The organism is Streptomyces tuirus (assembly GCF_014701095.1).
Taxonomy (GTDB): Bacteria; Actinomycetota; Actinomycetes; order Streptomycetales; family Streptomycetaceae; genus Streptomyces; species Streptomyces tuirus.
Genome location: NZ_AP023439.1, coordinates 7019823 through 7075414 on the forward strand (window position 1 = coordinate 7019823; position 55592 = coordinate 7075414).

54 protein-coding genes and 2 pseudogenes (2 of these 56 cut by a window edge) are annotated in these 55592 nt (G+C 72.6%); 27 read left to right on the forward strand and 29 right to left on the reverse strand.

All coding sequences use genetic code 11. From position 1 onward, the window contains the following. The 5 genes from IGS69_RS31865 to IGS69_RS34870 all read left to right on the forward strand — a co-directional run. Positions 1-925, forward strand: partial view of an asparaginase gene (locus IGS69_RS31865; protein WP_190904733.1) — the 3' portion only. The gene continues 92 nt to the left of window position 1, outside the view; 925 of the gene's 1017 nt are visible here — the last part of the coding sequence; its start codon lies off the left edge, out of view; the stop codon is at positions 923-925. 137 nt (positions 926-1062) lie between these two features. Beyond that, positions 1063-2472 carry an aspartate ammonia-lyase gene (gene aspA, locus IGS69_RS31870; RefSeq protein WP_190903911.1) on the forward strand — a complete coding sequence of 470 codons (1410 nt, stop codon included), beginning with the start codon at positions 1063-1065 and terminating at the stop codon, positions 2470-2472. 35 nt (positions 2473-2507) lie between these two features. Further along, entirely contained in the window at positions 2508-3440 is a 933-nt protein-coding gene (locus tag IGS69_RS31875; protein ID WP_190903912.1) for a glutaminase, read from the forward strand. 172 nt (positions 3441-3612) lie between these two features. Then, positions 3613-5007: a polyprenol phosphomannose-dependent alpha 1,6 mannosyltransferase MptB gene (gene mptB / locus IGS69_RS31880; protein WP_190903913.1), complete on the forward strand. Its 1395-nt coding sequence runs from the start codon at positions 3613-3615 to the stop codon at positions 5005-5007. Next, positions 5004-6389, forward strand: coding sequence for a glycosyltransferase 87 family protein (locus IGS69_RS34870; protein ID WP_232543694.1), 1386 nt, complete (start codon positions 5004-5006; stop codon positions 6387-6389). The genes mptB and IGS69_RS34870 overlap by 4 nt, the downstream gene beginning before the upstream one ends. A 59-nt stretch (positions 6390-6448) precedes the next feature. Here the strand turns inward: IGS69_RS34870 and IGS69_RS34875 are convergent. The 4 genes and pseudogenes from IGS69_RS34875 to IGS69_RS31900 form a co-directional block, all read right to left on the reverse strand. After that, positions 6449-7285 (reverse strand): annotated as a pseudogene (locus tag IGS69_RS34875) (D-alanyl-D-alanine carboxypeptidase family protein); the annotation flags it as partial. Positions 7286-7510: 225 nt separating this feature from the next. Then, positions 7511-8653: a transcription termination factor Rho gene (rho, locus tag IGS69_RS31890; RefSeq protein ID WP_190903915.1), complete on the reverse strand. Its 1143-nt coding sequence runs from the start codon at positions 8651-8653 to the stop codon at positions 7511-7513. 260 nt (positions 8654-8913) lie between these two features. Continuing rightward, entirely contained in the window at positions 8914-9741 is an 828-nt protein-coding gene (locus IGS69_RS31895; RefSeq protein ID WP_190903916.1) for a class I SAM-dependent methyltransferase, read from the reverse strand. A gap of 70 nt (positions 9742-9811) precedes the next feature. Beyond that, positions 9812-10210, reverse strand: coding sequence for a nuclear transport factor 2 family protein (locus IGS69_RS31900; RefSeq protein WP_190903917.1), 399 nt, complete (start codon positions 10208-10210; stop codon positions 9812-9814). A 69-nt stretch (positions 10211-10279) separates the two neighbouring features. Here IGS69_RS31900 and IGS69_RS31905 point away from each other — a divergent pair, with 69 nt between their 5' ends. Further along, a complete protein-coding gene (locus IGS69_RS31905; RefSeq protein WP_190903918.1) occupies positions 10280-10843 on the forward strand; it encodes a PadR family transcriptional regulator in 564 nt (187 codons plus the stop codon). 4 nt (positions 10844-10847) lie between these two features. Next, positions 10848-11573, forward strand: coding sequence for a class I SAM-dependent methyltransferase (locus IGS69_RS31910; protein ID WP_190903919.1), 726 nt, complete (start codon positions 10848-10850; stop codon positions 11571-11573). 21 nt (positions 11574-11594) lie between these two features. On the opposite strand, the gene IGS69_RS31915 is transcribed toward IGS69_RS31910, so the two are convergent. The 8 genes from IGS69_RS31915 to IGS69_RS31950 form a co-directional block, all read right to left on the reverse strand. Then, complete coding sequence (locus IGS69_RS31915; RefSeq protein ID WP_190903920.1) at positions 11595-12416, reverse strand: alpha/beta fold hydrolase; 822 nt, start codon at positions 12414-12416, stop codon at positions 11595-11597. 55 nt (positions 12417-12471) lie between these two features. Further along, the gene (locus IGS69_RS31920; protein WP_190903921.1) at positions 12472-13281 is read right to left on the reverse strand and encodes a GntR family transcriptional regulator; all 810 of its coding nucleotides are present in this window, start codon (positions 13279-13281) and stop codon (positions 12472-12474) included. A 130-nt stretch (positions 13282-13411) separates the two neighbouring features. Continuing rightward, positions 13412-14578, reverse strand: coding sequence for a serine hydrolase domain-containing protein (locus IGS69_RS31925; protein WP_190903922.1), 1167 nt, complete (start codon positions 14576-14578; stop codon positions 13412-13414). Positions 14579-14690: 112 nt separating this feature from the next. Beyond that, complete coding sequence (locus IGS69_RS31930) at positions 14691-15659, reverse strand: acetylxylan esterase (RefSeq protein WP_190903923.1); 969 nt, start codon at positions 15657-15659, stop codon at positions 14691-14693. Positions 15660-15802: 143 nt separating this feature from the next. Then, a complete protein-coding gene (locus tag IGS69_RS31935) occupies positions 15803-16384 on the reverse strand; it encodes an Rv1733c family protein (RefSeq protein ID WP_190904734.1) in 582 nt (193 codons plus the stop codon). Between the two features lie 199 nt (positions 16385-16583). Further along, entirely contained in the window at positions 16584-17339 is a 756-nt protein-coding gene (locus IGS69_RS31940) for a ferredoxin reductase (RefSeq protein ID WP_190904735.1), read from the reverse strand. A gap of 7 nt (positions 17340-17346) precedes the next feature. Further along, a complete protein-coding gene (locus IGS69_RS31945) occupies positions 17347-17952 on the reverse strand; it encodes a sulfite oxidase-like oxidoreductase (protein ID WP_190903924.1) in 606 nt (201 codons plus the stop codon). An 85-nt stretch (positions 17953-18037) separates the two neighbouring features. Next, complete coding sequence (locus IGS69_RS31950) at positions 18038-18436, reverse strand: MarR family winged helix-turn-helix transcriptional regulator (RefSeq protein WP_385863963.1); 399 nt, start codon at positions 18434-18436, stop codon at positions 18038-18040. Positions 18437-18745: 309 nt separating this feature from the next. Between IGS69_RS31950 and IGS69_RS31955 the strand changes: the two genes are divergently transcribed. After that, the gene (locus tag IGS69_RS31955; RefSeq protein ID WP_190903926.1) at positions 18746-19549 is read left to right on the forward strand and encodes a putative protein N(5)-glutamine methyltransferase; all 804 of its coding nucleotides are present in this window, start codon (positions 18746-18748) and stop codon (positions 19547-19549) included. A gap of 12 nt (positions 19550-19561) precedes the next feature. Here IGS69_RS31955 and IGS69_RS31960 read toward each other — a convergent pair whose 3' ends face one another. Continuing rightward, positions 19562-21628: a SpoIIE family protein phosphatase gene (locus IGS69_RS31960; protein WP_190903927.1), complete on the reverse strand. Its 2067-nt coding sequence runs from the start codon at positions 21626-21628 to the stop codon at positions 19562-19564. 260 nt (positions 21629-21888) lie between these two features. Here IGS69_RS31960 and IGS69_RS31965 point away from each other — a divergent pair, with 260 nt between their 5' ends. Next, positions 21889-22257, forward strand: a complete 369-nt coding sequence (locus tag IGS69_RS31965) for a hypothetical protein (protein WP_190904736.1) — start codon at positions 21889-21891, stop codon at positions 22255-22257. A 16-nt stretch (positions 22258-22273) separates the two neighbouring features. On the opposite strand, the gene IGS69_RS34880 is transcribed toward IGS69_RS31965, so the two are convergent. After that, positions 22274-22708, reverse strand: coding sequence for a M20 family metallopeptidase (locus IGS69_RS34880; RefSeq protein ID WP_232543695.1), 435 nt, complete (start codon positions 22706-22708; stop codon positions 22274-22276). A gap of 97 nt (positions 22709-22805) precedes the next feature. Between IGS69_RS34880 and IGS69_RS31975 the strand changes: the two genes are divergently transcribed. Further along, a complete protein-coding gene (locus tag IGS69_RS31975) occupies positions 22806-24821 on the forward strand; it encodes an NADPH-dependent 2,4-dienoyl-CoA reductase (protein ID WP_190903928.1) in 2016 nt (671 codons plus the stop codon). Between the two features lie 28 nt (positions 24822-24849). Further along, on the forward strand, positions 24850-25410 hold the full coding sequence (locus IGS69_RS31980; protein ID WP_190903929.1) for a PadR family transcriptional regulator: 561 nt from the start codon (positions 24850-24852) through the stop codon (positions 25408-25410). Between the two features lie 427 nt (positions 25411-25837). Here IGS69_RS31980 and IGS69_RS31985 read toward each other — a convergent pair whose 3' ends face one another. After that, positions 25838-26377 carry a hypothetical protein gene (locus IGS69_RS31985; protein WP_190903930.1) on the reverse strand — a complete coding sequence of 180 codons (540 nt, stop codon included), beginning with the start codon at positions 26375-26377 and terminating at the stop codon, positions 25838-25840. Between the two features lie 216 nt (positions 26378-26593). Further along, on the reverse strand, positions 26594-27580 hold the full coding sequence (locus IGS69_RS31990) for a fibronectin type III domain-containing protein (RefSeq protein WP_232543696.1): 987 nt from the start codon (positions 27578-27580) through the stop codon (positions 26594-26596). A 420-nt stretch (positions 27581-28000) separates the two neighbouring features. Here IGS69_RS31990 and IGS69_RS31995 point away from each other — a divergent pair, with 420 nt between their 5' ends. Continuing rightward, a complete protein-coding gene (locus IGS69_RS31995) occupies positions 28001-28699 on the forward strand; it encodes a glycoside hydrolase family 75 protein (RefSeq protein ID WP_190903932.1) in 699 nt (232 codons plus the stop codon). Positions 28700-28771: 72 nt separating this feature from the next. Here IGS69_RS31995 and IGS69_RS32000 read toward each other — a convergent pair whose 3' ends face one another. From IGS69_RS32000 to dhaK, 3 genes are read right to left on the reverse strand one after another with little or no spacing between them, the layout of a single operon-like run. Next, entirely contained in the window at positions 28772-29182 is a 411-nt protein-coding gene (locus IGS69_RS32000) for a PTS-dependent dihydroxyacetone kinase phosphotransferase subunit DhaM (RefSeq protein ID WP_190903933.1), read from the reverse strand. Then, a complete protein-coding gene (dhaL, locus tag IGS69_RS32005) occupies positions 29175-29774 on the reverse strand; it encodes a dihydroxyacetone kinase subunit DhaL (RefSeq protein WP_190903934.1) in 600 nt (199 codons plus the stop codon). Before dhaL ends, IGS69_RS32000 begins: the two co-directional genes overlap by 8 nt. Before the next feature lie 49 nt (positions 29775-29823). Next, on the reverse strand, positions 29824-30816 hold the full coding sequence (gene dhaK / locus IGS69_RS32010; protein WP_190903935.1) for a dihydroxyacetone kinase subunit DhaK: 993 nt from the start codon (positions 30814-30816) through the stop codon (positions 29824-29826). 398 nt (positions 30817-31214) lie between these two features. Here dhaK and IGS69_RS32015 point away from each other — a divergent pair, with 398 nt between their 5' ends. Next, positions 31215-32309 (forward strand): carboxylate-amine ligase, encoded by a 1095-nt coding sequence (locus IGS69_RS32015; protein WP_190903936.1) that lies wholly within the window; start codon positions 31215-31217, stop codon positions 32307-32309. A 17-nt stretch (positions 32310-32326) separates the two neighbouring features. Here the strand turns inward: IGS69_RS32015 and IGS69_RS32020 are convergent, their stop codons facing one another. The 3 genes and pseudogenes from IGS69_RS32020 to IGS69_RS32030 all read right to left on the reverse strand — a co-directional run. Then, on the reverse strand, positions 32327-32677 hold the full coding sequence (locus IGS69_RS32020; RefSeq protein WP_190904737.1) for a hypothetical protein: 351 nt from the start codon (positions 32675-32677) through the stop codon (positions 32327-32329). 341 nt (positions 32678-33018) lie between these two features. Next, complete coding sequence (locus tag IGS69_RS32025; protein ID WP_190903937.1) at positions 33019-34248, reverse strand: acyl-CoA dehydrogenase family protein; 1230 nt, start codon at positions 34246-34248, stop codon at positions 33019-33021. A 227-nt stretch (positions 34249-34475) separates the two neighbouring features. After that, positions 34476-34787, reverse strand: a pseudogene (locus IGS69_RS32030) (hypothetical protein); the annotation flags it as partial. Between the two features lie 80 nt (positions 34788-34867). Between IGS69_RS32030 and IGS69_RS32035 the strand changes: the two are divergent. After that, positions 34868-35968, forward strand: coding sequence for a winged helix DNA-binding domain-containing protein (locus tag IGS69_RS32035; RefSeq protein WP_190903938.1), 1101 nt, complete (start codon positions 34868-34870; stop codon positions 35966-35968). Positions 35969-36080: 112 nt separating this feature from the next. Beyond that, a complete protein-coding gene (locus IGS69_RS32040) occupies positions 36081-36662 on the forward strand; it encodes an Rv1733c family protein (protein ID WP_232543697.1) in 582 nt (193 codons plus the stop codon). A 203-nt stretch (positions 36663-36865) separates the two neighbouring features. On the opposite strand, the gene IGS69_RS32045 is transcribed toward IGS69_RS32040, so the two are convergent. From IGS69_RS32045 to IGS69_RS32075, 7 genes are all read right to left on the reverse strand, one after another. Then, on the reverse strand, positions 36866-37321 hold the full coding sequence (locus IGS69_RS32045) for a hypothetical protein (RefSeq protein WP_190903939.1): 456 nt from the start codon (positions 37319-37321) through the stop codon (positions 36866-36868). A gap of 169 nt (positions 37322-37490) precedes the next feature. Further along, the gene (locus IGS69_RS32050; protein WP_190903940.1) at positions 37491-39155 is read right to left on the reverse strand and encodes a purine-cytosine permease family protein; all 1665 of its coding nucleotides are present in this window, start codon (positions 39153-39155) and stop codon (positions 37491-37493) included. A gap of 126 nt (positions 39156-39281) precedes the next feature. Further along, on the reverse strand, positions 39282-40556 hold the full coding sequence (locus tag IGS69_RS32055; RefSeq protein WP_232543698.1) for a hypothetical protein: 1275 nt from the start codon (positions 40554-40556) through the stop codon (positions 39282-39284). Further along, complete coding sequence (locus tag IGS69_RS32060) at positions 40553-41827, reverse strand: bifunctional glycosyltransferase family 2/GtrA family protein (protein ID WP_190903941.1); 1275 nt, start codon at positions 41825-41827, stop codon at positions 40553-40555. The genes IGS69_RS32055 and IGS69_RS32060 overlap by 4 nt, the downstream gene beginning before the upstream one ends. A gap of 134 nt (positions 41828-41961) precedes the next feature. After that, complete coding sequence (locus tag IGS69_RS32065) at positions 41962-42483, reverse strand: cellulase (protein WP_190903942.1); 522 nt, start codon at positions 42481-42483, stop codon at positions 41962-41964. A gap of 11 nt (positions 42484-42494) precedes the next feature. Next, positions 42495-43001 carry a SigE family RNA polymerase sigma factor gene (locus tag IGS69_RS32070; RefSeq protein WP_190903943.1) on the reverse strand — a complete coding sequence of 169 codons (507 nt, stop codon included), beginning with the start codon at positions 42999-43001 and terminating at the stop codon, positions 42495-42497. Positions 43002-43230: 229 nt separating this feature from the next. Next, the gene (locus IGS69_RS32075) at positions 43231-43596 is read right to left on the reverse strand and encodes a DUF6479 family protein (protein WP_190903944.1); all 366 of its coding nucleotides are present in this window, start codon (positions 43594-43596) and stop codon (positions 43231-43233) included. A gap of 118 nt (positions 43597-43714) precedes the next feature. Here IGS69_RS32075 and IGS69_RS32080 point away from each other — a divergent pair, with 118 nt between their 5' ends. From IGS69_RS32080 to IGS69_RS32135, 12 genes are all read left to right on the forward strand, one after another. Next, a complete protein-coding gene (locus tag IGS69_RS32080) occupies positions 43715-44089 on the forward strand; it encodes a ferredoxin (RefSeq protein ID WP_190903945.1) in 375 nt (124 codons plus the stop codon). Positions 44090-44166: 77 nt separating this feature from the next. Next, positions 44167-45345: an acyl-CoA dehydrogenase family protein gene (locus IGS69_RS32085; RefSeq protein WP_190903946.1), complete on the forward strand. Its 1179-nt coding sequence runs from the start codon at positions 44167-44169 to the stop codon at positions 45343-45345. 431 nt (positions 45346-45776) lie between these two features. Next, complete coding sequence (locus IGS69_RS32090) at positions 45777-46265, forward strand: general stress protein (protein WP_190903947.1); 489 nt, start codon at positions 45777-45779, stop codon at positions 46263-46265. Positions 46266-46317: 52 nt separating this feature from the next. Then, positions 46318-48228: a molecular chaperone DnaK gene (dnaK, locus tag IGS69_RS32095; RefSeq protein WP_190903948.1), complete on the forward strand. Its 1911-nt coding sequence runs from the start codon at positions 46318-46320 to the stop codon at positions 48226-48228. Between the two features lie 9 nt (positions 48229-48237). After that, the gene (locus tag IGS69_RS32100) at positions 48238-48855 is read left to right on the forward strand and encodes a nucleotide exchange factor GrpE (RefSeq protein ID WP_190903949.1); all 618 of its coding nucleotides are present in this window, start codon (positions 48238-48240) and stop codon (positions 48853-48855) included. A gap of 6 nt (positions 48856-48861) precedes the next feature. Beyond that, entirely contained in the window at positions 48862-49815 is a 954-nt protein-coding gene (locus IGS69_RS32105) for a DnaJ C-terminal domain-containing protein (RefSeq protein ID WP_190903950.1), read from the forward strand. Next, entirely contained in the window at positions 49812-50219 is a 408-nt protein-coding gene (locus tag IGS69_RS32110; RefSeq protein ID WP_190903951.1) for a chaperone modulator CbpM, read from the forward strand. Before IGS69_RS32105 ends, IGS69_RS32110 begins: the two co-directional genes overlap by 4 nt. Further along, on the forward strand, positions 50210-52846 hold the full coding sequence (gene clpB / locus IGS69_RS32115) for an ATP-dependent chaperone ClpB (RefSeq protein WP_190903952.1): 2637 nt from the start codon (positions 50210-50212) through the stop codon (positions 52844-52846). Before IGS69_RS32110 ends, clpB begins: the two co-directional genes overlap by 10 nt. Beyond that, complete coding sequence (gene trxA, locus IGS69_RS32120) at positions 52843-53301, forward strand: thioredoxin (protein WP_190903953.1); 459 nt, start codon at positions 52843-52845, stop codon at positions 53299-53301. Before clpB ends, trxA begins: the two co-directional genes overlap by 4 nt. Before the next feature lie 6 nt (positions 53302-53307). Beyond that, on the forward strand, positions 53308-53571 hold the full coding sequence (locus IGS69_RS32125; RefSeq protein WP_190903954.1) for a UBP-type zinc finger domain-containing protein: 264 nt from the start codon (positions 53308-53310) through the stop codon (positions 53569-53571). Beyond that, positions 53571-55352 (forward strand): FAD-dependent oxidoreductase, encoded by a 1782-nt coding sequence (locus tag IGS69_RS32130; protein ID WP_190903955.1) that lies wholly within the window; start codon positions 53571-53573, stop codon positions 55350-55352. Before IGS69_RS32125 ends, IGS69_RS32130 begins: the two co-directional genes overlap by 1 nt. Positions 55353-55399: 47 nt before the next feature. After that, positions 55400-55592, forward strand: the 5' end (the start) of a protein-coding gene (locus tag IGS69_RS32135; RefSeq protein WP_190903956.1) for an Hsp20/alpha crystallin family protein. The gene runs 305 nt beyond the window's last position; 193 of the gene's 498 nt are visible here — the first part of the coding sequence; it begins with the start codon at positions 55400-55402; its stop codon lies off the right edge, out of view.

The following is a 55592-nucleotide window of genomic DNA, read 5'->3' on the forward strand; positions in this document are numbered from 1 at the left end:
CATCCACTACGGCTCCGTCGTCGTCCTCGACGCCGACGGAGAGGTCCGGCTCCAGATCGGAGACATCGAGGCCGCCTTCTACCCGCGCTCCGCGATCAAGCCCGTCCAGGCCGTGGCCATGGTCCGGGCCGGGCTGCCGCTCGACGGCGAGCTGCTGTCCCTGACGGCGGCCAGCCACTCCGGCGAGGAACGCCACCTCGCCGGCACCCGGCGCATCCTCGAACTCGCCGGACTCACCGAGGAGCACCTGCGCAACGTCCCGGACCTGCCGTTCGACCCGGTCGTCCGGGACGCCTGGGTGCGCGAGGGTCGGCTGCCCTCACGGCTCGCCCAGAACTGCTCCGGCAAGCACGCGGCGATGCTCTACACCTGCACCCTCAACGGCTGGCCCCTGGAGAACTATCTCGACCCCGGCCACCCCCTCCAGCAGGCCATCGCCGAGATCGTCGAGGACCTCACCGGGCAGCGCGTCGCCCGGGTGTCCGTCGACGGCTGCGGCGCGCCCCTGTTCTCCATCTCCCTGCACGGCCTCGCCCGGGCCACCGCCCGGATCGCCACGGCCGCGCCGGGCACGCCCGAGGCCCGGGTCGCCGACGCCATGCGCGAGCACGCGGAGATGGCCTCCGGGTCCGGGCGGGACGTCGCCGCGCTGATGCGGGCCGTGCCGGGGCTGCTGTCCAAGGACGGGTTCGAGGGTGTGCAGGTCGCCGCGCTGGCCGATGGGCGGGCCGTTGCGGTGAAGATCGCGGACGGGGCGAATCGGGCGCGGGTGCCGGTGGCTGCCGCCGGGTTGGCCTGGGCCGGTGTCGAGCCGGGGCTTCTCGCCGAGTTCGCGGGTGAACCCCTGCTCGGGGGCGGGGAGCCGGTGGGGTCGGTACGGGTGGTGCGTGCCCTGGATCCTCTTCCGGCGACGGCTCACCCGTAGCGCTGGGCCGCATACCGACGGGGGACCGCCCGTCGTCGACGGTCCGACGGCCGTCCGTGGTTGTTCGCGCAGTTCCCCGCGCCCCTGAAGGGCGTGCATCCACCCTCAGTTCACGCAGAAAGAGGACCCTCCCCCTCATGACCGCCGCCACCCGCTCCGAGCACGATCTGCTCGGTGACCGTGACGTTCCCGCCGAGGCGTACTGGGGTGTGCACACCCTGCGGGCCACGGAGAACTTCCCCATCACGGGCATGCCCATCTCCGCCTACCCGCACCTGATCGACGCCCTCGCCGCCGTCAAGGAGGCCGCCGCCCTCGCCAACGAGGAACTCGGTCTGCTGGACCCGAAGAAGGCCGCCGCGATCGTCGAGGCCTGCCGGGAGATCCGCGACGGCAAGCTGCACGACCAGTTCGTCGTGGACGTCGTCCAGGGCGGCGCCGGCACCTCCACCAACATGAACGCCAACGAGGTCGTGGCGAACCGGGCCCTGGAACTGCTCGGCCACGCCAAGGGCGAGTACGGGTTCCTGCACCCCAACGAGGACGTCAACCTCGGCCAGTCCACCAACGACGTCTACCCGACCGCCGTCAAGATCGCGACGGTGTTCGCCGTGCGCGGGCTGCTCGACGCGATGTCCGTCCTGCAGGACACGTTCGCCCACAAGGCCGTCGAGTTCCGCGACGTGCTCAAAATGGGCCGCACCCAGTTGCAGGACGCGGTGCCCATGACCCTGGGCCAGGAGTTCTCCGCGTACGCCGTCATGCTGGACGAGGACCGGGCCCGGCTCGCCGAGGCCGTCCAGCTGATCCATGAGATCAACCTCGGCGCCACCGCGATCGGCACCGGCCTCAACGCCCCCGCCGGATACGCGGAAGCGGCCCGCCGCCACCTCGCGGCCATCACGGGCCTGCCCCTGGTCACCGCGGCCAACCTGGTCGAGGCGACCCAGGACTGCGGCGCCTTCGTGCAGATGTCCGGAGTGCTCAAGCGCATCGCGGTCAAGCTCTCCAAGAGCTGCAACGACCTGCGACTGCTGTCCTCCGGCCCGCGCGCAGGGCTCGGCGAGATCAACCTGCCGCCCGTGCAGGCCGGTTCGTCCATCATGCCCGGCAAGGTCAACCCGGTCATACCCGAAGTCGTCAACCAGGTCGCCTTCGAGGTCATCGGCAACGACGTCACCATCACCATGGCCGCCGAGGCCGGACAGCTCCAGCTCAACGCCTTCGAGCCGATCATCCTGCACTCCCTGTCGGAGTCCATCACGCATCTGCAGAGCGCGTGCCTGACCCTGGCCGAGCGCTGCGTGTCCGGCATCACCGCCAACACCGAGGCGTTGCGCACCAGCGTCGAGAACCCCATCGGCCTGGTCACCGCCCTCAACCCGCACATCGGCTACACCGCCGCGACCGACATCGCCAAGGAGGCCCTCGCCACCGGCCGGGGCGTCGCCGAACTGGTCCTGGAGAAGGGTCTGCTCCCCGCCGGGACACTCGCCGGCCTGCTGCGCCCCGAGGTCCTGGCAGGCAGCGGCCAGGCACCGGCCTGACCCACCAAGCGCGCACCGGGACCGGCGGAGGGACAATGGCGATCATGACGTCGACGACGGCCTTCCAGCCGGTCCTGGAGCGCATCGCCGAGGAGATCGAGCGGACCCCCGGCCGCGGCAGGCCCGCCGACTACATCCCGGCGCTCGCAGCCTGCGACCCGCGCAGCTTCGGCATGGCCGTCGCCGGCCTCGACGGCACGGTGTACGGGGTGGGGGACTGGCGGCAGCCGTTCTCCGCCCAGTCCCTCACCAAGGTCTTCACCCTCGCCCTCGACCTGTCCCGAGAGGGCGACGCCCTGTGGGAGCACGTGGGCCGCGAGCCCTCCGGCAACCCCTTCAACTCCCTCGTCCAGCTGGAGTACGAGAACGGCATCCCGCGCAACCCGTTCATCAACGCGGGCGCCCTCGTCGTCACCGACCGGCTGCACACCCGTACCGGCGACGCCTCGGGCGAACTGCTGGCGTTCCTGCGGGCGGAGAGCGGCAACCCCGGCCTGGGCTTCGACCAGGAGGTCGCCGCGTCCGAGACCGCGCACGGCGACCGCAACGCCGCGCTCGGCCACTTCATGGCGTCCTACGGCAACATCGACAACCCCGTCCCGACGCTCCTGGAGCAGTACTTCCGGCAATGCTCCGTCGCCGCCTCCTGCGCCGATCTCGCCCTCGCCACGAGCTTCCTGGCCCGGCACGGCATCCGCGCCGACGGCACCCGCCTGCTCACCCGCAGCCAGGCCAAGCAGATCAACGCGATCATGCTGACCTGCGGCACCTACGACGCGGCGGGCGACTTCGCCTACCGCGTGGGCCTGCCCGGCAAGAGCGGCGTCGGCGGCGGCATCATCGCGGTCGTGCCCGGCCGCTGCACCCTGTGCGTGTGGAGCCCGGGCCTCGACGAGCGGGGCAACTCGGTGGCGGGCGTGGCAGCGCTCGACCGCTTCACGACCCTGACGGGTCTGTCGGTGTTCTGACCACCCGGTGTGCCGGCCGCCGTCCGTCGGTGCACCGGTGCCGGCAGGACTGCCGCCCCGATGGGAACTCGGCGGTCCGTGATCACCGGCCGGTCACGAGCAGGCCGCCCCGCGGAGAGGGGCGCTTCCCCTGCCGGCCATCCGCCGTTGACACGCTGCCCGAGTGTTGGCCATGGCTTTCCCCGTCGATCTCCGCCGCTGTCAGATACCCGGTCTGGCCGGTACCGCCTGCCTCGCCCTGGGCGGTGAGACGGCCGGCGCCCTGCCCGTGGAGGACCTCCTCCACCCGGCCTCCGCCCGCGCCGCCCTCGGCCTGGTCGGTGTGTACTTCGGCGTCGTCCTGCTGATCGCGGCCTGGCTGCAGCTGGGGCGGCTGGTCCGCGGGCCGAGACCACCGGAGCCCCGCTCCCTGCTGCTCGTCCTCGCCACCTGGGCGGCCCCGCTGCTCCTCGCCCCGCCGCTGTTCAGCCGGGACGTCTACAGCTACCTCGCCCAGGGGGCGATGGTCGAGGCGCACCTGGACGTCTACGCGCACGGGCCTGCCCGCCTCGGCGGTCCGCTCGCCGAGGAGGTCGCCCCGCTCTGGCGGCACACCGCAGCCCCGTACGGGCCGGTCTTCCTCGCCGTCGCGGCGGCGCTGTCGGGCCTGACCCGCGGCGAATTGCCCGCCGGACTCCTCGGGATGCGGCTCGTCGCCCTGGCCGGTGTGGCCCTGATGGCGGCCGCTCTGCCCCGCCTCGCCCGGCACAGCGGCGCCGATCCGTCCGCCGCGCTGTGGCTGGGCGCCCTCAACCCGCTCGTCCTGCTGCACCTGGTCGCGGGCGCCCACAACGACGCCGTCATGCTCGGCCTGCTCGGCGTCGGTCTGGTCGCAGCGCTCGGCCGGTGGCCGGTCCTCGGGGCCGTCCTCGTCACCCTCGCCGCCCTGGTCAAGGCGCCCGCCGTGCTCGGTCTCGCCGCCGTCGCCGCCCTCCAGGTGCGCGCGGGCCGCAGCCCGGCGAAGGCTCTCGCGACGACCACCGTCGCGGCGGCGGGGACCACCGTCGCCGCGACGGCCGTCGCCGGCACCGGATACGGCTGGATCGGCGCCCTGAACACCCCCGTCTCCCCCCAGAACTGGGCGCTGACCACCCTCCTCGGCCGCGTCACCCGGGCCCTGCTGGAGCGCCTCGGCAGCGATCTCGCGCCCCTGGCGATCCCCGCCTGGCACGCCCTGGGCATCGTGACCGCCGTGCTCGCGATCGCGCTGATCTGGCTGCGGCTGCGCCTCAGGCCGGTGTACGCGCTCGGCCTGTCCCTGGCGGCGGTGGCCGCGCTCGGGCCCGCGATCCGCCCCTGGTACGCCCTGTGGGGCCTGTTCCTCATCGCCGCCGCCGCACCCAGTACGTCCGTACGCCACCGCACGGCGGCCGTCACCGGCGTGCTCGCGCTGAGCGTGCTGCCCAGCGGCGGCCCGGCCGACACGGGGCAACTCGTGCTGGCCGTCTCCGGCGGCGCACTCGCCGTCGTCGTGCTGTGGCAGGCCCACCAGGCCGAACTCGCCCCGGCGCTGGGACGCGCGGCATGACCCCGGCCCTGCCCCGCACCGACCGGGGCCGGCTGCTGCTGGTGCTCGCCCTCGCCACACTGGTGACGGTCTTCACCGCGACCGTGCCGCTGCTGCGCGACTGGTTCGACCTGCGCGTCTACTACGGCAGCATCGACTCCTGGGTCCACCACGGCGGCCGCATCTACGACTACCGGGTGCCCGGCACGGCGTACGGCTTCACCTACCCGCCGTTCGCCGCGGTCGCCATGCTGCCGATGGCGCTGCTGGGTCCGCACACCGCGATCGTCGCGGCCCTGCTGCTCAACCTGGCCGCGCTGGCCGTGATCCTGCGGCTGCTCGCCGGACGTGACTGGCGGCGCCACGGCTGGTTCGGCTGGGCGCTGACCGCCTGTCTGCTCGCCCTGTTCGAACCGCTTCGCGACACTCTCAGCTTCGGCCAGGTCAATCTGTTGCTGCTGGCGCTCGTCCTCACCGACGCGACGCTGCTCGCCGGCGGGCGCGGACGTCTGGCGGGCGTCGGCATCGGTCTCGCGGCGGCGGTCAAACTCACCCCCGCGCTCTTCATCGCTCTGCTGCTGGTGGCCGGACGCCGGCGCGCGGCGGCGCTCGCGACGGCGGTGGCCCTCGGCGCCACGGCCGTCGCGGCCTGCGTGGACCCGGACGCCTCGCGCTTCTACTGGACCGAGGCGCTGTGGGACACCAACCGCGTGGGACGCCTCGGCTACGTCTCGAACCAGTCGGTGCAGGGCATCCTGGCCCGGCTCGGCGAACCGGACCGTGCGGTGTGGGCCCTGGCGGTGCTGCTGATCCTCGGCGTGTGGGCGGTGCGGGCCCGCCGGGCGGTCGCGGCGGGGGACTGGACGGCGGCGTTCGCCCTGACCGGTCTCGCCGCCTGTCTCGTCAGCCCGATCACCTGGGTGCACCATCTCGTGTGGCTGCTTCCGGCCTTCGCCGTGCTGGTCCGCGCGGGGCGCCTCCGGGTCGCGGGCGTCCTGTACGCCGTGCTGTGCACGAGCGTGGTGTGGCTGTGGTTCGACGACGCGTCCGGTGTCGACGGGTTCCTGGGCAGCAACGCCTATGCCTGGATCACCCTGGGTCTGCTGCTGTGGCTGCCCGTCGGTCAGCTCCGCCGGGGTCTGCGGACCGGAACCCGCAGCACCAGCACCACGACCGCCGCGCCCGTGCCGGCGGCACCGGCGATCATCCCCGCTTCCGTCCAGAAGGACCCGTGCTCCTCCGGTACGGCGGCCGCGACCGCGGGCGGTGTCGTCGCGGCGGGCCGCGCGGATGTGCCCGGCGCACCGAGCGAGCCCACCGCCTCGACCCTCCCGGCCGACTTGAAGCCCCAGTCGAGCAGCGAACGGGCCTCCTCGTACACGGCGGACCCGCCGCCCTTCTGAGGGTTCATCACCGTCACGACCAGGGTGCGCCCGTCGCGGCGCGCCGCGACGACGAGGGTGCTGCCCGCCTTGGAGGTGTAGCCGTTCTTGATGCCGATCAGCCCCCGGTACGGCTTCACCCCGTTGGCGCCGCTCAGCAGCCGGTTGGTGTTGAGGATCGGGTACGACCAGTTGCCGCCGCCGGGGAACCTGGCCTCGACGGTGGCGCAGTACCGGGCGAAGTCGGGGTTGCGCAGCCCGACCCGGCCGAACACGGCCAGGTCGTACGCCGACGACACCTGTCCCGGTGCGTCGTAGCCGTCGGGGGACACCACGTGGGTGTCGCGGGCGCCGAGGGACCGGGCCTTGGCCTGCATCCGCTGGGCGGTGACCCGCCAGCCGCCGTTGAGCTCGGCCAGGACGTGCACGGCGTCGTTGCCCGAGTTGAGGAAGACCCCGCGCCACAGATCGGAGATCCGGTAGGTGCGGCCCTCGGCGACCCCGACCAGGCTGCTGCCGGCTCCGATGCCCCGAAGCTCCGGCTCGCGGACGGTGTGCCGGACGCCCGCCGGCAGCCCGGGCAGCACGGTGAGGGCGAACAGGGTCTTGAGGGTGCTGGCCGGAGGCAGCTTGCGGTGCGCGTTGTGGGCGGCGAGCACCTCCCCCGTACGGGCGTCGGCCACCAGCCAGGACCGTGCGGAGAGCTTCGGAAGGCGAGCCACTCCGGTGCGCGGGCGGACCTGGGTGCCGGGTCGGTACAGCAGCGAGGGGTGCGGGGCGGCGGCCCTCGGCCCACCCGGCGGAGTGGGCTCCGCCCCACCGGGGTCGGCCATCGCCGTGGGCGTCAGCGCCAGCAGCCCCGCCACGCAGAGCGCACCGGCCGACACGGCCACCCGGGAAGAGAATCCGATGATCATACGATCAACGTAGGAACGGAGATGCTCCGCGAGGCGACGACGGGGCCGCACTCCACGCGCTAGCACCCGGATGGATGATCCCCGTGCCCGACGGGTGGCGGCCGGGTGGGTGTCTACGGTCCGGGCGGATCTGCGCTGCCACGCGGTCGTGGAGTCCCGGCTGATCGGCACCGTGGACGGACGCGTCCTCGGCTGCTCGGTGACCCCGTAGGGGACGCGGCCGCGTCAGCCCGAGGGCAGCGTCGGCTGGATCCGCCGCAGGAACGTCGCGTTGTCCGGCGTCTCGCGCATCCGCTCCAGCAGGGTCTCCAGACCGCCCTGCCCGTCCCGGCCCTGCAGCACGCGCCGCAGTCCGCGGACAGCGGCCAACTCGGCTTGCGAAAGCAGGAGTTCCTCGCGGCGGGTGCCGGAGAGGGTGATGTCGACGGCCGGGAACACACGGCGCGACGCCGGGTCCCGGCTCAGGCGGAGCTCCATGTTGCCGGTGCCCTTCAGCTCCTCGAAGTAGAAGCCGTCGGCGCGGGAGCCGGTCTCCACCAGGGCGGTCGCGAGGATCGTGAGGGAACCGCCCTCCTCGGCCGACCGGGCGGCGCCGAAGAACCGCTTGGGGCCGGTCACCGCGGACGCGTCGACGCCCCCGGTGAGGATGCGCCCACCGGATGCGGCCGCGTTGTTGTGCGCCCTGCACAGCCGGGTCAGCGAGTCGAGGAGGACGACCACGTCCTCACCGGCCTCCACGAGCCGCTTGGCGCGCTCGATCACCAGGTCGGCGAGGGCGATGTGCTGCCTGGCGCTGCGGTCGAAGGTCGAGGCGTACACCTCGCCCCGCACACAGCGCCGCATGTCGGTGACCTCCTCGGGCCGCTCGTCGAGCAGCAGCATCATCAGCCGGCACTCGGGGTGGTTGCCGGTGACGGCGGCGGCGAGCTGCTGGAGGAGGACGGTCTTGCCGGTCTTGGGCGGGGCCACGAGGAGCCCGCGCTGGCCCTTGCCGACGGGTGCGATCAGGTCGACGACGCGCCCGGCCAGTCCGGCGGCGGGGTGCTCGAGCCGCAGCCGCTCGTGCGGGTGCAGCGGTGTCAGGTCCCGGAAGTGGCGCCGACCGCGCAGATCTCCGGGCGTACGGCCGTCGATGCGTGCGACCTCGGTCAGGCCGCGCCGGTCGCCGGTCACGCCCTCGACGAGATCGCCCTTGCGCAGGCCGTACCGGTGGATCAGCGCGGGGGACACCGCGGTGTCGGCGGGCGTGGGCAGGCAGTTCTCACCGCGCAGGTGCCCCTTGCCGTTAGCGTCGATGTCCAGGACCCCGGACACGGCCCGGGCGGGGGACTGCTGCTGTACAAGTGGGTTTTCGAGTGTGGTGGTCATGGTGGTGGGTGTCCTTTCACGGACGGCAGGCATGAGACGTGCGAAGGGAAGGGAGGAGTGCCGCGAAGGGAGGGCCTGTGGCGCGCTTCCGGGCGGCGGGGGAACAGCACCTCGGGTACGACGATCACGTCGTGGTGCTGGAAATGAAGGAGAGAGGTGAAGAACGGCACCGGCGCCCGCAAAGAGGGGCGTGCACGAGTGCTTCTGGCAATGTACCACCGAAAGCGGCGGATGAGGGCCTGATACCTCGGGGAGCTGTCTCAGCTCGTGGCCAGCAGCCCGTACAGCAACGGGATCCGCGGCTCGGGCAGGCGCCACCAGCCGGACTGCGTACGGACCATCTGCGGCCAGCGCGGCCAGGGAAGTTCCTCGCCTTCCCGCAGCCGCCGCACCGCGAGCCCCGCATCCGTCAACGCGTTGAGGACCTCGCCCATTCCGTGCATCCACTCGTAGCTGTCCGTGGCGCCCTGGACGGCCGGGCCGTCGGTGTAGGTGTGGGTCCCGTCGCGGTGCACCGGTCCGGCGCCGCCCAGGTAGTCGTGGCGCAGGAGCAGTTCGGGTCCCTCGCCCGGGGCGGGCTTCGGTCCGAGCGCGTTGAGCAGGGGATGGAACTCGACGACGTACAGCCGGCCGCCAGGCCGCAGGAGGCGGCCGACGGTCTGCGCCCACCGGTCCAGGTCGGGGAGGTAGCACAGGGCGCCCTTGCCGGTGTAGACGACGTCGAACCGCCGCCCGCCCAGGGCCTCGACGGCGTCGTACACGTTCGCCCGGACGTACGTCACGTCCGCGCCGGCCTTCGCCGCGATGTCCTGGGCGGCCGCCACGGACGCGGCGGAGAAGTCGAGGCCGACGGCCCGGGCGCCGCGCCGTGCGAAAGCGATGGTCTCCGTGCCGAGGTGGCACTGCAGGTGCAGCACGTCACGCCCGGCCAGCTCGCCGAGGTCCTCCCACTCGAACGGGGCGAACCAGCGCTCGGGATCGAGGTCCTGGTCGAGGCCGTAGAAGCGGCTGGCGAGATGGACGGGCGTGCGGGCGTCCCAGTTGGCCTGGTTGGCCCGCATGAGCCGGTCGTGCTCGGCGGACGTCATGGGGACATCCAACCCTGAACCGGCCGCGGGCGCCGGGAGAACGCGGGAAACGAATCTCCGGAGGAATCGGTCAGTTCGAGCGGGCGCGCGCCTCCTCGGCGATCCGCTCGAACTGCTCGCCCATGGCGGCCGCGAGGGCCTGGGCCCCCGACAACGGGCGCACCATCACCGTGAATTCGTCGATGAGCCCGTTCTCGTCGAGATGGATGAAGTCGCAGCCGTTGATCTCCCGGTCACCCACGCGCGCGGTGAAGACCAGGGCGTGGTCGCGGCCGTTCGCGTCGTTGATCTCGCGCACGTAGCGGAAGTCCTGGAAGACCTTGGAGACGGCCCGCAGGATCGCGGCCGTGATCGCCTTCCCGGCGTACGGCTTGAACACGACCGGGCTGGTGAAGACGACGTCCGGCGCCAGCAGCGCCTCGGCGGCGTCGAGGTCGAGCTTCTCGACCGCCTCACGGAATGCACGCATCGAAACCGCCTTAGTCAATTTGTTGAGTAGGTGCGGCGTAGATTAGTCACCCGTTGGTACGGTGTCCACATGTCTCTCAAGTACGCCGTGCTCGCTGCGCTCCTGGAGGGCGAGGCCTCGGGGTACGAGCTGTCGAAGGTCTTCGACGTGTCGCTGGCCAACTTCTGGGCCTCGACCCCGCAGCAGCTCTACCGCGAACTGGAGCGCCTCGCGCGGGACGGCCTGATCGAGGCCAGGGTGGTGCGCCAGGAACGCCGCCCCGACAAGCGCATGTTCACGCTGACCGAGGCAGGCCGCGAGGACCTGAGGGCGTTCGCCGCCGCGCCGCCCCGGCGGCCCACCGCCATCCGCGACGAACTCCTCATCAAGATCCAGGCCATGGACGGCGCGGACCCGGACGCGACCCGGGCGCTGGTCGAGGAGCGCGAGGCGTGGGCGCGCGGCAAGCTCGCCCGCTACCGGCGGGTGCGCGAGCGCCTCCTGGCGGGCCGCAGCGAGGAGGAGTACCTCCGGGAGACCGACCGCGTGGGTCCCTACCTCACCCTGATGGGAGGCATCGGCTTCGAGGAGGAGAACCTCCGCTGGTGCGAGCGCGTACTCACCGTCCTGAAGCAGCGGACTCCCCTAGGCTGAGCCGATGTTCAGCCCCGAAGGCCCCAGTCTGCGCGAACTCGCCGTCCAGGCGCTGTCGTCCGTCGAGCGCGGCTACGACCTCCTCGCGCCGAAATTCGACCACACGCCCTTCCGGACATCCGACGGCGTCCTCGACGCCGTCGGGTCGGCGCTGCGGCGGACGGGGCCCTTCGACGCCGGGCTCGATCTGTGCTGCGGCACCGGCGCGGGCGTCGGGGTGCTGGAGCGGGTGTGCCGGGAGCGCGTCACCGGCGTGGACTTCAGCGCGGGCATGCTCGGCGTCGCCCGGGAGCGAGTGCGGGTGCGCGGCCCGCAGGTCTCCTGGGTCCGGGCCGACGCCCGCGCCCTGCCCTTCGGCCCCGCCTTCGACCTGGTGGTGAGCTTCGGGGCCTTCGGCCACTTCCTGCCCCGCGAACTGCCCGGGCTGTTCGCACAGGTCCGGTCCGTCCTGCGGCCGGGCGGCACCTTCGCCTTCCCGCTGGCCGCCCCGCCCCGCCCGGGCTCGCGAAGCTACTGGACGCTGCTGGGCTTCGACACCGTGATGCGGGTGCGCAACGCGCTCTGGCGGCCCGACTTCGTCATGTACTACCGCGCGTTCCGCCTCGGGGACGTACAGCGCGAACTCGGGGCTGCCGGATTCCGGGTCGAGCTCCAGCCGCTGCCGGAGTTCGGGCGGCGGTCGGACGGCAGCCCCCGGGTGCGGCTGGTCACGGCCCGGCTGCCGGGCTAGGCCCTGAAACCGGGGCGCCGCTCAGCCTCGGAGGAAGTTCAGCAGATCGTCGTTGAACGCCTTCTCGAAGTCGCCGACCAGGCCGTGCGGGGCGCCCGGATACACCTTCAGCGTCGCGTCCTTGACGAGCTGGGAGGTCCGGTGGGCCGAGGCGGCGATCGGCACGATCTGGTCGTCGTCCCCGTGTGCGACGAGCGTCGGCACGTCGATGCGCCGCAGGTCCTCGGTGAAGTCGGTCTCCGAGAACTGCGCGACGCAGTCGTAGGCGCCCTTCAGGCCGGCCTGCATGCTCCACATCCAGAACGCCCGCCGCACGCCCTCCGACACGGCGGCGCCGGGCCGGTTGAAGCCGTAGAAGGCCTCGCTCAGCTCCCAGTAGAACTGCGAGCGGTCCGCCGCGACCCCGGCGCGGATCCCGTCGAAGGCGTCCTTCGGTGTGCCCTCCGGATTGGCCTCCGTCCGCAGCATCAGCGGCGGCACCGCACCGAGCAGCACGACCTTGGCGACCCGCGCCGTCCCGTGCCGCCCGATGTAGCGGGCCACCTCCCCGCCGCCGGTGGAGTGGCCCACCAGGACCGCGTCGGTGAGGTCCAGTGCCTCGATCAGCTCGGCCAGGTCGTCGGCGTACCGGTCCATGTGGTTGCCCTGCCACGGCTGGCCCGAGCGGCCGTGTCCGCGGCGGTCGTGCGCGACCGCCCGGAAACCGTGCTCGGCGACCAGCCGGGCCTGCCCGTCCCACGCGTCGGCGTTGAGGGGCCAGCCGTGGCTGAACACCACGGGCTGCCCCGCGCCCCAGTCCTTGTAGTAGAGCTCGGTGCCGTCGGAGGTCGTGAACATGGTCATGGGGATCCTCTCGGGGGTCGCCTGGGGGAGCCGTACCGTGTCTCGATGATCTCCGTCATCTCCGGGAGCCCGCGTCAGCAGTCCGCCGAACGGGTGATGGACGACGGTCGGACGGGTGCGCCGCCGCGCGGCTCGGCAGGGTGAACTCGTAGACCAGCGCCTCCCGTTGGGCGTCCACCACGAGGTCGGTGATCTCCAGCGGGCGCGCGTACTGGTCGTGCACCTGCCGGGTGACCCGTACCGACGGGACGCTCGCGAGGCGGCTGATGGCGTCGCGGTGGTGGAGGGTCAGACCGGCCCGGCGCATCCAGTCGTAGGCCCGGCGCAGCTGCGCGGCGGCGGTGCCGTCGGCGCGGTCGCGGTAGCGGGCCAGCTCCTCCACCTCCGCCAGCGCCACGGCGGAGAACGATGTCACGGCGCTCCGCAGGCCCTGCCCGTCGGTGGTCGCGTAGCGGTAGCGGTGGATCAGGGTCGGGCGGCCGGGCTCCAGCCCCAGGGCCTCGGCGTGGTCCGGTGAGGGAGCCTCCCAGGTCACGGTGGCGCGGGCGACGCCACCCGGGGCCGCGGGGTCCGCGCCGACCGGGAAGGTGAGCGACGCCGGGGTCTCGACCGGCAGGCCGGGCAGGGTGGCGTGGCTGCCGCGCCGGTCGGTGGTGACCAGGCCGTCGCGGCGGAGCAGCTCCAGCGACTGCCGTACGGTCTCCCGGCTGACTCCCAGGTGACCTGCCAACCGCCGTTCGCTCGGCAGCCGTTCACCGGGCGGGATGGTGCCGTCGCGCAGCTCGCCGAGTAGCTCCGTGGCGATCCTGCGGTACAGGGGCTCCGCCTCGGTCGGCGGGGGATCGTGCGGGGTGGTGCGGGCCATGCCGCCCCTCCTGTGGGTGACGTTCGGTAGCCGTGCGGGCTCGGTGCGCCACCAGATCTAGCATTGGTCTAAACCAGCTGGGAAGGGCGGCCGGGCGGTTCGGCCGAAACCGGCCCGCCCGCGCCCGCCCTCACAGCGCGCCGTACAGGGCGTCCACCAGGGCCATTTTCCGCGGGTCGTTGGCGATACGGGGCCCCATCCGGTTCATCACATAGCCGAGGGACACCCCTGCCTCCGGGTCGGCGAGCCCGCAGGAGCCGCCGAAGCCGTCGTGTCCGAAAGCGCGCGGGTTGGGCCCGTACGAGCCGTCAGGGCCGCTGAGCCAGAGCCCGAGCCCCACCTCCGTCTCGTGCTCGAACCCGGCGCCGAGCACCAGGTCCCGGCAAGAGCCCTGCCCCTCGCGCACCCGCTCGGCGGACTCGGGGGACAGCAGACGGAGGCCTGCGTGGGCACCGCGTCCCGCGAAGACGCCGTAGAGCGCGGACACCGCACGCGCGGTGCCGTGCCCGTTCGCCGCCGGGATCTCGGCGGCCCGCCACCGGGGGGTGTTGGCCCCGTCGGCGGACACCGCCGGGTTGGTCAGCGCGGCGACGGCCGCGGGCGCCAACTGGGCGAAAACGGCTGCCTGTTCACTGCTCGTGGTGACCGCCGGCTGGACCAGCTCGGCCGCCCGGCCGTAGTCCCGCTCCGGCAGACCGATGCCGAAGTCGATGCCGAGCGGCCCCGTCACCTCCCGCGCCAGGAAGGCGCCCGGCCGCAGCCCCGACACCCGCCGTACGACCTCGCCGACCAGATGGCCGTAGGTCAGCGCGTGGTAGCCGGACCGGGTGCCCGGTTCCCACCACGGCGCGGTCGCCGCGAGCCGCTGTGTCGTCAGCTCCCAGTCGCAGAGCTGCTCCAGCGAGTGCGGCTCCCGCAGGCCGGCCAGACCGGCGCGGTGGGACAGCAGATGCCGTACGAGGACCTTCTCCTTGCCCGCCGCGGCGAACTCGGGCCAGTACCCGGCCACCGGCGCGTCCAGGTCCAGCAGCCCGCGGTCGGCGAGGAGGTGCGCGCACAGCGCCACCGGACCCTTGGTCGTGGACCACACGTTCACCAGCGTGTCCCGCTCCCACGGCCGGGAGCGGGCCGCGTCCGCCCAGCCGCCCCACAGATCCACCACGGTCTCGCCGCCGACGGTGACGGCCACCGCGGCGCCCAGTTCGCCCCGCTCCCGGAAGTTCTCCTCGAACGCCTCGCGAACCGCGGCGAACCGCGCGTCGCAGTGACCGTGCACCTGTGCCTCGTTCTCGGACATGAGCCCCTCCGCCGACCGTCCCGGGCCCGGGACGCCGCGTCGCGGCCCGGGCGCGAAGAACGTACCGACTGGTCGGACCGGGTGGAAGCCCGCCGACGCTCGAACGGCCGGATCAGATGTACGAGCGCATCCAGCGCAGCTTGGCCGCCTGCTGGTAGGGGCCACCGCCCTCGTGGTCGTTGAAGTCGTAGACCTCGATCGACTTGTCCTCGTGGTCCCAGGCGTTGAAGGCCGCGAAGACGGTCGAGGGCGGGCAGGTCTGGTCCTCCAGGGCGGCCGAGAAGAGCGCGGGGGCGCGGCCACGGGCGGCGAAATGGACGCCGTCGAAGTACGACACCGTGCGCAGGGCGTCCTCGGTGCGGCCGCGGTGCGTCTTGAGGTAGAGGCCGATCTCCCGGTACGGGTGCCGGTCGGTGATCGTCGCCGCGCGCGGGAAGTCGCACAGGAACGGCACGTCCGGCGCGATGCCCGCCAGGTCCGGGACCAGGCCTCCCACGGCTATGGTGATGCCGCCGCCCTGGCTGGAACCGACGGCCACCGTGCGCGCCGGGTCGGTGAGGGGATGCGAACGGGCCGCCTCGACGGCACGCACCGCGTCCGTGTAGACCCGGCGGTAGTAGTAGTTCTCCGGGTCGTCGATGCCGCGGGTCATGAAACCGGGGTACGCGGGCGCCCCGCCCACCGGGTCCGCCGTGCCGCCGCCCCCGCCCCAGGCGCTGCCCTGCCCCCGGGTGTCCATCACGAAGTGCGCCCGGCCCGAGGACGCCCACAGCAGATGCTCGTGGGGCAGCCCGCGCCCGCCGCCGTAGCCGATGAACTCCACGACCAGCGGCAGCGGTTCCTGCGCCCCGGCCGGGAGCGTCAGCCAGCCCTTGACCGGATGACCGCCGAAGCCGGCGTACGTCACGTCGAACACCTGGACGGTGGACAGGCCCGTGTCGAACGGTTCGAAGCGGGCGTCCAGGTCGTGAACGCGCGCCTCCTGGAGGGTCTTGGACCAGAACGCGTCGAAGTCCTCGGGCTCGGTGGCCGCGCTGCGGTACTCGCGGAGTTCGTCGAGAGGAAGGTCGAACAGGGCCATGCAGGGCCGCCTTTGAGTGAGGAGCAGCTACGGGGGCAGTGTGGATGATCACACTATGTGAGTGATTGGAGGACCGGCCAGGGATTTGTGCCGGGGCACCCGTAGTTCACGGGTGCGTGCCCCGGAGGGGGCCTTACCGCGTCTCATGCGCGGCGGTGCGTCCACTCCGGTTCCGTACGGGCCCAGGCCCGGTCCCACTCCGCCATCCGGCGCCGCAGGGCCACCCTCCGTACCAAGGAGTGGCCGAAGAGCACCACGAGCACCGCACCGCCCGCGGCGCAGGTACCGATGGTGAGGGTGTGCTGCCAGACCGCCGACCTGTCCACCGGCGGCAGGACATTCCGCCCCCGGTCGTCGAACCAGGCGTCCACGGTCTCGCCCCGCCGGGTGTCCGCCGGGACCCGTGTCGTCGCGGTGCGCCGGCTTCCGTCCGGTTCGGTCCAGCGCACCGTCGCCCGGTACGCGTGCTGCCCGCCGGCCTGCACCGACGGCAGCGAGTCGGTGGTGCCGATCACCTCGGCCCGGACGCGATGCCGCTCGGCCCGCTGCTCCGCCGCCACCGACCGCGCCTCGTCATGGGCCCACCAGGCGGCGGCCGCCCCGGCCAGGGGCGCGCCCACGAGGACGAGGACGGCGACCACCAGCACCGTCCACGCTTCAACGACATCCGACCGGCGTCGCAGCGGACTGCGCCGCCAACGCCAGCCGCGCACCCGGGTACGCATGCCCACCTCCTCGCCGTCACCGCGACCGAGGGACGAACCGGCCGTGCGGTGCGCCGCCGCTCCCTCCGCATCACGCACGCGTGCGAGTGCCTCCATGGTCGGGGTACCCCCTGAGGCGCACATCGATCGCTCCGCGGCCGTATACGCGGCGGGAGCGGCCTGCGGCTGGGTGCCCGGGACGGGCGCGACGAAACCGGAGTCAGCCGAAACGCTCGATGCGGATCCGGTCCACCGGCTGACCGGCCGTCACGAGCAGCCGGGACGCGTGCTCGGCGAAGGAGTTGGAGCCGCACACATAGGCCTCCCACCCACCGGGGGGCTGCTCGGCCAGGAGCGGCGCCACATGTGCGGCCGCCATACGTCCGACCGCCGTCCCCGCGGGCGCGCTCCGGGTGAAGACCGACGTCGTCTCCGCGCCGAACTCCCGGGCGTAGACGAGCTCCTCGGGGCTGCGCGCGGACACCAGCAGCCGCAGCGGCACGGTCAGGTTCCGGGCCCGGTGGTGCCGGATCATCGACATCAGCGGTACGACGCCGGAGCCGGCGCCGACGAGCAGCGCGGGCCGGTCGCCCGGCCAGGCGAAGAAGCCGCTGACCGGGCCCCGCACCTCGAGCCGGTCGCCGGGCCGGGCGACGGTGTGGAACCAGCCCGAGACCTCTCCGCCCTCCACGTGATCCAGGGTCAGCTCGACATGCCCGGAGTCGTCCGGCGCGGACGCGATCGAGTAGTGCCGCTGGGCCGCGTAGCCGTCCTCGGCGGTCAGCCGCACCATCAGGTGCTGGCCCGGCAGATGGCCCGGCCAGCCGGGCACGGCCAGCCGGAAGGTGGCGGCACGGGGGGTCTCGCGGCGGATCTCGGTGACCGTGGCGGTCTGCCACTGGGAGGCGGCCTGCTCGCTCACGGCGATCCGCCCGGGCACGGCGAACCGGGTCGGAGGCACGAAGGTGCCCGTCACGGCGGTCTCAGTCACCGGAGTACCTCTGCTCCTCCCACGGGTTGCCCCGCTCGTGATAGCCGTTCTTCTCCCAGAAGCCCGGCTCGTCGTGGTCGAGGATCCGCAGGCCCGCGATCCACTTGGCGCTCTTCCAGAAGTACAGGTGCGGCACCACCAGCCGCGCCGGGCCGCCGTGCTCGGGGGCGAGCGGCCTGCCGTCGCACTCCCACGCGATCCAGGCGCGCCCGCCGGTCAGGTCGGCCAGCGGGAGGCTCGCGGTGTAGCCGGTGTGCGAGTAGGCGACGGCATGGGTGGCCGACTCATGGGGCCGGACCACGTCCAGGAACGCGTCCAGGGACACTCCCGCGAACCGCACCCCGAACTTCGACCAGCTCGTCACGCAGTGGATGGCGCCCTCGTACGCCGACGGGGGCAGCCGGTGCGCCTCCTCCCAGTCCCAGGTGCGGGGTTCGGCCACCAGCCCGTCGACGCGGAAGGTCCAGTCGGCGGGTGCCAGCTCGGGAGTGACCTCGGCGGACAGGACGGGCCAGTCGTCGCCCGCGTCGTACTGGCCGGGCGGCAGGCCGGGATCGGCGACGCGCGGGCGCCCGGTGAAGCCTCGGGTGGTGTTCATGCGGTGGTGCCTCCGGGCCGGTCCGGCGGTGCCCGCCGGACCGGATGATCAGTGATTGCGTATTCAACCGTAAGGGGGGTGCGGCCTACTCCTCCCGGCCGGGGCCCGGCCAGGCGTTGTAGCGCACGAGGTACTCGGCGAAGCGGCTCAGATCCTCCGCCGGCCAGTCGGCCAGGCGCTCCCGGAACGCCGCCCGCCGGCTCTCGGTGACCTGGGCCAGGATGTGCCGCCCGGCCCGCGTCAGGTGCAGCACCTGGACGCGCTGGTCCGCCGGGTCGGGGCGGCGCTCGACGAGGCCGGCGCGCTCCAGGGCGGTCACCTGGCGGCTGACGGTGGATTTGTCCAGGGCGTAGTGGGCGGCCAGATCGGTGGCCCGGCAGCCGCCGATCTCCTCCAGATGCCCGAGCAGCGTGTACGACACCAGCGACAGCTCGGGGTGCATCCGGCCGGCGGCGGCCCGGGCGCGGCGGGCGAAGACCGTCATCTCCCGCTGGATGGTCTCGACGGCGTCGGCGGTGTGCACGGGACCTCCCTCACCACGGTACTGCTCGACCCCTCCATGGTTGCATAGCCCAACCACTCGCCCGCACGGCATCACCTCGCCGTACCCGTCGGCCGGCCCCTCGGGGTAGGGTTGCCGTCCGGCCGGGCAGGGACCCGGCCGCCGGAACCGAGGAGGTGAGACCCATTACCGCTGTGTCAGCTCGGGTGCTCTCCTCTCGACGTCGCGCGGATCGCCGGCCGTAGGCGATCGCTGGAGCGCCCTTCGGTTCCCGAAAGGCTCTGGGCTTCCATGCCGTCTGTGTCCGCCGTCCCCCCTTCCGCACCGTCCTCCCGTGACTCGGCCGTCGCCGCCCTGCGCACCGCGGGGTGCGTCTTCGCCGAGGACGAGGCCGAGATGATCCTCGCCACCGCCCCAACCCCGGCCGAGGCCGCCGCCATGGTCGAGCGCCGCGTCGCCGGCCTGCCCCTCGAACTCGTCGTCGGCTGGGCCGAGTTCAGGGGTCTGCGCATCGCCGTCGCGCCGGGTGTGTTCGTGCCCCGCCGGCGCACCGAGTTCCTGGTGGAGCAGGCCCTGCGACAGGCGCCCGCGGCCGCCGTCGTCGTGGACCTGTGCTGCGGTTCGGGTGCCGTCGGAGCGGCGCTGGCCGCCGCGCTCGGCCGCGTCGAACTGCACGCCGCCGACATCGACCCGGCCGCCGTGCGGTGCGCCCGCGGCAACGTCGCCGCCGTCGGCGGTCAGGTCCACCAGGGCGATCTGTTCGAGGCGCTGCCCGGCGCGCTGCGCGGCCGCGTCGGCATCCTCGCGGCCAACGTGCCCTATGTGCCGAGCGAGGAGATCGGCCTGCTGCCGCAGGAGGCCCGCGACCACGAGCCGCTCGTCGCACTCGACGGAGGCACGGACGGCCTGGACGTGCTGCGCCGGGTCGCGGCCGAGGCGCCCCGCTGGCTCGCCCCCGGCGGCTGCGTCCTGGTGGAGACGAGCCGGCACCAGGCCCCGACCGCCGTCGGCGTCCTGGAACGCAACGGCCTGACGGCACGCGCGGTCATGTCGGAGGAGCTCTACGCCCACGTGGTGATCGGCGTCAGACCCTAGGCCCCCCGGCCCTCACTCGGGTGCGGTCGCCCGCGCGATGAGCAGGGCCACGTCGTCGAAGTTGTCCGGCTCGTGCAGCGTGCGCAGCAGCTGGTCGCAGACGTCCTCCAGCGGCCGGTCGGGGCCGTCGAGCAGCGACAGCAGCGTGTCGAGCCGTTCGTCGAGGGGGTCGCGCCGCGTCTCGACGAGGCCGTCGGTGTAGAGCACCAGCCGGTCGCCGGGCTCGAGGTCGACGGTGGTCGTGGAGAAGGCGACCCCGCCCACGCCGAGCGGCACCCCCGTCGGCAGATCGAGCAGCTCCGGGGCGCTGCCGGGCCGGACCCGCACCGGCGGCAGATGCCCGGCGTTGGCGATCCGGCACTGCCGCAGATGCGGGTCGTGAACGGCGTAGACACAGGTCGCGATGGTCTGCTCGAGGCCCGCGGTGATCTTGTCGAGGTGCTCCAGGAGTACATGCGGATCGAGGCCGAGGGAGGCGAGGGTGTTGGTCGCCGTCCGCAGCCGCCCCATGGCCGCCGCCGCGGGAATGCCGCTGCCCATCACATCGCCCACGACGAGCGCCGTCCTGCCCCCGTCCAGCGGGATCACGTCGAACCAGTCGCCGCCGACCTCGCTCGTGGCCCCGGCCGGCTGGTAGCGGGAGGCGACCTCCAGCCCGCCCGTCACCGGCGGATGGCTGGGCAGCAGGCTGCGCTGGAGGGTGAGCGCGGTATTGCGGGCGCTCTGGTACCAGCGGGCGTTGTCGATCTGCACGGCGGCCCGGGCGGCCAGCTCGCGCGCCAGCAGCAGGTCGTCCTCACTGAACGGCAGCGGATTGCGGGTGCGCTTGAGGTCCAGGGCCCCCAGCACCTCGCCGCGCGCGATCAGCGGCACCGCCAGGTACGAGTGCACCCCGGCCCGGCCCAGCAGCTCGGCCGCCTCGGAGGACCGCGCGATGCGGTCCAGGTCCTCGTCCTTGACCTCCGGCAGCATCACGGGGCTCGCGGTGCGCACGCACTCGGTGACGAGCCGGTCGGGGGCGTACCGGGCGACCTGTCCAGGAGGATCGGCCGCCTCCAGGGCCTCGGCGGAGTCGTAGCCCTGTACCGCCAGGGCGCGGATCACGGCCGACTCGGCGGGGCCCAGCCGGGTGCGGCGGCCCTGCACCACCGCGTCCAGCAGGTCGACGGCGGCGATGTCGGCGAGCTCCGGCACGGCCACCTCGGCCAGCTCGCCGGCCGTGCGGTCCAGGTCCAGCGTGGTACCGATCCGGCCCGACGCGTCGGCGATCAGGGCCAGGCGCCGCCGCGCGGCCTCGGCCTCGATGCCCGCCCGGTACTGCTCGGTGACGTCGACGATCGAGACGGCCACGCCCAGCACGGTCCCGAAGGCGTTCTCCAGCCGGTACAGCGAGACCGACCAGGCGTGGTCCTGATGCGGGTCGGCCGGGGTACGGCCGATCGTGGACTGGTCGACGACCGGCGTTCCGGTCTCCAGCACCCCGCGCGCGGCGGCCTCCAGGGCGTCGACGTTCATCCGCGGCACCACCTCGCGGACCGTGCGGCCCAGGTGCGCCTCGGCCGGCACGCCGTTGATCTCCTCCAGCGCCCTGTTGACGGAGACGTACCGCAGGTCCGTGTCCAGCACGGCCAGCCCGATCGGGGACTGCGCGATCATACGCGTCGACAGCGCCACCTCCCGCTCCAGCCGGTGCACGGTCGTCTGGTCGGCGCACAGCCCCAGCGCGTACACGTCGCCCTGGTCGTCCAGCAGCCGCATGTTGCGGAACTCCACCAGCCGCGTGCTGCCGTCCTTGCAGCGGATCGGGAAGGCCCCGGCCCAGCTCTGCCCGGTCTCCATGACGTCGGCGAACAGTTTGACCACGAGGTCGACGTGCTGCTCGTGGACCATGATGCGGGCGGCGTACTGCCCGAGCGCCTCCTGTGCCCCGTAGCCGAAGAGTTCCTCGGCCTGCGGGCTCCACAGCACGATGCGGCCCTCGGCGTCCAGGACCACCGAGGCCACGCGCAGCACGTCGAGCAGACCGCTCGGGCGTGCCGGACCGCCGCCCTCGGACCCGGGAGACCCGGCTGCACTCATCCCACGCCCCGCCTTCGCCGTCCTCGCGGCACGCCGTCGTGTGCCGACGCCCCATGTTCTACCGCTGTTCTACCGCGCGGAGCCGCTTCTCGAAGGCCCCTTCCGTCACCTTCCACCATCTCCCACCACGGCGTGGGCCGCCCCGCAAAACCGCCACCGGGAGAAGGCCGCCGCCGGTAGTGCTCGCCGGAAGGTGGTGCTTTGCTGGGGTAGGGGCGGATACGGCACCGGTGGCCGCGAAAGGAGCGATCACGATGGCGATGAACCACGAGCGACCGCACCCCCACTCCGTCTCGGTGGAGATCAGCGGGTGCAGCAAGCACGACGCCCGGATCGTGTTCGACGCACTGTGCTCCTGCTTCGAGTCCGACCGGTGCGCCGACGACGTGCCCGAGGAACTGCACGAGACCCGGCCGACCGTGTGGCTCGGCACCTTCGACGTCGCCGACGAGCACGGGGGCTCGCGGCCGGTGCACCTGGCGTCCTCCGTCGACGCCGACCTGCACGGCGGCTACTGGGCGATCGAACGGTTCCGCATGACCCTGGACTCGCTGTTCGACGTGCACGACCTGAGTACCGTCTCCGGCGACCAGGAGAGGGAGCTGCACGTGCGGCTGCAGAGCCGGTGAGCGCGGTGACCGTCCCTCACCCCGCCGGCAGGCCGAGGACGGCCCGCCGGTAGACGGCGTGCACCGTCGGCAGGTCCGCGAGGTGCACCTGTTCGTCGACGCCGTGCAGTCCCTCGTAGCGCGGGCCGAAGCCTGCCGCGGCCGGGACGCCCTCGGCGGCCGGCGGATTGCCCATGTTCGACGGGCCCGCGGTCTTGGCCCGCGCCGTCAGGCCCTGTCCGGCCGCCGGTGATCTCCGCCTGCAGCGCGACCGGGCGGCGGGCTTCGTCATGGAGCCGGCGGTGCGGCAGCCCGCGGGCGGTGAGCCAGGCCTCCAGGACCGCCAGAACGGGCGGGCCCCCAGCACCGCCAGAACGGGCGCGTGATCATCGAGGGCGGCCCGGCTCGGGCGGCGGATCAGTTCGCCCGCGACGTCCACCACCGCGGTCAGCGGCCCAAGGCCCCTGGTCATGGCCCTACTGTGCCCTCCATCACCTTGTGCAACTAGTTGCATAAACAGTCGGTAGTCCTCTACAACTACAGGCACGACACCGCGCACGGAGGGCCCGATGAGCCGTTACCCGCACCTGCTGACCCCCCTCGACCTGGGCTTCACCACCCTGCCCAACCGGGTCCTCATGGGCTCCATGCACGTCGGCCTGGAGGAGGCCGAGGGCGGCTTCGCGCGCATGGCCGCCTTCTACGCCGCCCGCGCCCGCGGGGGAGTGGGCCTGATCGTCACCGGCGGCATCGCCCCCAACGACGAGGGGCGGCCCTACGAGGGCGGCGCCAAGCTCACCACCGAGGAAGAGGCCGAGCAGCACCGGGTCATCACCGACGCCGTGCACCGCGAGGGCGGGCGGATCGCGATGCAGATCCTGCACTTCGGCCGGTACGCCTACCACCAGGACCTCGTCGCGCCGAGCCCGGTCCAGGCGCCGATCAGCCCCTTCCCGCCCCGTGAGCTCACCGACGCCGACATCGAGCGGACGATCGACGACTACGCCCGCGCCGCCCGCCTCGCCCGGCAGGCCGGCTACGACGGCGTCGAGATCATGGGCTCCGAGGGCTACCTCATCAACGAGTTCATCGCCCGGCAGACCAACCACCGCACCGACGGCTGGGGCGGTTCGTACGAGAACCGCATGCGCTTCCCGCTGGAGATCGTGCGCCGGGTGCGCGAGGCGGTCGGCGAGGACTTCATCGTCATCTACCGGCTCTCCATGCTCGACCTCGTCCCGGGCGGCTCGACGCTCGACGAGGTCGTCACCCTCGCCAAGGCCGTCGAGGCCGCCGGGGCGACGATCATCAACACCGGCATCGGCTGGCACGAGGCCCGCATCCCCACCATCGCGACCTCCGTGCCGCGCGGCGCGTACACCTGGGTGACCAAGCGGCTCATGGGCGAGGTTTCCGTCCCGCTCGTCACCACCAACCGCATCAACACCCCCGAACTCGCCGAGGAACTGCTCGCCGAGGGCGCCGCCGACATGGTGTCGATGGCCCGCCCGATGCTCGCCGACCCCGACTTCGTCACCAAGGCCGCCGCCGGCCGCCCCGAGGCGATCAACACCTGCATCGGCTGCAACCAGGCCTGCCTCGACCACACCTTCAGCGGCCTGATCACCTCGTGCCTGGTCAACCCGCGCGCCTGCCACGAGACCGAGCTCGTGCTCTCCCCGACCCGGCTGCGCAAGCGCGTCGCGGTCGTCGGCGCGGGCCCGGCCGGCCTCGCCTGCGCGGTCTCCGCCGCCGAGCGCGGGCACGAGGTGACGCTGTTCGACGCGGCGAGCGAGATCGGCGGCCAGCTCAACGTCGCCCGCAAGGTCCCGGGCAAGCAGGAGTTCGACGAGACGCTCCGCTACTTCCGCACCCAGCTCGACTGGCACGGCGTCGACGTCCGCCTGAACACCCTGGTCACGGTCGCGGACCTCGACGGCTTCGACGAGGTCGTCGTCGCCACCGGTGTCACCCCGCGCACCCCCGAGATCCCCGGCATCGACCACCCGAGCGTCGTCGGCTACCTCGACGTCCTGCGCGACGGCGCCCCCGTCGGCGACCGGGTCGCGATCCTCGGCGCGGGCGGCATCGGCTTCGACGTCGCCGAGTTCCTCACCGACGGCGGCGACAAGGCCCACGAGGACCCGGCGACGTACTTCCGCCAGTGGGGCGTCGACCTCGATTACCGCGGCCCCGGCGGTCTCGCGGCGCCCGAGCGGCCCGCGCCGCCGCGCACCGTCCACCTGCTCCAGCGCAAGACCTCCAAGGTCGGCGCCGGGCTCGGCAAGACCACCGGCTGGATCCACCGCACCGAGCTCAAGCACCGCGGCGTCACCATGGTCCCGGGCGCACGCTACGACCGGATCGACGACGCCGGACTCCACATCACCGTCGGTGAGGAGAGCACGGTCCTCGAGGTCGACACGATCGTGCTGTGCACGGGCCAGGAGCCGCGCCGCGGCCTGTACGAGGAGCTGCTCGCCGCCGGGCGCAGCACGCACCTCATCGGCGGCGCGGACGTGGCCGCCGAACTGGACGCCAAGCGCGCCATCAAGCAGGGCACCGAGCTCGCGGCCGCCCTGTAGTGCGGTGACGCGTCCCTAGGATGAGGCCATGTCACTCCCGCACGCGATCCTCACCGCCCTGCTCGAGAAGAAGTCCTCGGGCCTGGAGCTGACCCGCCGGTTCGACCGGTCGATCGGCTACTTCTGGTCGGCGACGCACCAGCAGATCTACCGCGAGCTGGGGAAACTGGAGGCCGACGGCCTCATCCGCGCCCTGCCGCCCGAGCAGCCGGCCCGCGGGCAGAAGAAGAGCTACGAGGTCCTGCCCGCGGGGCGTGCCGAACTGGCCCGCTGGACCTCCGCCTCCCAGGACCCCAAGCCGCATCGCGACCCGCTGCTGCTGCGGCTCAGGGCGGCGGCCGTGGTCGGCACGGCGGGTCTTGAGGCGGATCTGCGACGCCATCTGGAGCTGCACGAACGGCAGCTGGCGGAGTACGAGGAGATCGAGGAGCGCGACTTCCCGCCCGGCAGTGACGGAGCCGAGGTCCGGCTGCGGCACCTCGTGCTGCGGGCCGGCATCGACCTGGAGACCTTCTGGACCCAGTGGCTCCGGCGGGCCCTGGCGGACTTCGCCGAACTCCCGGACGGCGAGCCGGCGGAACCGGCCTGACCGGCGGCGGGCCGGGCGAGGCGAGGGGGGCGGGATGAGCGCCGGCCCGACGCTCCCACGACATGACGGTGGCCTGTCGGGCCGGGCGGCGTGAGGGCGGCCTGTCGGCTCGGAGGGCATGACGGCGGCCTGTCGGCCCGGGCGGTATGAAGGCGACCCGTTCGCCCGGAGGGCACGTTGGCGGCCCGTCGGCCGGGCGGCATGATGGCGGCCCGTCGACTCGGACGGCGTGACGGCGGCCCGTCGGCTCGGACGGCGTGACGGCGGCCTGTCGGGCCGGGCGGTATGAAGACGGCCCGTTCGCCCGGAGGGCACGTTGGCGGCCCGTGGGCCGGGCGGCATGATGGCGGCCCGTCGGCCCGGGCGGCATGACGGTGGCCCGTTCGCCCGGAGCGCTTCGGGGGAACGGGCCGCCGTCCGTACCGGGTCAGAGCCGGTACGGCTTGTTGCGCCGACGCAGGTACAGGGCCGTTCCGAGGAGGCCGGCGCCGACCAGCGTGCCGCCCGCGACCAGCGTGACGGTTCCGTAGTCCGTGGTGCTGCCGCCGACCCCGCCCATCACACCGCGGGACGGCGACGCCGAGGGGGACGCGGACCGCGAGGGGGAGGGAGCGGTGGAGACCACGACGGACTGCGTGCCCGCGGTGGTGCCGTCCGAGCAGACGACGATGACCGTGTACGTGCCCGGGGAGACATTCGACCAGGCGGCCGACTGACTCGTGGACGTCCCCGACAGCGTCACCTGGCGGCCCTGGGCGAAGCTGCCCTGACTGCTGGTGAGGAGCGAGGCGGTGCCCCAGCTGCCGTTGATCTGGGTGCACGAGCTGGTCGTGACCGAAACCGTGGACCCCGTGGTGCTCACGGAGATACCCGGGGCCGCGACGGCGGGCACCGCGGCCAGGGCGAGGGGCAGCGCGGCGACTGCCACGGTCAGGCCGGAGCGGAGAACTGGCGATGAGTTGCGCATGTGGACTGCCCTCCGGCGGCACGGTCGGCGGTACATCCTTGCGCCGCCGAGGGTCGGGGAGCGCCCGTGCTGCCTCGGGGTCAGCCAAAGCTCCCCGGGCCCCCGCCGCACCCCGAGCGCCCCCGTGCAGGTGACGGGTTGCCCCTCCCGGCCGATACGGCGGGATACGGCGGGGCGGGATACGGCGGGTACGTCCCGGCCGGTGCCGCGGGTACGTCAGCGCCCCGCCCCCGTCGTCACCACCCGCTCCGCCGAGAACCCTCCCCAGGTGCCGTCGGGCAGCATCGCCCGGACGCGGACCCGGTGCGTGACACCGGCACGCCGCCCGGCGTAGAAGCTGTACGTGGCGCGCTCGCGCGGGGCGCTGCCGCCGTAGACCAGGGACGTCGCGGGCCTGCCGTCCAGATGGATCTGGTACTCGGTGACCTCACCGTCCACACGGGGCGGCACCCAGCTCAGGTCGAGCTGGTAGGCCCCGTCCTCACGGTGGCTCGTCGCCCGGAAGTCCGTGGGGGCGGTGGCGCGGCCGTCGTCCGTGCCCGGTGTGGTCAGGCGGACCGCGCGGCCGGCGGGGGAGACGTTGCCGGCCGCGTCCCGGGCGCGGACGGTGAACGTGTAGTCCGTGCCGGGCCGCAGTCCCGTGAGCACGGCGGCCGTCTGGCCCCCGCCCACACTGTGGATCTTCGTGTCGCCCTGGTGGATGTCGTACGACACCACACCCCGGTCGTCCGTGGAGGCGGACCAGGACAGCTGGACCGCGCGGCTCGAGACGGCCCGCCCGCCGGGCGCCGACGGGCGGGTCGGCGCGGAGCGGTCGTCCGCCGCGGCCGCGGGCGTCTTCGCGGGCACCCGGCGGCTGGGCGGTCCGAGCCGCCCGTCGATGTCCCGCGCCCGTACGGAGAAGACATACCGCGTGGAGGGCCGGAGCCTGGTGACGTCCACCATGTGCTGTGAACCTGGCACCTCCTTGACCTTCGTCGTGCCGCGATACACCTCGTAGCCGTCGGCCCGGGCGGTCGCGTTCCACATGACATGCACGCTCGTCGCGCTGCCCGCTTCGGCGGTCACACCCGTCGGAGCGCCGGGCAGCCCGACGCCGTCCCGTTCCTCCGCTCCGGCCCAGCCGCAGGAGGCGAGCAGCAGGAGAGCCCCGCAGAGCGCCAGGCGGCGCAGGAAGGGCGGGGGAGCGGAACGTCCTCGCACGGCACTGCCTCCCGGGGGTGGTCGGCCCGCAGGTTCACCGGAATGGTCCGGACCAATATGACGCCGTTGGCGCGACCACATCAAGAGGGCGGGTCGGTGGTCCCTGGATGCCGCTCCCCCGAGGACGTCACCCCCGCCGTGCGTGACCACCCGGAAGAGTTACGTATGCTGAAGGCCTCACGGCCGAATTCCTGGCGGACACCAGGGAGTTCGGGCCTGTCGCGCGGAACCGCTGTCGTCGCAGATCCCGCGCCGGCGCGGGTGGCCGGGCGACCGGAGTCTTACACGGACTCAGGCGCCCGGCACCTGTCGGAGGTTGGGGGCATGCACCGTCCGGCCCCCCAGCGGTGGCCGGCTGATCGCCTCGGCATCAGATTGGGCTGAGTGCCCGTCAGGTCCCCCACGAGAGGCCCCCGTATCGTGCGTGTCCAGTCGCTCACTCTGGCCGTGGCCAGCGCCGCCCTGCTCGCCCCGACGACCTACCCCGCCGCCCACTCCCGGCCCGCCGTGGGGCGCGAAGGCGCCGTCAGCGCCGCCGAACTGCTCGCCAAGGTGCGGGACTGCGCTCCCGTCTCCCGTGGCCGCTACCGCAGCGACAACGGCGCACCCGCGAACATCCCGGTCTGCGGCACCCGTGACGCCGTGTTCTGGAAGGCCGACATGGACATCGACTGCGACGGCAGCCCCGGAACCCGCTGCAACAGCCGCACGGACCCGTACTTCGCCGCGAGCACGGCCTACGCCCAGTCCGACGGCCGCCCGTTGAGCGCCGAGCGCCTGCCCTTCATCGTCGTTCCCGCGCCGAGCTCCCTCTGGGACTACCGGGACCACGGCATCGGCGGCGGTTCGGTGGTGGCCGTGGTGTACCGCGACCGGGTCCAGTACGCGGTCGTCGGTGACACGGGCCCGCAGGGCATCATCGGGGAGGCGTCCTACGCGACCGCCAAGGGCCTCGGCATCCGCGCCGACCCGCACGGCGGCGGCGCACCCTCCGGCGTCACCTACATCGTCTTCAAGAACACCAAAGTGTCGCCCATCGAGGACCACGCCGCGGCCGTGACCGCGGGGGAGCGCGTGGCGAGGCGGTTCGCCGACGGGAGCCGGGCGGACGGGGGCTGAGGCTGACGACGCGTCACGGACAGCGCTGCGGCCGGGCATCGCCTCAGGGGCGTGCCCGGCCGCAGCCGTCCCTCACACCTTGCGGTACGCGTACGCCTCGGTGGCCGCCGCCTCCACCGCCGCCAGATCCGCCCCGGTGGACGCGGTGACGACCGCGGCCACGGCCCCCTCCAAGAAGGGGGCGTCCACCAGACGTGTCGGCTCCGGGAGTTCGTCGCCCTCCGCGAGCAGCGCCTTCACCGTGAGCACGGCGCTGCCCAGGTCGGCCAGGACGGCGACTCCGGCGCCTCGGTCGACGGACACGGCCGCGGCGGCGATCAGTTCGGAGCTGGTGCCGAGCCCGCCGCCCTCGGTGCCGCCCGCCGGAGCGACGGGCACCGCCGGGCCGCCGCCCGCGAGCCCCTTCGCCAGCTCGGCGACCGACGCGGCCACCTCCGCACTGTGCGACACCAGCACGATGCCCACCAGCTGCTCGTCACTCACCGGCGGCCTCCACGAGTCCGGCGATCAGCAGCGCCGCCGACGTGGCACCCGGGTCCTGGTGGCCGATGCTGCGCTCGCCCAGATAACTGGCCCTGCCCTTGCGCGCCTGCAGGGGCGTCGTCGCCACCGCACCCTCCTCCGCGGCGGTCCGGGCCGCCGTGAACGAGTTGCCGAGCGCGTCCACGGCGGGCACCAGCGCGTCGATCATGGTCTTGTCGCCCGGGGCTGCGCCGCCGAGCGTCATGACCGCGTCCACCCCCGCCCGCAGGGCCTCGGCCAACTGCTCCGCGCTGACCTCACCGGCATCGCCCAGGGCCTTGCCGGTACGGCGCAGCAGCGTGCCGTACAGCGGCCCCGAGGCGCCGCCGACCGTCGAGATCAACTGGCGTCCGGCGAGGGTCAGCACCCCGCCGGGCGTGCCGGGGGGCTCCTTCTCCAGGGCGGCCGTGACGGCCCTGAACCCGCGCTGGAGGTTGCTGCCGTGATCGGCGTCCCCGATGGGGGAATCGAGGGCGGTGAGCCGTTCCGCCTCGCGGTCGACGGATGCGGCGGTCACCGTCATCCAGCGGCGGAAGAATGCGGCGTCGAGCACTGGGTCTCCTTGCCTGGTAGGTACGTGGTGATCCTCTACCCCCTGCGCGTCACATGCCCCAGCGCAGACCCGGGGTGCTCACCGGCGCGTCGTACAGCCGCAGCAGCTCCTCGTCGACCTGGCACAGGGTGAGCGAGGCGCCCGCCATGTCCAGGGAGGTGACGTAGTTGCCCACGAGGACGCGGGCCACGGCGACGCCGCGCTGGGCGAGCACCCGGTGCACCTCGGCGTTGAAGCCGTACAGCTCGAGCAGCGGCGTCGCACCCATGCCGTTGACCAGGACCAGCACCGGATTGCGCGGCTGGAGGTCCTCCACCACTGCCTCCACGGCGGCCTCGGCGATCTCACCGGAGGTCATCATGGCGCGCCGCTCCCGGCCGGGCTCGCCGTGGATGCCGATGCCCAACTCCAGCTCGCCGGGCGGCAGATCGAAGGTCGGGCTGCCCTTCGCCGGGGTGCTGCAGGCGCTCAGCGCGATCCCGAAGCTGCGGGAGCTCTCGTTCACCTGCCGCGCGATGGCCTCGACCCGCTCCAGCGGCATGCCCTCGGCGGCGGCCGCACCCGCGATCTTCTCGACGAACAGGGTCGCGCCCGTACCGCGCCGTCCCGCCGTGTACAGGCTGTCGGTCACGGCCACGTCGTCGTTGACCAGCACCTTGGCGACCTGGATGCCCTCGTCCTCGGCCAACTCGGCGGCCATGTCGAAGTTGAGCACGTCACCGGTGTAGTTCTTCACGATGAACAGCACACCGGCACCGCTGTCCACGGCGGCGGCCGCGCGCAGCATCTGGTCGGGCACCGGGGAGGTGAACACCTCGCCCGGGCAGGCCGCCGACAGCATGCCGGGACCCACGAAGCCGCCGTGCAGCGGCTCATGGCCCGATCCGCCGCCCGAGACCAGCCCCACCTGTCCTGCGACGGGAGCGTCCCGCCGCACAATCACCCGGTTCTCCACGTCCACGGTCAGCTCCGGGTGGGCAGCCGCCATGCCGCGCAGCGCGTCCGCCACCACGGACTCCGGGACGTTGATCAGCATCTTCACGGGTACCTCCAGGTGAGACTGGTTGGTCCATGTGCCCCTGGCCTTCATTTTTGCAGTCCGAAAGGGGCCGGGCCAGTTGTCGACCATGTCGGTCGTCGGGTGATGCACACCCCTATATATCCGATCTATGACGCGTCCACGATGTTCCCGGCCCCAGGGCGGTGTCGATTTTCCGGTACCTCCTCCACGAAAGGGCCGATGAATGGGCCGGGAGATCTCACCGTGGTCAAAGAATCCCAACGCGGTTTCCCTGGCTGTGTCATGTTTTGTCCCTGCGCGAGCGCGGCACTCGGTATCTCGCGAGCGTGCCCCCCCCTGAGAGGTGACCATCGCTGCGTGCGGCGCGACTGGACGCGCCGGAATCCTGCCCGGCTGCCGGGCGGAACAGAGGGTGGTCGATGACGACGATCGGCGTGGAAGAGGAGTACCTGCTGCTCGACCCGGTCACGGGCCTGCCGGTACCTCAGGCGGACAAAGTGCGCGCCGCGGCGGGCGTGGGACACCTCGTGACCGACCAGGAAGTGCAGTACGAACTGCTCCAGGCACAGGTCGAGGTGGCCACGCCGGTCTGCGACACCCTGGAGGAGGTCGGCGGCCATCTGCTGCGGCTGCGGCACGCCATCGGCGTGGCCGCCGATCAGCACGACTGCCGGCTCGGAGTGTGCGGGACACCACCGGTGCGGCACGGCCGGCCCATCGCCGTCACCGACCAGGCCCGCTACCGGGCCATGGTGACCCAGGCGCCGCAACTCGTGGCGGAGCAGCTCGTCAACGGCACGCATGTGCATGTGGCCGTGCCCGACCGGGAGGCGGGTGTGCAGGTCCTGAACCGGATCCGCTCCCGGCTCCCGACGCTGACCGCCATGGCGGCGAACTCCCCCCTCTGGGACGGTCACGACACAGGCTTCGCGAGCTGGCGCACGGTGATCTTCAGCCGGTGGCCGGTCAGCGGCATGCCCCCGCACTTCCACGACGCCGCCGACTACGACCGGCGCGTGGAGCGGCTGCTGGAGTCCGATCTGATCTCCGACGCCGGTCAGCTCTACTGGCAGGCCCGCCTCTCGGAGACCTACCCGACCATCGAGGTGCGGTGCCTGGACGTCCAGCTGCGCGCGGACGAGGCGGTCATGCTCGCTGCTCTCGTCCGGGCCCTCGTGGAGACCGCCCTGACGGAAGCCGCCGAGGACACGCCCCTGCCCGACTGCGCGCCGGAACTGCTCCAGGCCGCCATGTGGCACGCCGCCCGGCATGGACTCGGCGACACCCTCGTCGACCCGGGCGGCACACCGCACCGCGCCGGCGACGTGCTCTACGAGTTCCTGCGGCACGTCTCTCCCGCCCTCGACGCGGCCGGCGACTCCCGGCAGGTCACCTCCCTGATCCACCGGCTGCTGCAGGACGGGACCGGCGCGGACCGGCAGCGCGCCGCCCTCGCCCAGGGCGGTCTGCGCGCGGTCACCGAACTCGTCAGCACCCAGAGCACGATGCCGTGACGCCGCGGACCCGCTCCTCAGGCCGCAGCGGCGTACGCGGCGGAGACGGCGGTGTCCACGCGCGCGTGGACGACCAGTCGCGTGCCGCCGGTGTCGGCGTCCGCCTCGAGCGCGCGACGGGTGGGCGCGCTGTGCGTGGCCACCGACATCAGGGTGCCCAGCCCGCCGCACAGGCGGTGGACCCGGAGGACCGCGCTGACCACCGCGCCCCGGGCGGCCGGCTCGTCGAGGACGATGACGACGGGGGTGGGCCGGTAGGCCCGGACGAGGTCGCTGATCTTCGCCACGAGCGTGGCGCGCCCGTCGACGCCGGGGTCCTCGTGGACCGCGATGACGAGGACTCCGTGATGGAGCGAATGGGACAGCAGCACGGCCTGTATGCCTCCGTTTCCTTCGTCGGCAGGTCGTTCTGCCATGGAAGTACCCGGAGGCGGCCCGTCGAAGCCTCGCGGAGCGGACGCCGCTCCCGGCGGCTCCTCGTCGCGGGGTTGCCGGGCCGGTCTCTGGGTCGCCGTTTGGCGGGTGGCCGCCGCGATCGTCACCGCGCCGCTCGTTCACCGCGCGCGCCTTCGGGTCCTCCGGCGCGGCCGGCTCGGCCATCACCTCGGCGACCGTCGCCCCCCGCCTGTGCGGTCCCGGCCACCTCGGCCTCCCGTCCCGCCCGCGGGGACTCACGCCACGGCGGAGCGGACGGCCCGTCCTCGCTCGGTCAGACGGGGAGGACGAACGGAGGGTGCGCACCGTTGAGGTAGTAGTCCCCGACGTCCCGGAGCCGTTGGCCCACGGGCTCGTAGAGAGTGTGGGTCCGGGCGTTGCGCCAGAACCGGTCGAACCCCAGCCGTGCGGACGCGGAGTGGGCGCCGATGATGTCGAGGGCGCGGGCGGTGGACTCCTGGGCGGCCCTGGACGCGGCGGCTTCGGCCATGGCCACGAGGACGGAGATCTCCGCGTACTCCTCGTAGGTGAGGTCCTCGCCGTCGGCCAGCCCGCCCTGCACGGCCCGGCACGCCTGGTCGGCGAGGGCGGACGCCGAGCGGGTGAGCACGGTGAGCTCCCCGTACGCCGTGAGCACCTGCGGGTCCTGCGGGGTGCCGTCCGGCCAGTCCGGGTGCCAGTGCGAGTGGCCGGTCCTGCTGTACTCACGGGCCTCGGCGAGCACGCCCTCCGCCATGCCGAGCCGGAGCTGCACCGACAGGAGGCGGCCGACCGGTGAGACGAGGGCGGTCAGGGGCGACAGGACTTCCTCGTCCGCCGACAGGGAACCCAGTACGTCGTCGGCGGCGACCGGCACCGCGTCGAACTCCACGCTGCCGCCGGCCGCCAGCCGCTGGCCGAAGGGGTCGGCGTCACCGTCGACGACCACCCCCGGCAGGGCCGGATCGACCACGAGCACCAGGGGTTCCCCGGTGCCGGCCCGCACCGCCCGTACGGCGAGCCGGTCTGCGACCAGGACGCCGGCGGCGTAGCTCTGCCGGCCGTTCAGCACGTACCCCCGCGTGTCCTTGGTGAGCATCAGCGCCGGTTCCTGACGGGCCAGGCCGCCGCCCCAGCACCACTGCTCCGCCGCGGACCGCCGCTCCAGCCGCGCGGCACGGGCGGGTCGGGGGAAGAACCGGGCGCTCCAGGACGTGAAGTAGTGACAGCCGAGGAGCTGGCCGATGGCGCCGTCCGCCGCCGCTGTCTCCCGGACCACGGCGTACGCCTCGGCCCAGTCCGCGCCGCCGCCTCCGAGTTCCGCCGGGACGAGCAGCGTCAGCAGCCCCGACTCACGCAGCCGTGACACCTCGTCGAAGGGGGGCTTGCCCGCCTGGTCCCGGGCGACCGCGTCGGTGGCCAGGTCGTCCGCCGTCTCGCGGGCCACCCGCAGCCAGTGCGCCCGGCCGGGCCCGTGCTGGTCGGACTTCACGGCGGGGCCGGTCGGCGCCGGGGCAACGCCCATCACAGGACTCTCCTCAAGTTCGCTTGCACAGCGGGGTGTTGAGCCTCACGAGGGGGAAAGATGTGTGGGCCATGCGCCTCATCCTGCGCAGTGGTGCAAGGCCCCGTCAATACTTTCCTAGTAATTCGATAGGGAAAGTAGGGAACGGCGGAAGGCGGCCAGCCTGATCCTCAGCCGCCGCAGGGGCGTGGGCCGCAGCACACGGATGGCGCCTCGCGCTAGTGCCGAAAGCCGAGCACCATCACCACGCCGGTCAGCCACAGGGTGAGCAGCAGCCCGTCGAGCACCGCGGCACTGGTGAAGTACCCGCCCACCACGCCCCACTGGAAGGCCGGGTTGCGGGCGACGGAGTCGACCAGCAGCGCGAAGAGCGACAGGGCGACGGCAGCGGCCGGCAGACGGCCGGCGTTCCGGTGCGGCACGATCCGCGGCAGGTCGTCGCCGGGCCCCGGGCCGGAGGTTCGCGGGACCGGGAACGGATGGTGACAGACGCACGCGGAGCGCCGGCGACACCCGATGCGGTCACGACCTGACCGCATCCCGTGCGACCGTGAGCGCGTAGGCCGCCCGGACACCTGGACCTCGGGTCGGCACACGACGCGAAGGTCGAGGTGTTCCGATGACCGTGCTCGACGCCCGGGCGCTGAACCGCGCCACCCTCGCCCGGCAGTTGCTCCTCGAGCGGGCCGGCCTGCCGGTCCTCGACGCCGTCGGGCACCTGGGCGGACTGCAGGCGCAGGAACCGCAGGAGCCGTTCCTCGGGCTCTTCTCGCGGCTGCGGGCGTTCGACCCGGCGGAGCTGTCGGACCTGCTGACCGGGCGGCGGGTCGTGCGCACCCACCTCATGCGCCGCACCGTCCACCTGGTCACCAGCGACGATGTCGTGGCCTGGCGCGCCCGCCACGACGACATGCTGCGCCGGCGGGTTCTCGGGGTCTACCGGCGCGAGTTCGACGGGGTCGACCTCGATGAACTCGCCGCGGCGGGCCGGGAGGTCCTGGCCGACGGCGAACCCCGCTCCATGCCCGAAATCGCGCGAGCCGTCGCCGACCGCTGGCCCGCGGCGGGGCCCAGGCCCCTGGGCGAGATGCTGGTCGCCGCCCTTCTCCCCACGGTCCGACTGCCGCCGCGAGGCCTGTGGCGCACGAAGGCGGGAGTGCGCTACGCACTGATCTCCTCCTGGCTGGGCCGCGACATCGACCCGCCCGCCCCGGACGGCTCCGACCCCGTGGGCCAGGCCCTGGTACGGCGCTACCTGACGGCCTACGGCCCTGCCGCCTCGGCAGACCTGCGCGCCTGGTGCGGCCTCGCCGGACTGCCCGGCGCGGTCTCCGCCGTGCGCGAGGAACTCGTCGCCTTCCGCGACGAGCGAGGCCGCGAACTGCTCGACCTCCCCGACGCGCCCCGCCCCGACCTCGACACCCCGGCACCCGTACGGTTCCTGCCGGCGTTCGACAACGCGATCCTCGGCTACCACGACCGCAGCCGGATCATCGACGACGACCACCGCCCTGTGTCCGTGGCAGGTGAACGCGTCGTCCTGGTCGACGGCAGGGTGGCCGCGACCTGGACCGTCGAGACGGACACCGTGCTCGTCACCCCGCTGCGCCGCTTCTCCCGGACGGACCGCACGAGTGTCGCCGAGGAGGGCCGGGCGATGGCCTCCTTCCTCTCCGGAGCCGGCAGCGACCGGGTGCGGATCGACACCTCTCCTGTCTGAACCACGCCCTCACGCGCCCGGAACGATCCGCCGACGTTGATCGGCGAGCGTTCACGGCAACCAGGCGCACACTGGAAGGGTGCTGCCGGTGCTCACGAGGGGGTGTCGGCCGATGAAATCGTCAGAGCGCATGACCGTGCGGTGGTGGCGGTGGCGTCGCAACGCGCTCAAACGGCGCGTCGACGTCGTCGAGGCCTGGGTCGTGCTGGCCGGGTGGGTGCTCGCCCTGCTGGGCGGGGTGGTCGCCGGGCTGGTGGCGGCGGGCACGGTCGAGCAGGCCGTCGAACGGCAGCGCGCCGAGAGCCGCCAGGTCCCGGCGGTGGTCGTCAAGGACGCGCCCGGCCCGCCATCGGCCGGCGCGGCGAGCGACCACCGGGTGTGGGGCAAGGTGCGGTGGACGGCGCCGGACGGCTCGACCCACCGGGACGAGGCCCGGGTACCGCCCAGGGCCCCCGCCGGGAGCACCCTCTCCGTGTGGGTGAACCGGAGCGGTGACCTCACGACGCCTCCGGTGTCCAGTGGCGAGGCATGGCTGCACACCGTCATGGCCGGTGCGCTCGGCGGGGTGTTCGCGGGCAGTGCGGCACTGGGCGCCACCTGGCTGGCCCGCCTGCTCCTCGACCGGCGGCGCATGGCCCAGTGGGACGCCGAGTGGGAGCGGATCGACACCAGAAGGGGCTGGAAGACGGGCTGACGGAGTGCACCGAGATCGCTCCCCGGGCCGGTCGGCCTCGGCGGTTCGATGGTTTGGTGACCCGGCAACCGCAAGGCGGCCCCTCACCCGTAGCGGTACGTCAGCGAATCCGCCTCCGCCTGCTCGATGCCGGCGCTCGTCGGCCCCGGCATCCGCAACTGGGCCAGAAATGCACGGGTGTTGACCTCGAGCCCCGTCGCGCGCTACCGGGACGGCAGCGCGACCGGCGACGCGGAGGGGACGGGCGTGGCGGTGGACAGCGGTGCCGTCGCCCCCTCCACCTGCCGCACCGTGCTTCCGCCGGGCCGGTGGCCCGTGCCCGCGCCGGTGGACAGCTGGGACCAGGCCCCCAGCGCCAGGGCGACGGCGGCCGCGGTGGCGAGGACCCGTCCGGCGCGCCGGACCTTGGACCGGCGGTCCAGGTCCCGCCACGCCACACGGACCCACAGCTCCTCCGGCTGCCACAGGTCACCGACGGCGTGCGGGGGCTGGAGCTGCCGTCCCGCCGCCCGCTCCCTGGCGGAGGGTTCCCTCGGGGCGGAGAGTCGTATGGCGGACTCGCTGTCCGTGAGGAACCTCAGCCACACCTCGTCGGGGACCGGGGGAACGCCGTGCGGCTCGCGGGGAACTCCCGGGCCGCCCGGCTCTTCGGTGGTCACGTCCCGTCCTCCCCTCTCCGACCGTCGGCCTGATCCTTGCGCAGCGGAAGATCAGTATGCCGCCCGGGTGCCGGACCCGCCCCCTGATCCGGTCCCGCACCGCGCGTCCGCGACCGACCCGGAACGTGCCGTACGGCGGGAGCGCCCGACCGCGCTCCCGCCGTACGGGTCAGACCGCGGCGGGCAGGACGTGGTCGCCGGCCTTGTCGGTGCTCAGGCACAGGGAGCAGACGACCGCGTCGTGCGTCCGGCAGGCCGCCACGTCCGGCCGCTCGAACCGCTGCAGGCACACATGGCACTCGTAGGCGACGGCGCTGGGGTTGCCGTCCTCGTCCAGCAGGGGCTCGGCGATGCCGTCGTCGGTGCGGCGCAGGTAGTACCGGCCCTTGGTGACCACGGCCATCAGCGGCGTGAGGACGAAGGCGATCACGGCCGCGGCGACGGGGGAGTACGGCTGGAGCGTGTCGCCGAGGGCGTGGAAGTACAGGGCGATGGACAGCCCCGAGGCGGCGACGAAGGCGACGACTCCGACGGGGTTGACGGCGTAGAGCATGCCGCGGCGGAACTCGGGGGCGTGCGGGGACAGTTTGAGCACGTACTTGTTGATGCCGATGTCGGTGGCCACCGTGACCACCCAGGCGATCGCGCAGTTCGAGTAGAAGCCCAGAATGCTGTTGAGGAAGCTGAACATGTCGGCCTCCATCAGCGCCAGCGCGAAGCCCAGGTTGACCAGTACGAAGACCATCCGGCCCGGGTAGCGCCGGGTGACCCGGGTGAAGGAGTTGGTCCAGGCGAGCGATCCCGAGTACGCGTTGGTCACGTTGATCTTGATCTGGCTGATGACGACCAGCACCACCGCCAGCGGCACGACGAGCCAGGACGGCATCATGGCGTCGAAAGCACCCTTGAACTGCTGGATCGGCTCGGGTGCGGCGGAGGCACCGACCTCGGCGATGACGTACACCGCGAGGAACACGCCGATGGCCTGCTTCAGCGCGCCCAGCACGACCCAGCCCGGGCCGGCCATCACCACGGCCGTCCACCAACTGCGCCTGTTCGCCTCGGTCTTGGGTGGCATGAAGCGCAGGTAGTCGATCTGCTCGCCGATCTGCGCGATCAGCGACAGGCACACGCCCGCGCCGAGCAGCACGGACGCGGTGTCGATGCCGCCGTCCCCGTCGGTTCCCGCGTAGGCGAGGAAACGGTCGACGGTGCCCGGGTCGGTGGCCACCAGGTAGACCAGCGGGCCGACCATCAGCAGCAGCCAGATCGGGGTGGTCCACACCTGGAGCTTGCTCAGCGCCGTCATGCCGTAGATCACCAGGGGGATGACCATCAGCGTGGAGACCAAGTAGCCGAGCCAGAGCGGCAGTCCGAGGCCCAGCTTCAGGCCCTGCGCCATGATCGAGCCTTCGAGGGCGAAGAAGATGAAGGTGAAACTGGCGAAGATGACGCTGGTGAGGACCGAGCCGAAGTATCCGAAGCCGGAGCCGCGGGTGATCAGGTCCAGGTCGATGTTGTAGCGGGCCCCGTAGTAGGCCAGCGGGAATCCGGTCACGAAGATGACGACGGCGGCGACGGCGATCGCGAGCAGCGCGTTGCCGGTGCCGTGGGCCAGGCCGATGCCGGCCCCGATGGAGAAGTCGGCCATGTAGGCGATGCCGCCGAGCGCGGTCGTCGCCACCACCATCGGGGTCCAGCGCCGGTAACTGCGCGGCGCGAAACGGAGCGTGTAGTCCTCGAGGGTCTCCTTGACGGCCTGGTCCGTGCCTGGCGCCGCCCGCTGTGCGGGTTCCGGCTCGGCGACCTCGGCCAGTCGTGGCTCGGTACTCATGCCACGCCTCCTTGTGCGGGGTTGGGGACTGACAAGGCAGGCACGGTAGGCAGCGGCCGTTGCCCCTAAATACTTCCCGCGTGAAGGGAGTGTTTCGGTGCCATCCCACCCCTCGTCGACGCCGGTCTACGGCACCCCCAGCACGAACAGCACGTATCCCGCGTACGACCCGGAAGCCAGCGCGGCCATCCCCAGCACCGTCGCCAGGGACGGCCACCTGAGCCGCCGCATCGCGAGGGCGAGCGGGACGAACAGCGGGAACAGCGGGAGCAGATAGCGCGAGACATTGCCGAAGTACTGCTGCGTCGTCATCACCATGAGGTAGGACAGGACGGTGTAGACGACGAGCACGGCGGGCGGGCGCAGGCGCATCAGCAGCACGGTCAGCACCGGCACCATCAGCACCACGCAGACGCCGATGACGTCCTCGAAGGGCATCGCGAAGAGGTAGTCGAAGTGCCCGACGGGGATGGACGTCAGCACGTTGAACGAGTGGACTCCCCAGTCGAACTTGTGGCCCCAGGCGCCGTCCTGGAGCTTGGAGTAGCCGTTGAGGTCGCCCATGCGGTAGTTGACCCAGCCGAGGTAGCCGAACAGGCCCAGCGGCGCGATCGCCACGGCGGCCAGGGGGCGTCGCACCCCGTCCTCACGCCGGCGCAGGGCCATGATCGCGGCGAAGGCGAGGGCGGCCACCAGCGCGACCGCGGTGGGCCGGCAGAGCCCGGCCGCGAAGGTCAGCAGGCCCGCGGTCAGCCAGCGCCGGGTCATGACGGCGTGACAGGCCCACGCGGCGAGGGCCGTGTAGAGGGACTCCGAGTAGCCCGACCACTCCGTGCCCGAGCCGGGCCAGACCGCCCACAGCCCGGCCGCGACCAGACCGGCCCGGTGGCCGCCGAGGCGTTGCGTCACGGCGTAGATGCCGAGCGCGGCGGCGAACGAGGAGAGGACGGAGACCATCATGCCGGCGCCGTACAGCCCGAGCCCGGTGCACTCCGACACCAGCCGCATCAGCGTCGGGTACAGCGGGAAGAACGCCGCCGAGTTGCCCTCCAGCGTGATCATGCCGGTCGCGCCCGGGACCGGCTTCAGTACGGGGTCGTACCCGTGCTCGGCGACCTGCTGGTACCACCAGCCGTCCCAGCTGGCCAGGACGTCCCAGGCGTGCTCGCCGCCGCCGAAGCGCGGGTTCTTCTTCCGGAAGTCGCCCGCGGAGTCCAGCAGATACATGAAGACGGCGAAGCCGGCCAGCTTGAGCACGCCGTACGTCAGCAGCACGGGCCCGTGGCGGCGGGCTGCCGCGCGCAGCCGGGGCCACGGCGACCGGGACAACGGCCGGGAGCCGCGCGGGACTTCTTGGTGGTCGACGCCGGAGGGCGGGCGGCGCAGCTGGACGGTGCTCATGGGGCGGAGGGTCCTGTCGTGCGGCGGGCCGGGAACACCCAGGCCCGGAAGAGGAGGAAACGCAGCAGCGTCGCGGCCAGATTGGCGGCGATCAGCGTCAGCAGCTCGACCCGGTGGCCGGTCCCGGGCGCGGTGTGATGCAGGACGGCCAGCGAACCGCTGGTCAGGGACAGCCCGATCAGGAAGGCGGCGAGGCCCTTGAGATGGTGGCGCAGCGCGCCGCCGCGGCCCCGTACGCCGAAGGTGAGCCGCCGGTTGGCCGCGGTGTTGGCGATGGCGCTGGCGAGCAGGGCGAGCGCGTTGGCGGCCTGCGCTCCCGTCGCCGGCCGGAGCACGGAGTACAGCAGCAGGTAGCACAGGGTGCTGGCGGCGCCGACGGCGGCGAAGCGCACCACCTGCCGGGCCAGACCCGCGGGCAGCTCCCCGTCGAGGTCGCCGCCGCTGCGGCGCAGCGCGGACAGCGGCAGCCTCCCGCAGGCCAGGGCCCGGCCCAGCCTGGCCATGCCCCGCAGATCGGCCAGCGCCGTGGAGACGATGTGGACCCGGCTGTCGGGGTCGTCCACCCAGTCCACCGGCACCTCGTGGATCCGCAGCCCCGCGCGCTCGGCGATGACCAGCAGTTCGGTGTCGAAGAACCACTCGCGGTCCTCCACCAGCGGCAGCAGCCGCTCGGCGACGTCCCGCCGCACGGCCTTGAAGCCGCACTGCGCGTCGGAGAAGCCCACGGCGAGGGTGCCGCGCAGCAGGCCGTTGTAGCAGCGGGAGATGATCTCCCGTTTCGGTCCGCGCACGACCCGCGAGCCACGGGCCAGGCGGGTGCCGATGGCGATGTCCGAGTGGCCCGAGATCAGCGGCGCGACCAGCGGCAGCAGCGCGGCCAGGTCGGTGGACAGGTCCACGTCCAGGTAGGCGAGCACCGGGGCGCGGGAACGGGACCACGCGGTGTGCAGCGCGCGGCCCCGGCCCTTCTCCGCCAGCCGGATGACGTCCGTGCCGGGCAGTTCCGCGGCCAGCCGGGCGGCGATCCGCGGGGTCCCGTCGGTGCTGGCGTTGTCGGCGATGGTGATGCGGAAGGCGTAGGGGAAGGTCTCGCCGAGGTGCGCGTGCAGCCGCCGCACGCAGGGCTCCAGGTCGTGTTCCTCGTTGTACACGGGAACGACCACGTCGAGCACGGGGTCCGGGTGGCGCGCGGGCAGGGGCTCGCGGCGCGGCAGCGCGGACGGCTCGGGTATCGGGCGGTCGATCAGGGCCGACCGCCGTACGGTTCGCATCGCTGTCTCACGGTCTCTTTCTGGCGCGGGACGGGCCCTTGCGCCGGTTCCGGGCATGCCGAAGGCGCCCGTGGCGGGTGGTGCGGTGAAGGTGGGGGGCGTGGAGCCCTCGACGTGGGGGGCCGCTCAGGCGGCTACTCGGTGGAGGCCGATGCGGAGGGTTCCTCGGAGTCCAGCGCGGACGGAGGGGCCGTCGTCGGTGTCGGGGAGGGCGGCGGCGCGGGCCGCGTCGTGACGGTCCGGCTCTCGGAGGCCGTGGCCGTGGGGGTGGGCTCGGTCGGCGGGGCCGTCGTGGCGGACGGTGTGGCGCCGCCGGTGGTGGTCGCGGGCAGGGACGTCTCGGGCCGCAGGGTCGGAGTGGGGCTGGTCGGCGACGGCTCGGTCGTCGGCGTGCCGTCCGGTGAGGCCGTCGGGCTCGTCTCCGGCTGCGGCCGGGGATCGGCGGGCTGGGCGCGGGTGAGCAGGTTGGGCAGCAGGGCCAGCGCGACACTGAGTCCGGCCACCGCCACGGCGGAGCCGCCCGCCTTCCACAGCAACCTCGACCTGCGGCGGGTCCTGATGCCCGCGTGCAGCCGCTGCCGGTGCTCGGGCTCGTAGGGGGTGTGCTGCTGGGCGTCACGCATCAGCCGCGACAGGTCCCGCTCGAAGTCGTCCATCGGTTCTCCTTTCATGTCACGGGCCTGACGGCGTCGGACAGGATCTGGCGGAGCCGTGCGACTCCGCGTGACGCATGGGACCGGGCGGTGCCCACCGGGCAGCCCAGAGCCTGTGCGACCTGGGCCTCGGGCAGGTCCTCGTAGTAGCGCAGCACCACCGCCGCCCGTTGGTTGGGCGACAGCTGCGCCAGCGCCCCCTCCAGCCGCGAACGCTCCGCGACGGCGGACGACACATCGACCGGGCCGGGCCGGTCGGGCAGCTGCTCCACCGGACGCTCCCCCCACCAGCGCCGCCGCGCCGAGCGGGCCGCCAGCCGTACCAGCACCGTGCGCACGTATGCCTCGGGAGCCTGGTCGGCGATCTTCGGCCAGGCGAACCACAGCTTGACCAACGCCTCCTGCACCAGATCCTCGGCACGCTGCCGGTCGCCCCCCGTGAGCAGACGCGCGACATGGAGCAGCGTCGACCAACGGGCGGCCGCGAACTCGTCGAAGCCGTCCGCCCGAACCTGCTCCATCCTCACCGTCCTGCGTCTCAGTGGCCCCCTACACCACTCAAAAGACGCAGGCCCCCGCTCCACGATGCACCTGAAACCTGTGATCCACCTCACGTCTGTGTTCGTCGGCCCGTCCCGGCCGGCACCGCACGCCTCTGCTGCCGGGCCCGGACACGGAAAAGGGCCCGTGCACACGCACGGGCCCTTCTGCCAGGGTTTCGCGGCCACGCCGGCCGCCGGCTCCCGGGGGTCAGCCGCCGCCCGGGCCGCCGCTGCCGAACGAACCGCTGCTGCCCTCGTTCCAGCGCGGGCGCTCCTGCGACGCGCTCGTCCGGTCGCTCATGGTGCCGTGCCCCTTCAGCTGGTGCGGCGTCAGGCGCTCGTCGCTGCGGGGGACCTCCTCGGGCTCCCGGCGCTCACTCGTCTCGCGGACCGGGCCCCCGTCGGGCAGCCGCGGCTGCTCGTCCGGACGGGGTGTGGGCAGCTCCCTGCGCTTGACGCGCACGCCGAGGACGAAGGCCCCCAGCAGCAGAGCCACGACCACCACACCCGCCACGATCAGCCCGATGCCGACGGCGCCACTGCCCGCGGCCATCTCCATCCATGCGCTCTTCATGGCACGCGGGTACCCCCGGTCCCCTCCGTGAACCCGCCGGGCACGGGCGGCCGCCCGCCCTGCGGAACACCGGGGAACGCCGGGTTTGACCGGCACCGAGGGGGGCTACCCGCGCGGTGTGACTTCGACGACATCCCAGCAGGAGCTGTTCCGGTTCCTGGAGGACCGTTTCGCCTGTGCGCAGGCGTGCACGGAGTGCGCGCGGGCGTGCGCGCTGCGCGCCAGCCTCGTGGATCCCGACGGCACCGAGAACCAGGAACTCGTACGACGCAAGGGCATCATGTGCGCGGAGGTCTGCGACGCGACCTGCCGTGTGCTGTCCGAGCAGAACCAGGTGGACGAGAGCACCATCCGGGTCCAGGTGGAGTGGTGCCGGACCGTGTGCCTCGAGGCTGCCCACGTCTTCGACCGGCAACCGGGCGCGGAGGACTCGGCGGCGGCGTGCCGCACCTGTGCACGGGCGTGCACCGACTTCCTCGCCACGCTGAACTGACCAACGCCATTCACAATTTCTGAAACACGTTCTACGGTGTGCGCCGACAGGACCGGCCTGGGGAGCCTGGAGGCGCCGTGCACCTCGAATACACGCCCGAGCAGCAGCGGCTGCGCACCGAACTGCGGTCCTACTTCGCCGGGCTCGTCCCGGACCACGCCCACGCCCGGCACGGAGACCCGAGTGCCCAGAAGCGGTTCTACCGCGAGACCGTCCGCAAGCTCGGCGCGGACGGCTGGCTCGGCGTGGGCTGGCCGAAGGAGTACGGCGGGCGCGGCCTGACCGCCATGGAGCAGTTCATCTTCTTCGACGAAGCCGCCCAGGCGGGCGTCCCGCTGCCGCTCATGGCGCTGAACACCGTCGGCCCCACGATCATGCAGTACGGCACCGACGAGCAGAAGACGTACTTCCTGCCCAAGATCCTCTCCGGCGAGATCGACTTCGCCATCGGCTACAGCGAGCCCGGCGCCGGCACCGACCTGGCGTCCTTGCATACCAGGGCGGTACGGGAGGGCGACGAGTACGTCGTCGACGGCCAGAAGATCTGGACGACCAACGGGGACACCGCCGACTGGGTCTGGCTGGCGGTCCGCACCGACCCGGACGCACCGCCGCACCAGGGCATCACCATGCTCCTCGTCCCGACCACCGACCCCGGCTACTCCTGCACCCTGATCAACACCCTCGCCTCGCACGACACCACTGCCAGCTACTACGAGAACATCCGCGTCCCCGTCTCCCTCAGGGTCGGCGCCGAGAACCAGGGCTGGCGGCTGATCACCAACCAGCTCAACCACGAGCGCGTGACCCTGGCCGCACACGGCACCATGGCGATCCGCGCCCTGCACGACGTGCAGCGCTGGGCGATGGAGACCAAGCTCGCCGACGGCCGCCGCGTCGCCGACCTGCCCTGGGTACGCCGCCTCCTGGCCCGCACCCACGCCCGGCTGGACGCGCTCAAACTGCTCAACTGGCAGATGGTCGGCGCCGTCCAGGACGGCACCCTCACCCCCCAGGACGCCTCCGCCGTCAAGGTCTACGGCTCGGAGGCCCGGCGCGACGCCTACGCCTGGCTCATGGAGATCGTCGCGGCCCCCGGCGCCCTCAAGGAAGGCTCGGCCGGAGCGGTCCTGCACGGCGAACTCGAACGCGGCTACCGCTCGGCGGTCATCTTCACCTTCGGCGGCGGCAACAACGAGATCCAGCGGGAGATCATCTCGTGGATCGGGCTGGGAATGCCGAGGGTGCGACGCTGACGGGGTGTTGCGACGAGGACGTTCGGTCAGCACCGGACATCCCCTCGCGAGCGCGTCGTGCACGGCCCGCTGATATCCCGACTCGACCACGAGGGAGAACGGCTGACGCACGGTCCGGCCCGCCCTGCGGGCCGGGGCCAGCCGGCCGGCCGTACACCCTGAGGTATCCGGCCTCGGCTCGGTACGGGCCGACGGCCGGCACCTGGTCCATGGCCAGGCGCAGCCCTTTCCCGAGCCCTCGCAGAGGTGGGGCGGACCTCGTGTACCCCGGTGCGACCGGCTCACCCGAGGGCTTCGGAGTTTCGCCTAGTGCTCGCGGGAGGACGGGCTCCGTCGTTCTTTGACCTGCCGGGAGCAGGCGTAGAGCCGCTCGGTTCGCGAATCTGGGCTTGCCGGGGGCCGCCGTGCACACCGGCAGGAAGGACTGGGCGATGACCGAGCAACCTCGTAGGCCCGTTGCCACGTACGAGACGTACCAGGAAGCCGAACGCGCCGTCGACCACCTCTCGGACCAGGGGTTTCCCGTGGAGAGGGTGGCCATCATCGGCCAGGACGTCCGCCTTGTCGAGCAGGTCGTCGGACGTATGAACTACGGCCGGGCCGCCCTGCACGGTGCGGCGAGCGGGGCCCTGCCCGGTGCGCTGATCGGCTGGCTCTTCGGCTTGCTCGACTGGGTGGACCCCATCGTCTCCAGCCTGCTCGTCGCCCTCTACGGCCTGATTTTCGGGGCGATCGTGGGCGCGCTGTTCGGCCTGCTGCTGTACGCCCTGCAGGGCGGCCGCCGGGACTTCGCCTCGGTCAGCTCGATGCAGCCCAGCCGGTACGACGTCGTCGTGGACGAAGCGGTCGCCGATGAGGCCATACGGCTGCTCGGCGGGCTGTACACCACCGGCGCAGGCGGACGTCCCGCCCATACATGAACGATCGGAACCGCAGCTGCGGCGCGTGCCGCCGCACCGGGAGGAGCTCCTCATGGCCAAGGCAGTGGGCATCGACCTGGGCACCACGAACTCGGTGATCGCCGTGTGGGAGGGCGGCGAAGCTTCCGTCGTGCCCAACAGCGAGGGCAACCGCACGACACCGTCCGTGGTGGCCTTCACCGACACCGGGGAACGGCTGGTGGGCCAGCTGGCCCGGCGCCAGGCGATCCTCAACCCCAAGGGCACCATCTACTCGGCCAAGCGGTTCATCGGCCGGCACTTCGACGAGATCTCGGACGAGGCCAAGGCGGTGGCGTACGACGTCGTCGAGGGCCCGGGCGGCGTCGCCCGCTTCAAGGTGCGCGACAAGCTCTACGCGCCCGAGGAGATCAGCGCCCAGGTGCTGCGCAAGCTCGCCGACGACGCGTCCAAGCAGCTCGGGGAACGGGTCACGGAGGCGGTCATCACCGTGCCCGCCTACTTCAACGACGCCCAGCGCACCGCGACCAAGGACGCCGGGCGGATCGCGGGCCTGGAGGTGCTGCGGATCATCAACGAGCCGACCGCGGCCGCCCTCGCGTACGGCATGGACAAGAAGGAACACGAGACGGTGCTGGTCTTCGACCTCGGCGGCGGCACGTTCGATGTGAGCATCCTCGACGTGGGCGACGGCGTGGTGGAGGTGCGTTCGACGGCGGGCGACAGTCACCTGGGCGGTGACGACTTCGACCGGCGGCTGGTCGATTACCTCGCGGACGACTTCCAGAAGGAGAACGGCATCGACCTGCGCAAGGACCCGCAGGCCCTGCAACGCCTGTTCGAAGCGGCGGAGAAGGCCAAGACCGAGCTGAGCTCGGTGACGCAGACACAGGTCAGTCTGCCGTTCATCACCGCCGATGCGTCGGGCCCCAAGCACCTCACCGACTCGGTCATGCGCTCCACGTTCGAGCAGATCACCAGCGACCTGGTGGAGCGGTGCCTGGAACCGGTCAAGCAGGCCATGGCGGATGCCAAGGTCGGCGAGAGCGACATCGACGAGGTCATCCTCGTCGGCGGTTCCACCCGCATCCCCGCCGTCCAGGCCCTCGTGCGCCGGCTGACCGGCGGCAAGGAACCCAACATGAGCGTCAACCCCGACGAGGTCGTGGCCCTGGGTGCCGCGATCCAGGCCGGGGTGCTCAAGGGCGAGGTCAAGGACGTCCTGCTGCTCGACGTCACGCCCCTGTCGCTGGGTGTCGAGACACGCGGCGGCGTGATGACGAAGATCATCGAGCGGAACACCACCATCCCCGTGCGCCGCACCGAGACCTTCTCCACCGCCGAGGACAACCAGCCCGCCGTCGACATCGTCGTCCTCCAGGGCGAGCGCGAACGGGCCGCCGACAACCGGGTGCTCGGCCGCTTCCAGCTCACCGACATCCGCCCGGCGCCGCGCGGCGAACCGCAGATCGAGGTCACCTTCGACGTCGACGCCAACGGCATCCTCAACGTCAAGGCCCGCGACCAGGACACCGGCAAGGAACAGGGCATCACCATCACCGAGAGCTCCAACCTCGACCGCGGCGAAGTCGAACGCATGGTCCAGGAGGCCGAGCGGAACCAGGGCGAGGACAAGGCCCTGCGCGAGGCCGTCGACGCCCGCAACGAACTCGACGCCGTCGCGTACCAGGTCGAAAAGCGCCTCGCCGAGCTCGGCGACGCCGCACCCGCGCACGAGAAGTCACGCGCCGAGATGCTGGTGTCGGATGCCCGGGCGGCGGTCAAGGAGGAGGCAGGCGTGGAGCGCGTGCGGCCCCTGACCTCCGAACTCCAGCAGGTGCTGGCAGCGCTGACGGCGCATCAGGCCGGCGCCACCACGGGCGGTCCCGACCAGGACACCACCGACGACGGTGCCGCCGGTGGCGGCCCGGGTGGCGGTGGCGGTGACGAAGACGTCATCGATGCCGAGTTCGACAAGGACTGAGGAACCGCCATGCCGATCCACCCCAGGGAATCCGACCCGGCCGTGCCGGACCCGGCCGACCCGGCCGCGGAGGGCGCCGCAGGCCCTCCGCGAGGGGATCTTCCGCGCTCGAGCCCGCCGTCCGGGCCGGGGTCCGACACGGACGAGGCACCCGGCCCCGACGCGGCCGGCGGCCCCGCACCGTCCGAGGACCAGCACACGGCCGAGCTCAAGGACCTCGAGGACCGCTGGCGGCGCGCGCTCGCCGACCTCGACAATCTCCGCAAGCGCCACACCAAGGAACTGGAACGGGAGCGGACGGCCGAGCGGTCCCGCACGGCCGCCGCCTTCCTGCCCGTCCTGGACAACCTCGAACTCGCCCTGACCCACGCGGGATCCGACCCCGGCGCGATCGTGGAGGGCGTCCGGGCGGTCCGCGACCAAGGGGTCAACGTCCTCGAACTGCTCGGCTACCCGCGGCACGCGGAGACCGGCGTCGCCTTCGACCCGGCCCGGCACGAGGTGGTCGGCGTCGTCCAGGACCCCGACGCCCCACCGGGCACGGTCGTCGAGGTGCTGCGGCCGGGATACGGGGACGGCGAACGGCAGCTCAGGCCCGCCGCCGTGACTGTGGCGAAGCGGGAGTGACCGGTCATGGCACAGGACTTCTACGAGGTGCTGGGCGTGTCACGGACCGCGAGCCAGGACGAGATCCAGCAGGCGTATCGCAAACTGGCCCGCAAGTACCACCCCGACGTCAACAAGGACCCGGGTGCGGAAGAACGCTTCAAGGACCTCAACGAGGCGTACAGCGTCCTGTCCGACCCCAAGACCCGGGCCCGTTACGACCGCTTCGGCGAGGACTTCCGGAGGGTCCCCGAGGACTGGGAGGAGCGCGTCGGTGCCGGCGCGGGCGGCGGCGGCTTCCGCGCTCGCAGAACCGCTGGTGCGGGCGGCCCCCGTGTCCGGTACGCCACCGGCTTCGGCGACGACTTCGGGGAGGGCATCGACATCGAGGACCTGTTCGGCTCGTTCTTCGGAGCAGGCGGCGCCCCCGGCGGTGTACCGGGGGCCGACCAGGAGGCCGAGCTGCCGCTCACCGTCGAGGAGGCGTACAGGGGAGGCCGGCGCACCGTCACGCTCGCCGGCCCCACCGGGCAGCCGCGCCGGTACGAGGTCGACGTACCGCCCGGCGTCACCGACGGGCAGCGCATCCGCCTGGCGGGCGAGGGCGGACGGGGCAGTGGCGACGCCGCCGCGGGGGATCTGTATCTGCGGGTGCGTATCAAGCCGCACCCTCGGTTCCGGCTGGACGGCCGGGATGTGTACGTACAGCTTCCGGTCACCCCCTGGGAGGCCGCGCTGGGCGCGACGGTTCCGGTGCCCACCCCGGGCGGCAGCACGGCCAAGGTCACGGTGCCCGCGGGCTCCTCCAGTGGCCGGCGGCTACGGCTGCGCGGCGAGGGCATGCCGAACCCGCGCGGCCCCGACGGCAACCTCTACGCCGAGGTCCGCATCATGGTGCCGCCCGAGCTCAGCGACCGGGAGCGCGAGCTGTTCGAGGAGCTCGCCGCCACCTCTTCGTACGATCCCAGGAGGACGTCATGAGCGACCGACCCTCATGGGCGGCGACCGGCGGCCGGGCCAGCCGGGCCGACGCGGGCGGGCATCCCGTACGGACCCGCGCCGGCTCCACGGCCGTGCGGTACGCGCTCGTCCCCGTGCCCAGGCTTTCCCTGGACACCGTGTCCCGCCGCGCCGGCGTCCATCCCGACCTGGTCCGCCGCTTCGTCGCCCTGGGCCTGGTCGACGCCGAGCGGGACGCCGCGGGGCGCCTGGTGTTCGACTCCGCGGCCCCGGCGGTCCTCGCCCGCGTCCAGCGGTTGCGCTCAGGACTCTGCCTCAACTACGCATCCATCGGTCTGGTGCTCGACCTGCTCGACCGCATCAGCCTGCTCGAAGCCGCGCTGCGCGACCGCGGCAGGAGGAGTGACTCACCCCCATGGACATGAACCGTCTCACCCAGAAGTCACAGGAAGCCCTTCAGGAAGCGCAGACCGCAGCCGTCCGCATGGGCCAGACCGAGGTCGACGGTGAGCATCTGCTGCTCGCGCTCCTCGACCAGGAGGACGGCCTGATCCCGCGGCTGCTGCAACAGGCGGGCGGGGACCCCGAGGAGCTCGGTGCGGCTGTGCGTGAGGAGCTTTCCCGCCGGCCCAAGGTGACCGGCCCGGGCGCGGCACCGGGCCAGGTGTTCGTCACCCAGCGCCTGTCCCGGCTGCTGGACGCCGCCGAGCGGGAGGCCAAACGCCTCAAGGACGAGTACGTGTCCGTGGAGCACCTCCTGCTGGCCCTGGCCGAGGAGGGCTCGTCCACCGCCGCCGGACGCCTGCTCAAGCAGCACGGCATCACCCGGGACTCGTTCCTGAGCGCGCTGACCCGGATCCGCGGCAACCAGCGTGTGACCTCGGCCAACCCCGAAGTGGCGTACGAGGCCCTGGAGAAGTACGGCCGCGACCTGGTCGCCGAGGCCAGGGACGGCAAACTCGACCCGGTCATCGGCCGGGACGCCGAGATCCGCCGCGTCACCCAGATCCTCAGCCGCAAGACCAAGAACAACCCGGTCCTGATCGGCGACCCCGGCGTCGGCAAGACCGCCATCGTCGAGGGCCTCGCCCAGCGCATCGTCCGCGGCGACGTGCCCGAAGGGCTGCGCGACAAGACCGTGTTCGCACTCGACATGGGCTCCCTGGTGGCCGGTGCGAAGTACCGGGGCGAGTTCGAGGAACGCCTCAAGGCCGTGCTGTCCGAGGTGAAGGCCGCCCAGGGGCACATCCTGCTCTTCGTCGACGAACTCCACACCGTCGTGGGCGCGGGCGCCGCCGAAGGAGCCATGGACGCGGGCAACATGCTCAAGCCGATGCTCGCCCGCGGCGAACTCCACATGATCGGTGCCACCACCCTCGACGAGTACCGCAAGCACATCGAGAAGGACCCTGCCCTCGAACGCCGCTTCCAGCAGGTCCTGGTCGACGAGCCGAGCGTGGAGGACACCATCTCCATCCTGCGCGGGCTTCGCGAACGCCTGGAGATCTTCCACGGCGTGAAGATCCAGGACACCGCGCTGGTGTCCGCGGCCACCCTCAGCCACCGCTACATCACCGACCGGTTCCTGCCCGACAAGGCCATCGACCTCGTCGACGAGGCGTGCGCCCGGTTGCGTACCGAGATCGACTCGATGCCCGCCGAACTCGACGAGATCACCCGCCGCGTCACCCGCCTGGAGATCGAGGAGGCCGCCCTCTCCAAGGAGACCGACCCCGCGAGCCAGGCCCGCCTGGAGGAACTGCGCAAGGAACTCGCCGACCTGCGCAGCGAGGCCGACGCCAAGCACGCCCAGTGGGAGGCCGAACGGCAGGCCATCCGCCGTGTGCAGGAGCTGCGCCAGGAACTGGAGCAGGTCCGCCACGAGGCGGAGGAGGCGGAACGCGCCTACGACCTCAACCGCGCCGCCGAACTCCGCTACGGCCGCCTGCAGGAGCTGGAGCGCCGGCTCGCCGCGGAGGAGGAGCAACTGGCCGCGAAGCAAGGGGAGAACCGGCTGCTGCGCGAGGTCGTCACGGAGGAGGAGATCGCCGAGATCGTCGCCGCCTGGACCGGCGTTCCCGTCGCCCGTCTCCAGGAGGGCGAACGCGAGAAGCTGCTGCGCCTCGACGAGATCCTGCGCGAGCGCGTCATCGGCCAGGACGAGGCCGTCAAGCTCGTCGCCGACGCCATCATCCGCGCCCGTTCCGGTATCCGGGATCCGCGGCGCCCCATCGGCTCGTTCATCTTCCTCGGCCCGACGGGCGTCGGGAAGACCGAGCTGGCCAAGACCCTCGCCCGGGCGCTGTTCGACTCCGAGGACAACATGGTCCGCCTCGACATGAGCGAGTACCAGGAGCGGCACACCGTCAGCCGGCTGGTGGGGGCCCCGCCCGGATACGTCGGCTACGAGGAGGGCGGTCAGCTCACCGAGGCCGTACGCCGCAAGCCGTACTCGGTCGTACTGTTCGACGAGATCGAGAAGGCGCACACCGACGTCTTCAACACCCTGCTGCAGGTCCTCGACGACGGCCGCATCACCGACGCCCAGGGCCGCACCGTCGACTTCCGCAACACCGTGATCATCATGACGTCCAACATCGGCTCCGAGCATCTCCTCGACGGTGTCACCGCCGAGGGCGAGATCAAGCCGGAGGCCCGTGCCCTGGTGATGGGCGAGCTGCGCGGGCACTTCCGTCCGGAGTTCCTCAACCGCGTCGACGACATCGTGCTGTTCAAGCCGCTCGGTGAGCGGCAGATCGAGCAGATCGTGGAGCTGCAGTTCGACGAGCTGCGTAGCCGCCTCGCCGAGCGTCGCATCACCGTCGAGCTCACCAAGGCGGCGCGGGAGCTGATCGCCCAGCAGGGCTACGACCCGGTGTACGGGGCCCGGCCGCTGCGGCGTTACATCTCCCACGAGGTCGAGACGCTGGTCGGGCGCGCCCTGCTGCGCGGCGACGTACAGGACGGCGCGACGGTGCGCGTCGACGCCCAGCACGGAGAGCTCGTCGTCACCTACGACCAGCCCGAGGACGTGAAGGGAGCGGCGGCATGACTACCGTGCAAGCCACCAAGGTCACCTGTCCGCACTGCGGGCGCACCAACCGGGTCCCCGTGGCCGCCGAGGGCCGCCCCAAGTGCGCCAACTGCAAGCAGCCGTTGCCGTGGATGGCCGACGCGGGCGAAGACGACTTCACCGAGGTCGTCGAGCAGGCCACCGTGCCCGTCGTCGTCGACCTGTGGGCCACCTGGTGCGGTCCCTGCCGCATGGTGAGCCCCGCGCTGGAGCAGGTCGCCACCGATCTCGCGGGAAAGATCAAGCTGGTCAAGGTCGACATCGACAAGAACCCGCGTCTGGCGCAGCGGTTCGAGGTCCAGGCGGTACCGACGCTGCTGGTCCTCGACAAGGGGCAGACCATCGCCCGGCAGACGGGTGCCGCACCTGCCCCCGCCCTGCGGCGGTGGGTGGAGCAGTCGATCGCCGGCCGCGAACCGGCCGGGAAAGGGTGAACAGCCATGACCGTAGGAACCGACCCCCACCTCGCGCTGGTCCGGCCGGTCCAGCCACTGACCCCGGAAGGGTGTCAGGAGTGCCTGCTGCTCGGCTCCCCGTGGGTCCACCTCAGGCTCTGCCTGACCTGCGGCCACGTCGGCTGCTGTGATTCCTCGCCGAACCGGCACGCGCGCCGGCACGCCGCCGCCGACGGCCATCCGGTCGCGGCGTCGATGGAGCCCGGCGAGGACTGGCGGTGGTGCTTCGTCCATGAGGCGTTCGTGTGATGGCCGGCGACGAGACGGGGCCGGGCCCGGCCCCCGGGCCGGACGAGGCGGAGGAGAGCGTCCCCTTCGAGACCGCCGACATCTACGGCGCCTATCCCCGCCTGTCGGACGACCAGATGGCCCGCCTGGAGCAGCAGGGCCGGCGGCGCGCGGTCGACGCCGGTGACGTGCTGATCCGGGAGGGGGAGCCGTGCGAGACGTTCTACGTCGTCCTCAGCGGCTCGGTCGCCATCGTCGAGGGCTACGGCACGCCCGACGAACGGCTGCTGCGTGTGCACGGCCCCCGCCGCTTCATCGGCGAACTCGGGCTCCTCAACGGACAGGTGGCCTTCTACACCGCCGTCGTCAGGGACCCCGGCGAGGTCCTCTCCCTGTCCATGGACCAGCTGCGTGACCTGGTGACCCGGGACTCCGTCCTCGGCGATGTGGTGCTGCGCGCCTGCCTGGGCCGCCGTGCCCTGCTCGTCGGGCAGGGCGCCGGTTTCCGCATCGTCGGCTCGCGCTATTCGCCCGACACCCGGCGGCTGCGCGAGTTCGCCGCCCGCAACCGGCTGCCGTACCGCTGGATCGACCTGGAGACCGACGAGGAGGCCGAGGAACTGCTGCGCCGCTTCGGCGTCGGCCCGGAGGAGACACCGCTCGTCATCTGGCGGGACACCACGTTGCTGCGCAACCCCAGCAACGCGGAACTGGCCCGGCTCATGGGCCTGCCCTCGCTGCCCGCCGGAAACCGTCACGGCGATCTCCTGATCGTCGGCTCCGGGCCCGCTGGTCTGGCCGCCGCGGTGAACGCCGCCTCGGAAGGCCTGGGGACGACCGTGGCCGAGGCCATGGCCAGCGGCGGCCAGGCCGCCACGTCCTCCCGCATCGAGAATCTGCTCGGCTTCCCCTCCGGCATCTCCGGCGCCGAACTCACCGAACGCGCCGTGCTCCAGGCCCATAAGTTCGGTGCCAGGATCAGCGTCCCGGCGGAGGCGGCTCGGCTCGAACCGCGCGACGGGCACTACGCCGTCGGGTTCGCCGACGGCAGCGAGATCACCGCCCGTACCGTCGTCCTGGCCACCGGCGCTCGCTACCGCCGCCTCCAGGTGCCCGGCATCGAACGCCTGGAGGGAACGAGCGTCCACTACTCGGCGACCGTCTACGAGGCCCAGCAGTGCCGCACCGACCCGGTGGCCGTCGTCGGCGGAGGCAACTCCGCGGGCCAGGCCGTGCTCTTCCTGGCCGGGTACGTACCGCAGGTGTATCTGCTCGTCCGTGGGCCGAGCCTCGAGGCACACATGTCCCGCTACCTGATCGACCAGGTCGAGCGCCACCCGCGGGTGAGCGTGCTGCTGCACACCGAGGTGACCGAGGCGCTGGGTGACGACGTGCTGGAGGCGGTCACCGTGGTCGACCACGGTACGGGCGAGAGCCGCCGGCTGGAGGTGCGGGCCCTGTTCGTCTTCACCGGCGCCGAGCCCCACACCGAGTGGCTGTCCGGCACGCTCGCCCTCGACGCGCGCGGTTTCGTGCTCACCGGGGCGGAGGCGCAGGCGGGCTCCGTCCCCGAGCTGTGGCAGAGCCAGGGCCGCGACTGCCTGACGCTGGAGACCAGCCTGCCCGGCGTCTTCGCCGCCGGCGATGTCCGCAGCGGCTCGGTGAAACGCGTGGCCTCCGCGGTCGGCGAGGGCGCGATGAGCATCCACTTCGTGCACCGCTATCTGGGCCACACGGCCGCGCCCGGCGGTAGCGACAGCTCTCCGCAGACCCGTCGGAAGGAGTCCGCTTGGCTCGCATGACACCCAGCGGGCGACGAGATCACGAGAAGGAGAAGGAGGCGATGGGAATGAGCACGCCCGTCAGGCGCCACCGCGGTGGCGCGATGCAGGAAAGGCCCGTTGGCTGGGCACGCAATCCGCTGACGGAGTTCGACCAGCTGCTCAGCGAGATGAGCGGACTGATCGAGTCCACGGTGGGAGGCACGGCGCCCGCAGTCGCGTGGACGCCCCTGGCGGATGTCACGGAGTCCGACGACGCCT

Bases quoted from the DNA above. Each gene is read 5' to 3' on its own strand.
- IGS69_RS31935 (WP_190904734.1), bottom strand. From the start codon at position 16,384: ATGCGTACCCGGGTGCGCGGCTGGCGTTGGCGGCGCAGTCCGCTGCGA.
- IGS69_RS31980 (WP_190903929.1), top strand. From the start codon at position 24,850: ATGTCACTCCCGCACGCGATCCTCACCGCCCTGCTCGAGAAGAAGTCC.
- IGS69_RS31875 (WP_190903912.1), top strand. From the start codon at position 2,508: ATGGCGATCATGACGTCGACGACGGCCTTCCAGCCGGTCCTGGAGCGC.
- IGS69_RS31920 (WP_190903921.1), bottom strand. From the start codon at position 13,281: ATGGCCCGCACCACCCCGCACGATCCCCCGCCGACCGAGGCGGAGCCC.
- IGS69_RS31960 (WP_190903927.1), bottom strand. From the start codon at position 21,628: ATGAGTGCAGCCGGGTCTCCCGGGTCCGAGGGCGGCGGTCCGGCACGC.
- IGS69_RS31965 (WP_190904736.1), top strand. From the start codon at position 21,889: ATGAACCACGAGCGACCGCACCCCCACTCCGTCTCGGTGGAGATCAGC.
- IGS69_RS34880 (WP_232543695.1), bottom strand. From the start codon at position 22,708: ATGACCAGGGGCCTTGGGCCGCTGACCGCGGTGGTGGACGTCGCGGGC.
- IGS69_RS32075 (WP_190903944.1), bottom strand. From the start codon at position 43,596: ATGAAGAGCGCATGGATGGAGATGGCCGCGGGCAGTGGCGCCGTCGGC.
- dnaK (WP_190903948.1), top strand. From the start codon at position 46,318: ATGGCCAAGGCAGTGGGCATCGACCTGGGCACCACGAACTCGGTGATC.
- IGS69_RS32100 (WP_190903949.1), top strand. From the start codon at position 48,238: ATGCCGATCCACCCCAGGGAATCCGACCCGGCCGTGCCGGACCCGGCC.
- IGS69_RS31915 (WP_190903920.1), bottom strand. From the start codon at position 12,416: ATGACCATGTTCACGACCTCCGACGGCACCGAGCTCTACTACAAGGAC.
- IGS69_RS31975 (WP_190903928.1), top strand. From the start codon at position 22,806: ATGAGCCGTTACCCGCACCTGCTGACCCCCCTCGACCTGGGCTTCACC.
- IGS69_RS32065 (WP_190903942.1), bottom strand. From the start codon at position 42,483: ATGGACGACTTCGAGCGGGACCTGTCGCGGCTGATGCGTGACGCCCAG.
- IGS69_RS32125 (WP_190903954.1), top strand. From the start codon at position 53,308: ATGACCGTAGGAACCGACCCCCACCTCGCGCTGGTCCGGCCGGTCCAG.
- rho (WP_190903915.1), bottom strand. From the start codon at position 8,653: ATGACCACCACACTCGAAAACCCACTTGTACAGCAGCAGTCCCCCGCC.
- IGS69_RS32040 (WP_232543697.1), top strand. From the start codon at position 36,081: ATGAAATCGTCAGAGCGCATGACCGTGCGGTGGTGGCGGTGGCGTCGC.
- trxA (WP_190903953.1), top strand. From the start codon at position 52,843: ATGACTACCGTGCAAGCCACCAAGGTCACCTGTCCGCACTGCGGGCGC.
- IGS69_RS31945 (WP_190903924.1), bottom strand. From the start codon at position 17,952: ATGAACACCACCCGAGGCTTCACCGGGCGCCCGCGCGTCGCCGATCCC.
- aspA (WP_190903911.1), top strand. From the start codon at position 1,063: ATGACCGCCGCCACCCGCTCCGAGCACGATCTGCTCGGTGACCGTGAC.
- clpB (WP_190903952.1), top strand. From the start codon at position 50,210: ATGGACATGAACCGTCTCACCCAGAAGTCACAGGAAGCCCTTCAGGAA.
- IGS69_RS32025 (WP_190903937.1), bottom strand. From the start codon at position 34,248: ATGGGCGTTGCCCCGGCGCCGACCGGCCCCGCCGTGAAGTCCGACCAG.
- IGS69_RS32070 (WP_190903943.1), bottom strand. From the start codon at position 43,001: ATGGAGCAGGTTCGGGCGGACGGCTTCGACGAGTTCGCGGCCGCCCGT.
- IGS69_RS31900 (WP_190903917.1), bottom strand. From the start codon at position 10,210: ATGCGTGCATTCCGTGAGGCGGTCGAGAAGCTCGACCTCGACGCCGCC.
- IGS69_RS31925 (WP_190903922.1), bottom strand. From the start codon at position 14,578: ATGTCCGAGAACGAGGCACAGGTGCACGGTCACTGCGACGCGCGGTTC.
- IGS69_RS32090 (WP_190903947.1), top strand. From the start codon at position 45,777: ATGACCGAGCAACCTCGTAGGCCCGTTGCCACGTACGAGACGTACCAG.
- IGS69_RS31985 (WP_190903930.1), bottom strand. From the start codon at position 26,377: ATGCGCAACTCATCGCCAGTTCTCCGCTCCGGCCTGACCGTGGCAGTC.
- IGS69_RS31955 (WP_190903926.1), top strand. From the start codon at position 18,746: ATGCCGTCTGTGTCCGCCGTCCCCCCTTCCGCACCGTCCTCCCGTGAC.
- mptB (WP_190903913.1), top strand. From the start codon at position 3,613: ATGGCTTTCCCCGTCGATCTCCGCCGCTGTCAGATACCCGGTCTGGCC.
- IGS69_RS32105 (WP_190903950.1), top strand. From the start codon at position 48,862: ATGGCACAGGACTTCTACGAGGTGCTGGGCGTGTCACGGACCGCGAGC.
- IGS69_RS31895 (WP_190903916.1), bottom strand. From the start codon at position 9,741: ATGACGTCCGCCGAGCACGACCGGCTCATGCGGGCCAACCAGGCCAAC.
- IGS69_RS32050 (WP_190903940.1), bottom strand. From the start codon at position 39,155: ATGAGTACCGAGCCACGACTGGCCGAGGTCGCCGAGCCGGAACCCGCA.
- IGS69_RS31950 (WP_385863963.1), bottom strand. From the start codon at position 18,436: ATGACGGTCTTCGCCCGCCGCGCCCGGGCCGCCGCCGGCCGGATGCAC.
- IGS69_RS32130 (WP_190903955.1), top strand. From the start codon at position 53,571: ATGGCCGGCGACGAGACGGGGCCGGGCCCGGCCCCCGGGCCGGACGAG.
- IGS69_RS32035 (WP_190903938.1), top strand. From the start codon at position 34,868: ATGACCGTGCTCGACGCCCGGGCGCTGAACCGCGCCACCCTCGCCCGG.
- IGS69_RS32055 (WP_232543698.1), bottom strand. From the start codon at position 40,556: ATGAGCACCGTCCAGCTGCGCCGCCCGCCCTCCGGCGTCGACCACCAA.
- IGS69_RS31910 (WP_190903919.1), top strand. From the start codon at position 10,848: ATGTTCAGCCCCGAAGGCCCCAGTCTGCGCGAACTCGCCGTCCAGGCG.
- IGS69_RS32015 (WP_190903936.1), top strand. From the start codon at position 31,215: ATGACGACGATCGGCGTGGAAGAGGAGTACCTGCTGCTCGACCCGGTC.
- IGS69_RS31905 (WP_190903918.1), top strand. From the start codon at position 10,280: ATGTCTCTCAAGTACGCCGTGCTCGCTGCGCTCCTGGAGGGCGAGGCC.
- IGS69_RS31930 (WP_190903923.1), bottom strand. From the start codon at position 15,659: ATGGCCCTGTTCGACCTTCCTCTCGACGAACTCCGCGAGTACCGCAGC.
- IGS69_RS34870 (WP_232543694.1), top strand. From the start codon at position 5,004: ATGACCCCGGCCCTGCCCCGCACCGACCGGGGCCGGCTGCTGCTGGTG.
- IGS69_RS32060 (WP_190903941.1), bottom strand. From the start codon at position 41,827: ATGCGAACCGTACGGCGGTCGGCCCTGATCGACCGCCCGATACCCGAG.
- IGS69_RS32110 (WP_190903951.1), top strand. From the start codon at position 49,812: ATGAGCGACCGACCCTCATGGGCGGCGACCGGCGGCCGGGCCAGCCGG.